This is a genomic window from Streptococcus porci DSM 23759, from assembly GCF_000423765.1.
GTDB classification, from domain to species: domain Bacteria; phylum Bacillota; class Bacilli; order Lactobacillales; family Streptococcaceae; genus Streptococcus; species Streptococcus porci.
The window spans coordinates 57672-115342 of record NZ_KE384090.1 but is presented as its reverse complement, the minus strand read 5'-3'; the positions used below and the strand labels follow the sequence as shown (position 1 = coordinate 115342).

The window sequence follows — 57671 nt, the reverse complement described above, 5'->3', positions numbered from 1 at the left end:
TAAGAATTTAGTTGTCGAAAATCAAAATATCCGTCAAGGTATTTTTGTAAAAGCGGATGGAAAATATCTTTTGACTCCTGAAATTTATAGTAACAACGTTAACTTTGTCATGACGGATGGGACAAGTCATGAGCTGTTGACGGGCGCAGAGTATATTCTTGGACGCTTTGATAAATCAGGTCAGATCTCTATTTTGAACTACAACTCTGAAAAAGAGTTAGGTTGGGAGAAATCTGGACTTGAAAAAGGGCGTTTGATAGAGGCTGAATCCAATTTCACTATTTCTGGCAATCAAATCATTTATTTGGATGGTTACAAGTCTGCTCTGCCATTTAACAAAAAAATCTGGGCATATGATGAAAGTAATCAAACAAAAAGTAACGAGGCCTTATTCAAGTTGCGAGGTCTATCTAGTGAGTACACCTATTTTTTGAAGCAGGTAAAAGTACCTGAGGGATATGCCAAGGCCACTGATGTTCAAATATTTAAAGCAACTAAGGATAGTGAATCAAAAGCACAGTTTGGAGATTATCAGGTTAATGGATTTATCCTTGATTTAGATTATGGGAAAACGGAGTATAATGCATTACAGAGTCTCAAGAAGGGTCAAAATGCAACTAGGTTGCCAAACCCATACTGGATGGCGGGAATTTTTATAGTGGTAACTATTTTGGTAATAGCTGGTATTGCCTACCTTGTGATTAGGAAAGGATAAAAAATGACTCGTGTAACCATTGCCATGTCAACCTACAATGGTCAAGAATTTTTAAAAGAGCAGCTAGATAGTATTGTCCAACAAACTATTCTAGACAATCCGGAAGTATCTGTTACTTTTCTCATCCGAGATGATGGATCAAGTGATAATACTCTGGCAATTTTGAACGAATATGCCGATAAGCATCCGAGACTATCATGGAATATTATTTCTGGTAAGAATATAGGCTGGAAAAAATCTTTTCTAGCTCTAATGGAGGCTGCTTCAAGTGACTTTGTATTTCTATGTGATCAGGATGACATTTGGGACTTAAACAAGTGTCAAGTCATGCTAGATACCATGCAAAGTAATCCTCAAATCGAGGTGCTCATGCATCGCATCGAATATTATTACACGTCAGATGTTGGTGTTAAAAAGATTTTGAACGATTCTTATGAGAAATTAGGGATTTCTAAGAATGATGGTAAGCTTGAAAAGGTTCCTCAGGCAGCTCATTTTTCGCATTATCCTTTTCTGGGGTGTTGCTTCTTGTTTACTGATTTGATTCGTCAAGAATTTTTAAAAGTGCAGTCTCATCGAGATAATTCGATTGCGCATGATACGGGATTATTTATCTTAGGAACCGCTCGTAATAGTATTTACTATCTTAATAAGCAATTCATTAAATATCGTCAACATTCAAGCAATGCTACAAGTGTTCAAAAAACTCCAAGTATTATTCAGCAAGCAAAAAATCAGAAAAAAACGACAAAGATTTTTTATGAAAATCTAATGACAGTTCTAACCAGTATTCAAGAACTCACATCTAATTCTAGTGTCAAAGAAGATGCAAGACAGATGTGCTTGAGGATTGAAAAAGAATACAAAGCTCTTATCCATCGCAGAGGTCTGCAATTTACAAAACTAAAAAGAGGAGAATTCGGATTTAATAAGTTGATGTTGATTGACATTCTTGTCGCTCTAATCTAGTCTGTCCGAAAATAAAGTCATGCGTCAAATAAGTCAAGCAGAAATGCGTCAGATTCAACTCGATATGCTAGCATACATTGATCAGATTGCTAGGGACAATCATATAGAATATTCTCTTGGTGGGGGGAGTCTTCTTGGTGCTATGCGGCACAAAGGTTTTATTCCTTGGGATGATGATATTGATTTAATGCTGGAACGTAGTCACTATGAACGGCTAATGAAGATTCTTGCTGAAGATAATAATCCTGATTTTAAATTGCTACACCATTCGACAGAGCGTAATCTCTGGCCTTTTGCAAAGCTTTATCATAGTAAGTCTTGTTATATTAGCAAGACTGACCGCATTCACCCATGGACAGGATTATTTATTGATATCTTCCCGATTGATAAATTGCCAGACACTCAAGAAGAACGCAACCGCTTTTTCAAAAAAGTGAGGTCAGCAGCAGAGAATCTCAAGTGTACGACTTTCCCCAATTTTGCCAGTGGTTCAAATCATCTTTTCGCTTTTGCTCGCCTGATTTTAGGCATGCCTCGTTTTGCTCTTTATCACGGTCAAGCTAAGCAAAAAGCAGAGCAGGTGGATAAAGTGATGTCAACCTATAATGCAACAAGCGCAAAATACAGAGGGTACACAGATTCACGCTATCGATTGAAAGAATGTTTCCCAGCTGAAATCTTTGATACATATGAAGACATAGCTTTTGAACATCTGACCGTTCGTAAAATTAAAGAGGATAACGTTTATCTCAATCAGCTCTATGGAGCTTCCTACATGGAATTGCCGCCAGAGAATAAACGTGAAAGTCACGATTATTATACATGGTATTGGAAGGAGTAATCATGAATATTGGTGTTATTTTTGCCGGGGGTGTTGGCTCACGCATGAAATCAAAAGGATTGCCTAAGCAATTTTTAGAAGTTCATGGCAAGCCAATTATTGTTCACACTATTGAACTTTTTGAAAATCACCCTGAAATTGATGCCATCGTAGTGGTTTGTGTGGCTGATTGGTTAGATTACATGAATCGCTTGGTGACCAAGTTTTCTTTGACAAAGGTCAAAGCAGTCGTTTCAGGTGGAGAAACAGGCCAGATGTCTATTTTCAATGGTCTGGAGGCTGCTGAGAATGTGGCCGGTGATGAAGAAGCTATTGTCCTTATCCATGACGGTGTTCGTCCCCTTATCAATGCTCAGACTATTTCTGATAATATTGCTACAGTGAAGGAATGTGGCACTGCGATTACTTCTGTACCTGCCAAGGAAACGGTTGTTTTAATTGATAGTGACAACAATATTGATGAAGTGGTTGATCGCATGCGTTCTTTTATTGCAAAGGCACCTCAGAGTTTCTATTTAAAGGATATTCTTGAAGTACAACGTGATGCTATCGCTAAAGGAATTACCAATGCGATTGACTCAAGCACTCTGATGGGAATGTATAATCGCAAGTTGAAAATTGTTGAGGGTCCTTCTGAAAATATAAAAATCACGACGCCAGACGATTTTTACACCTTCAAAGCACTTCATGATGCTAAAGAAAACGCACAAATTTTTGGGTTGTAAATGATGATTTCATATAAAAATACGATTGTTCAAGATGATATGAATCGACTTCTGAACGATAAGGCCATTGCTTGGGATAGGTTAAAAAGAAAAACAGTTCTTATTACAGGTGCTAACAGCATGTTGGCAACTTACATGGTCTATGCTTTAGTAGCACTCAATGAGCAAAAAAATAGCCAAACCAAGATTGTTGCTACAGCTCGAAATATAGAAAAGGCAAAATTGAGATTTGCTGATGTGTTAGGCCACGATTATTTTGAATTGCTAGAACATGATGTGACAAAGCCATTTGCCTATGAGGAAGAAGTTGATTATATTGTACATGCTGCTAGCAATGCCAGTCCGCACTTTATTCTCAATGATCCAGTTGGTATCATTGAGGCCAATACGATTGGAACGCTTCATCTATTGAATTTTGCGCGTGAGAAAAAGGTAACGAATTTCTTATTCTTATCAACACGTGAAATTTACGGAAAACCGATTGCTGAAAAAATCAATGAGGAAGCCTATGGTGCTTTTGATATTTTAGAAAGTAGAGCTTGTTACCCAGAAAGTAAGCGAATGGCTGAGACTCTTCTTCGTTCATATTACGATCAGTATGGGGTGCCATTCACTGTGGCACGAATTGCGCATTCCTACGGTCCTGGCATGGAAACGGCTAATGATGGTCGCATTATGAGCGATCTTATCAATAATGTTCTCAAAAATGAAGATATTATTCTAAAAAGTGCTGGTACTGCTGAGCGTGCATTTTGTTACTTGTCTGATGCTGTGGCGGGACTCTTTCTAATTATGCTAAATGGAGAGATCGCACAGGCCTACAATGTGGCAAATGAAGATAGAACTATTATGATACGTGAGCTAGCGCAGCTTTTAGTTCAACTTCTTCCAGAAAAAGCGATGAAAGTTGTCTTTAATATTCCACAAGAAATGAGTGCTGGTTATAGCAAGATGGGGGATAGTCGTTTGGATACAGGTAAAATTGAAAAATTAGGTTGGACGAAGCAAGTTCCTCTTGAAGTGGGACTTATTAAGACCGTTCGAAGTTTTGAGGAATAAAAATGGTAAAAACAGCAGTTTTGATGGCTACCTATAATGGCAGTCAATTTATTGAGAAACAATTAGATTCCATTCGTAAGCAAACTCTAGCTCCGGACTATGTTCTCATGCGGGATGATTGTTCGACAGATGACACGGTAGAAGTGGTAAAAAATTATATCCAGAAATATAATTTATCTGGCTGGTCAATACAGAGAAATGCCAGCAATTTAGGATGGCGCCTAAACTTTCGTCAGTTGATGTTAGATGTTGTTTCCTATGATGTGGACTATGTCTTCTTCTCAGATCAAGATGATATATGGTATTTAGATAAAAATGAACGACAAGTTACAATCATGGAAGAACGACAAGATATTGAATTGTTGAGTGCTGATATTGATATAGAGGTTCGTTCCGAGAAGGCAACGGTTCCAGACCAGTACCAATTTGATGAACGGCAACAAGTATCTCCCTATCCAAATATTCTCACTTATAGAACTTATCGTCCAGGTTGGACATTTTGTTTACGGAAAATATTTTCTGATATTGTGGTAAGCTACTGGAAGGAGGGAGAACAGATTTCGCATGATAATCTGACTTCAATTGTAGCAGCAATGACTGACAGGGCGGCCAATATGAACGTCAAAGTTGGTAGTCATATTCGTTATGAAAACAATGCTAGTGGAAATAAGAAATACGTCTTTACAATTAAATCTTCAAAACAGCAACACATAGATGGGCTTTATGTTTTTTATCGTTTTTATGATGTTATTGCACAGGTAGCAAGTTATTACCAGCATGACAATAGTAAGATCTTGAATGAGATTAGTGAGTTTTACAAAGAGCGATATGAAGTGGCGCGCTCTAATAAAACAATGGCAAATCTCTCCTTTGTTTTTTCTCACTTATCTCATTATGAAAATATGGATGCAGTAGCGAGAGACTTGATTTTCTCATTTAAAAAGTAAGGAATTATGGTAAAAACAGCAGTTTTGATGGCTACCTATAATGGCAGTCAATTTATTGAGAAACAATTAGATTCCATTCGTAAGCAAACTCTAGCTCCGGACTATGTTCTCATGCGGGATGATTGTTCGACTGACGATACGGTAGAAGTGGTAAAAAATTATATCCAGAGATATAATTTATCAGGTTGGTCCATTCAGAAAAATGAACCCAATTTAGGATGGCGCCTAAACTTTCGCCAGTTGATGTTAGATATTGTTTCTTATGATGTGGACTATGTTTTTTTCTCAGATCAAGATGATATATGGTATTTTGACAAAAACGAACGACAAGTTACAGTCATGGAAGAACGTACAGACATTGATTTATTAAGCGCTGATATTGATATTGAAGTTACTGGGCAGGAGGCGACTGTTCCTAACAACTTTGAGTTTACCGATAGGGAAAATCAACTTTCGCAATATCCAAAAGATTTTTCTTATCATAATTACCGTCAGGGGTGGACTTTTTGTCTCCGAAAAACTTTTCTTGATATTGTTGTCAAACACTATACTGAAGGGCTTATAACCTCGCATGATAATTTGATGGCTGGCATCTCAGGACTTTTGGGAACCGGTTATAATCTTAATCAACCAGTTGGACTTCATGTTCGTCACGGTGGAAATGCTAGTGGAAATATTCTTGGTCTGCATAGTAATCATGCCAGACACATCGCTGAGCTCCATATCGTAAAAAGCTATTATCAAGTACTTGTCCCAGTCCTACAGGCAAAAAAAAGCTCAGCTTTGTTCAAGGCGCAAGCCTATTTGGATTTTAACCGTAAACGTTTGGCAAATGCAGAGCAGAAGAAATGTTTTGCAACTTTAACACAGATGGTGACGGATGGAAGCTATTATGACAGCCTGACAAATCGCTTACGCGACGCCATTTTCTTATTTAAAAAATAATATGGAGTTAGAATGAAAAAATTGATGCAGGTCTTTGAACCAAAACATATTCATAAAACATATCTGGTTTTGGCTTTGACCATAGGTGCCATTTTCAGCCTTTTCATGCCCTTTTTTAATGAACCTGATGGACAATACCACTTAGCGGTTTCAGGGAAAGTTGCTAATAATATTATTGATACCTCAAGATATGGAGAGTTTAAGATTGATTCTGGTATGGCAAGACAGGCGAGCTCTTATAAAAATGGGACACGTTTTGAAAAGTATTACCTAAATAAAGCAGTCTTTGTAGAAGATGATGATATGCCACGTGATATTAGATACAGTTATCTTGATTTTACTTTCTGGGGGCATGTGGTGCCGGCTGTTGGACTTCTTATCGGTAAATACATCTATCCTTCTATGGGAGTTATGATTACTGTAGCTAGGCTTTTATCCGTGATAGTGAATAGTCTCTTAATAGGCCTCATTATAAAAAAAGCTAAATTTGGGAAGTTAATTTATTTCGCCATTTTCTTAAGTCCCGTAGCATTAAACTCTTTTGCAAGTCTTTCCTATGATTCCACAGGATATGTTGCGGTTGCATTTCTCCTGATGGTGGTTTTCAATACTATAGCTGAACAGAGAATTACTCGCCAGAATCGCTACAAATTCTTATTGGGCAGTTTATTTATTATTACAGCCTCCAAATGGAACTATTGGCTTCTGATTGCTTTGTGGCCGATTTTAGAATTGAGTTTTACGGAATCGTTTGAGAAAATCCGTCAGAAAATCATACAACTAGGACAAAAAATAGTTTTACGTAAAAGAAATATTGCTTTTTCAATTTTGGCAGTATTAGGACTAGGCTTTATTGCAGCTGTTTTTCTAACACGGAATCATGGCGGTTTGTTTTACGTTATTCAACGCTATTTGATGACTTTTGGTTACAATTATGCGGGTCTCGATCTACTTTCCAATGATATCACCTCTTGGTTAGCAGCTCCTTATCCTAGCCAGAACTATATACCGATTTGGGTATCGGCTGTCTGGTATTTGATGATTTTTCTTGTTATTTTTTCAGAACAAAAATTTGTTAAAATTAAATACCTAGGATATGTTGCCTTTCTTTTCTTTGCGATAGGTGTTTTGGGTGTCTATTACACAATGCTTGGCTATAACGGGGCTAGAACGAGTTATATTGAAGGGGTTCAAGGCCGTTATTTCACACCAACCTTGTTACTCTTGCAGTTGTTGGTATCAGCTGTGACGCCACAATTAAATCGTTCGGCACGTCAGATTGTGCCAGTCTTTGTGTCCTTGCTGGTTATTGTTTCAAATGTCTTATTGATTTTTGATACCACCATTGGACTTATGATGAGGTAAATATGAAATTAGTTAAAAATATGATTTATAATGCCTCATATCAAATTTTGGCATTATTATTGCCACTGATTACAACTCCTTATGTTGCAAGGGTTCTATCTCCAGAAGGAATCGGAATCAATGCTTATACGGGATCCATAGTTACTTATTTTACCTTGGCTGCAGCACTTGGAGTTGGCCTTTACGGGAATCGTGAAATTGCATACGTTCAAAGAGATAAAGAGAAGCGTAGCAGAGTTTTTTGGGAATTAGTTTTTCTAAAATTTGTCTCAACTGCAGCCTCTAGTCTGGTGTTTCTAGTATTGGTCATAGCTAGTAACAAATGGCAATTTTATTTTCTTATTCAAGGACTTAATCTTTTATCTGTTGCAACGGATATTTCCTGGTATTACACTGGTCGGGAAGATTTCAAGAGAATTGTTGTTAGAAATACAATCGTTAGACTAACGACAGTGGTTCTCACTTTCTTACTTGTTAAGACAGCAGAAGATCTCTGGATTTACATGGCTTTAATTGCTGGTTCTACCGTTCTAGGAAATTTAACAGTGTGGCCTTATCTAAAGACAGAGGTTATATGGCTTCCGCTGAGAGAACTCAATATCTGGAGACACTTCCTACCAACCTTGGGTCTTTTCTTGCCTCAAATTACCATGCAAATTTATTTATCTCTCAATAAAAGTATGTTAGGTTTGATGGATACTGTCGTTAGTGCAGGATATTTTGACCAGTCAGATAAGATTGTAAGAATTCTGTTCACTTTGGTAGCTTCTATTGGTGGAGTTTTTCTTCCTCGATTATCAGCACTCTTTTCTGAAAATAAAAGAGAGGAAGCTAGGAGTCTTTTGCTGAAGTTGATTGACCTTAGTAATGCGATTTCAATGCTCTTGATTGCAGGATTAGTAGCTGTTTCAGGGACTTTTGCTACGTATTTTTTTGGCAATGACTACGGCCCTGTTGCCCCTTTGATGCAAGTTCAATCATTAATGATTATTCTCATTTCTTACGGAAATGCACTAGGAACACAATACCTCCTAGCCTCCAAGAGAACTAAAGATTATACCATGTCGGCAGTTGCAGGCTTGGTGACAAATCTTATTTTAAATATAATTTTGATTCCAAGAATGAGTGCCATGGGTGCAGTGATTTCAACAGTTCTGACTGAGTTAGTTGTGTCTGGTTATCAAGCCTATTCCCTCAGAGATGTTTTTAGTTTCAGAGAATTGACAAATGGTCTGTGGAAGTACAGTCTATCAGCATTTGTAACAATGGTTGTTGTTCATTATTTGAATAATCATATGTCTGTCAATCTACTGAACTATACCTTACAAGCTGCTCTAGGGGCTGCAATTTATATAGCCATGGTGCTTCTATTAAAAGCACCAGTTATTACGTTAGTAAAGGATTTTAAACGATGAAATTTTTGGCAGGAATTGTGACCTTTAATCCTGAAATAGAGCGTCTGAGAAAAAATATCGAAGCAGTTATTTCTCAAGTGGATAAATTAGTTATTGTCGATAATGGCTCAGATAATCTATCAATTCTCCAGACTACTTTTTCGGAAGTGGAATTTATTCCTCTACACGCAAATAAGGGGATTGCCGCTGCTTTAAATATTATCGGTCAATATGCTATTGATAATCATTACGACTGGTTTCTGACTTTGGATCAAGATACGATTATCAATGATGATTTAATGCAGATTTATATGCCGTATTTAGATTTACCTCAGGTAGGCACCTTATCATGCTTATTTCGTGATTTGAATCAAGAAGATTCAAAAATCTATAGTGGCGAATTTGAGGAGGTTTCGTGGGCGATTACCTCAGCGGCCCTGATGAAAACGTCAGTTTTTGAAATCTCCAAGCGTTTTGATGAGTGGATGTTTATTGATATGGTGGATTATGATATTAACTTAGAGTTTCAACGTCTTGGTTATAAAGTTTATCGAGTTAATCAAATTGGATTTATCCATGAAATAGGTGAAGCTAAGAAAATTAATTTCTTGGGTAGAACAGCCTATACCTCTAATCACTCTGCCCTCCGTAAATACTATCGTGTTAGAAATAGCATTTATTTATTAAAAAAATATGGGAAAAATGAGACAACAAAATCTTTTTTGATTCTATGCCGTGATGAGTTTATTAAAATTTTTCTTTATGAAAATCAGAAATGGCAAAAATTGTCAGCCATGGCTCGTGGCTTGATTGATGGTTTGAAAGCAAAGGTAGAAAAAAATGTCTAACCAAAAAACAATTGCCTTTTTTTCAGGATACTATCTGCCTTTTTTAGGAGGTATTGAGCGTTATACGGACAAGTTGACGGAAGAACTGACAAGGCTGGGATACCGCATCATCATGGTGACTAGCAAGCATGATGAGAGTTTAGCTGATAAGGAGGAGATTCCTGATGGACGTGTGATTTACCGTCTCCCTGTTAAGAACCTTTTCAAGCAACGTTATCCTATCTTAGACATCAATGATGCTTATCGCCAGTTGATGGCTGCTTTGTCAGAGGAAGAGATTGACTATGTTATCTGCAATACCCGCTTTCACCTCACAACTCTTACGGGGCTCCGCTTTGCTAAGAAGAGAGGTATTCCTAGCCTAGTCATCGATCATGGGTCGAGTCACTTTACGGTTAATAATCGTTTTCTTGATTTCTTTGGTGCTATCTATGAGCATGTGCTAACTGCCTATGTGAAGCGACTGACTAAACATTTTTATGCGGTTTCGGAGCGCTCTGCCCAATGGCTGACGCATTTTGGGATAAAAGCTGAAGGTGTGATTTATAATTCGGTTCCAGCTAATCTGGCTCTTGATTTTTCAACAAGTCATTTGTTAGATAAGTCTGAGGATGAGATTTTCGTCACCTATGCTGGGCGCTTGCTCAAAGAAAAAGGAATAGAGGTGCTTTTAGAAGCTTTCGAAAGTAATCAGTTTCCAGATACAGTTAAGTTGAATATTGCTGGAGACGGTCCTCTGTTTGATGAGCTGAGAGTTAAGCATGAGTCAGGTTGTGTTCGTTTTCTTGGGAAATGTGATTTTAAGGATACTATGTCTTTGATGGCGCAGACAGATATTTTTGTTTATCCATCAATGTATCCAGAAGGTTTACCGACTTCAATTCTGGAAGCTGGACTGTTAAGCTCTGCCATTATTGCTACTGATAGAGGTGGCACGGTTGAAGTTATTAATCGTGACGATTTAGGAATTATCGTTGAGGAGAATGCGCAGTCCTTAGCGCATGCTTTGAAGGAATTAGTAACTGATGAGACTAAAAGGCAGGCTTTACAAGCTAATATTCATAAACGGATTTTAGAGAATTTTACCTGGACACAAACAGCCAAACATTTGGAAGAAATTTTAAAATCATTGTGATTTGTGATATACAAAACTGATTAGCAATGTACTGACTCCAAAAGTTAGATTTTTTCAGTCTAACTTTTGGGGTGCGGTTCAATGCTAGTCAGTTTTTTTAGTGTTCATTAGCAACTTTCTCTCCCTCTTCCGAATAGTTAGTTACAGGCCTGAAAGATTATTTTTAACAAGGAGTTAGTGAATGCAAAAAGGAATGCAAACTGTCCAACGTTTTTCAATCCGTAAGTGTGCGGTGGGGGCTTCGTCTGTCCTACTAGGGATGTTTTTGATAGCTGGTCAGGTCTCAGCTGATGAGACAACAACTGTGTCTGAGGTGACGAGCAGTCTGGCAACACAAGTAACTACGGCAGAGACAACGGCTACTACTATTAGTAGTGAAGCGAAGACTACGAAACCCGAAACAGTTGTCACAGTTAAGCCTGTGGAAACTAAGGAAAGGACACCAGCTATTGTTTCACAAGGAGGCAACACTTCTAAGAGCATACCAGCAGAATCAATTATCACTAAAAGTGCTCCAAAGCCAGCTACTACTGCTAAAACTTCAAAAACAACAGTTACATCCAGTGCAGTTACGACACAGAACGTGCAGCAAACAGTAGCCCCAAAGCTGAATTATTCAGCTATTATTGGTGATGATTATCCTGCGTACTTGAAAAATGCCACACCTGATTCACTCATTGACCCTTGGCGTCTCTATAATCGAGAATGCGTTTCTTTTGTAGCTTATCGTCTGTCCTCGGTCAATGGTTTTACCATTCCAGGGGCGTATGGAAATGCTGATGCTTGGGGGCCACGCGCAAAGCGCGAAGGCTATGCGGTCAATAAAACTCCTGCGGTTGGTTCAGTCGCTTGGTGGAGCGGATGCCATGTCGCATGGGTGGCAGCCGTGTCAGGGGACTCTGTGACCATTGAGGAATACAATTACGGATACAATCATTGCTATAATAAACGAACGATTAACATTAGCGAGGTAGAGGGCTTTATCCACTTCAAGGATGTGACTGGATCTGTCACTCCTCAACCAACTGCGACCTCCATAAAGCAATCTAGTTTAGCAACGAGCGGAACCTATGTTTTCTCAAAAAAATCGATTATTCGGGCGGAGGCTAAGCAATCCAGTCCTGAATTAGCTCACTATGAAGCGGGACAGTCTGTTCACTATGATAAGGTAGTAGAAGCAGATGGTTACAGATGGATTTCTTATCTTTCTTATGCTGGGAATCGTAGGTACATTGCCGTAGAGGCCTTAACGGTTCCGACAACAGGTAATCTGAAAATTGCCAACCAGAATAATAGCACAGGAACTTTTGATGTCATCATTTCTAATGTTGGCCATACGAATCTAAAGGAAGTCTTGCTTCCCGTTTGGTCAGAAAATGCAGGGCAGGATGATATTATCTGGTATAAGGCGACAAAACAGGGATCTGGAACTTATAAAGTGACGGTTGATGTTGCCAAACATAAGAATGATCGTGGTGTCTATCATGCTCACCTTTATTACCAAGCAAACGATGGTAAGAAGACTTATGTGACAAAAGCAACTGCAAATTTACCAACTACAGCAACCAATCAGACCCCATCACCAACGACTGGAACGATTACCATTACCAATAAAAATGATAGTAAGGGCAGTTTCGATATTATCGTCTCCAATGTCAGTCATACCAACCTAAAGGAAGTTCAGGTTCCAGTATGGTCAGAAACTGGAGGACAGGATGATCTTGTTTGGTATAAGCCAGCAAAACAAGCAGATGGGACCTATAAGGTAACAATTAACGCCTCCAGACATAAAAATAGTCGTGGACTCTACCACGCTCATCTCTATTACCAACCTGTGGAGGGACAACGTTTTTATGTTAGCAATTCTGCCAAAACAGTAACCTTAGCTCCTCGAATAACTCTTCCAGCATCAGGTGTCTATACCTTTACCAAATCTTCTCCTGTCAAGGGCGAGGCTAAGTCTACAAGTACAACTCTAGCCACCTACAGTAAAGGACAAACTGTGAATTATGACAAGGTTCTCATTGCAGAAGGAAAACAATGGATTTCTTATATTTCTTACTCGGGAGCTCGCCGATACGTTCAGGTAGACTAATACTCTTCGAAAATCAAAATTATCCGTTGTCAACTTGTCTTGATGAACTCAAGTTCTATCGTCGGCTTCGTTTCCTAGGCTACTTTTGATTTTCATTGAGTATAAGTTTTGATTCTCCTACTCTTTTTCAAGTGATTTAAAAATCCTAGACCAGCATTCCTTTTGGGCTGTAGGTCTAGGATTTTTTTATCGTTTCTTACGAACAGGTAATTTGACTGTTTTGAGTGAATCTAGTGGTTTGGTCACTTTTTTTTGGAGGCTAGCCATTTGCTGATGAGAAGCGGCTTTAAGTTTTTGACTTTCTGAAATGATGTCTTCAGTGACAAAGTAGAGTTTTACCAAGGTTTTAGGCTGATATTTACCTGCGCGAGGGTGCATGGCAACAACCTCCATGGGGCGTTCCTTAGCATATTTGGGGTGTGGTTTGGCTGATATAGGTAAGACAGTGAAGCCACGTTTTTCCAAGAGTGCTTGTGCATAATCAATAGGAACATCGCGAACATTATCTAGTTGAATGAGAGATTTTTGATGCGCATGCCTGCGATCTAATTCCTTTTCAATGACGGGACTAGCCTTGTCTGTCACATGTTTAATAGTGTCAATGGCGTCTGGAATAGCCAAGAGGTTGCCCACAGTCCCCAGTAATTTTCCAAGTTTTTTAACCATAGTAAATTCCATTTTCTTTTTTGTTTCATTATATCAAAGTCTTACAATTTTGTAAGCTTTAAGCTCGGTATTGTAAGTTTAGCTCTGCCATTTTTCTGTAAAATAAAAATATCAAAAGAAAGGAAGCTAAAAAGATGTCACTAGAAGCGATTAAAGGAACTTTTGAGTTTTACGGTGGAAGTTTTTTAGGTTTAGGAGTCTTGGTAGGTCTTATTCTACTGGTGGTGTTTATCTATAAAGCTAGAAAGTGAGGAAACTGATGAGTAAGATTGGTTACGGAGTGATGATTTTGGGTCTGATTTTTGTTTCAGTTCTTGCGGCTGGTTTTGTTGGTAAAAAAAGCAGAGCAACTTAAGTTGATTTGCTACCTCACAGAATGGATGAAGTAAGTTATAATTGAAAGAGCACAGAAAAGTTTAGAAAGTGACAGACAGTCATTTACGAAGAAAGGAAAATATCATGTTTTTACAAATCAATCATTTAGAAAAAGTTTATCGTACCCGTTTTTCAAAAGAGGAGACTCGTGCTTTACAAGACGTGGATTTTAAGGTTGAAAAGGGTGAATTTATCGCCATTATGGGAGAATCTGGTTCAGGGAAAACGACCCTGCTTAATATTCTTGCCACGTTGGATAAGCCGACTAAGGGCCAAGTTATCTTGAATGGCGAGGACATCACTAAAATCAAGGAAGGCAAGCTTGCCAGCTATCGTCTTAAAAATTTGGGCTTTGTTTTTCAGGACTTCAACCTTTTAGATACCCTATCTATCAAGGACAATATTTTTCTACCTCTGGTGTTGGATAGAAAACCTTATAAGGAGATGGAAACTCGCTTGCAGGCTCTAGCAAGCCGTCTAAGAATTGATACCTTGCTTAATAAACGTCCATTTGAGCTTTCTGGTGGGCAAAAGCAGCGCGTTGCCATTGCACGCGCCTTGATTACACAGCCTCAGCTCTTATTAGCTGACGAGCCAACAGCAGCGCTGGACTATAAAAATTCGGAAGATTTGTTGAAACTTTTTGAAAGCATCAATGACACAGGTCAAACGATTCTCATGGTAACACACTCAGCCAATGCAGCCAGCCACGCCAAACGAGTTCTCTTTATCAAGGATGGTCGTATTTTCCACCAACTTTATCGTGGGGAGCGTACAGCAAGTGATTTTAACCGAGAGATTTCTCTGGCCATGTCTGCCCTGTTAGGAGGTGAGTAGCATGTTTTATTTAAAACTTGCTTGGAATAATATCAAAGCTTCCAAGAGAGCCTATGCTCCCTTTATGTTGGCATCTTTTGTGCTTTACAGCTTTACGTGTGCGATTTTTCTCATCTTGACAAGTCCAATGGCAGATAGCATGGGGACAGCAATGATTATCTTACCGCTAGGTATTTTCGTACTAGCTATTTTGTCTACGATTATGGAGATTTATAGTTATAATGTTCTCCTTAAGCAGCGTAGCAAAGAATTTGGTCTCTATAATATCCTAGGGATGAATAAAAAACAAGTTGGTTTTGTATCCATTTTGGAATTAGGAATAATCTTTCTCTTTCTTATCGTTCTAGGTTCTGTTTTTTCTGGTATTTTTGCCAATCTGCTTTATCTGATTTTTGTGAATATCATTAATTACGATAAATTGATTTTGACGTTGTCCCCACTTGGCTTTATTTTAAACATTATTCTATTTGCAGGGATTTTCTTTGTTTTAGCCTTGTCTGGTTTACGCCAAATTAGACAAACTTCTCCTCTGGCTTTATTCAAAAGTAGTGAAAAAGGTGAGAAAGAACCTCAAGGCAATATGGTTCTAGCCTTGCTTAGCCTGCTCTTCTTAGGTGGTGGTTACGGTATTTCGCTTTACTCAAAAAAACTTTCTGCCTTTACCGTGATTATGTATTTCTTTGTGGCAGTCATTCTTGTTATTTTAGGGACCTATCTCTTTTATATCAGTTTTATGGCTTGGTATTTAAAGAAAAAGCGGAGCAACAAAGCTTATTTCTACCAACCTAGAAACTTTATCACAACTAGCCAGATGATTTTCCGTATGAAAGCTAACGCAACTGGGCTAGCATCCATTACCCTTCTAGCGGTCATGGCCTTTGTCTCTATTGGTACAACGGCAGCGCTCTATGCCAATACCAAAAATCTAGCAGACACTTCATTCCCTAAGGAAGTTAAGGTTTCTGGTCAAGCTGAAAACTATGAAACAGGTGGAAAAGCAGCAGAAAGTCGTATTCGGGAGGTTTTGGGGCAAGATGCAAATGTTATTTCTTACACAAGTAGCCTTATCCCAGTTCCACTAACAAATTCAGATGTGATAACCGTCACAAAAGAAGAGGCACTTAAACCAACGGCACAACTGGCTTTTCTTATAGTGATGACACAGGATGATTTCAGAAAATTAGGAAATAATATTCCTCAATTAACAGAAAATCAGGCTCTCTTTTACACACAAAATGGAAAAAGTCATTACAAGAAAATGACCTTGATAGGTCAGAAATTTGATATTGTCGACAATCTCAAGACAGCTAAGCAGCCTGATGTTACTACTCTTTTTAACGGAGCTATCTTAGTTGTTTCTGATGTGCAAACTGCTGAGGGGTTAAAGAATGCTTTTTCAGAAGTTACAGAAAAAATGACAACGATACAACAAACCTATTCTGTCATCTTTGATGCTACAGAAGATCAGAGAAAAGCGTTGGGATTGGTAGATGGTCAAGCATTTTTAGATGGCAACGGGGAGGAACTCGGATATGTTCAAACGCGTCAAGCCTATCTTGATGAAGGTTATGCCATGTTCGGTGGTATGCTCTTTACAGGTGTTCTTTTGGGGATTTCTTTCATGCTAGGCGCAGCTTTGATTATCTACTACAAGCAGTACTCTGAAGGGCAGGAGGATAAAAAGTCCTACAAAATTCTCCAAGAAGTTGGTATGTCAAAAGAAGGTGTTAAAAAGACTATTTCTTCACAAGTTCTTCTCGTCTTCTTCATGCCTTTGGGGTTTGCAGCACTCCACTACTTGATAGCTATACCAATGCTAAGACAAATGCTTCTCTTCTTTGGGGTAACGAGTAGTAATCTCGTTTACCTGGTTGCCGGAATGACGATGCTAGTCATTGCTATCGCATATTTCGGTATTTACAAGGCGACTAGTCGCACCTACTACAAGTTAGTGGAAAGATAAGTGAGAGGAGGTTGAGACGAATGTCTCAGCCTTTTAATATGGTCGAATGAATTAGATTTCAGACAAGGAAGTGAGGGCAGGGAGTGCAAGCGTATGTCAAGCCGAAAGGGACCATGTATCAAAGTCAATTCAAATGTCTATATTATTGCAGATAAGCACTTTGGTGCAATGGTTGATTGGAAGTTCTCCTCCCTTGTTAGACAATGGATAGTGACCGTTCTAATCACCTGTGTAGAGGTGGAACGACAAAATCGCAATCGGCAGGAAAGCCGATTTACCGATTTTTATCTCACTCTCCCTTGATTTCTTGAGAAGAAAACACTAAAATGACTATAACTGAGCCACTATAAAAGATTAAATTATTTGGAAGGTCGTATGAACAAGGATAAAGTTTTCATAGTTGAAGATGATGAGACCATTGTGTCTCTTTTGAAAGGCCATTTGGGGCAGACCTATCAGGTTTTTAGTGCTTCAAATTTTCGTGCGGTCAAGCAGGAGGTGGAAGATGTCAAACCTGATTTGATTTTGATGGACATCACTCTGCCTTATTTTAATGGCTATTATTGGACAACAGAGATTCGCAAAACATCGACTGTACCCATTATTTTTATCTCCTCTAGCGATGACGAGATGAACATGGTTATGGCACTTGATATGGGTGGGGATGATTATATCGCCAAACCATTTTCGGTTAGTCTTTTAGATGCCAAAATTGCTGCTTTTTTGCGCCGTGCCCATCAGTTTACGAGCGAGGAGCTAATTTTTAAGAATTTTCAGCTAAGCCGTGACGGTATACTTGCTTCTGCGACTGACCAAATCCAGCTGTCGCCGACTGAAAATAAAATTCTAGCTCTGCTTTTTTCCCATAAAGACCAAGTGGTCAGTAAGGATATTATTTTGGAGAAGCTATGGGAGAGCGATGAATTTATTGATCAGAATACTCTAAACGTTAATATGACACGCCTGCGTAAGAAGGTGGCAGTTCTGGGCTTTGATTATATTCATACGGTGAGAGGAGTCGGCTATTTACTCAAATGATTAGAAAATATCTTAGACAATACGGAATGTGGTATTTGATTATCACCCTTCTCTCAGCAGGATTTTTGCTTTCTTTCCGCTTATATCACCTGCCGATGAACTACTTTGGTATGGCCTTTCTCTTTAACGTGCTTCTCCTTGCCCCTTTTTTCCTTTGGCATTTTTTAAGTTTTCGGAAGCAAATGCAACTCTTGAGCGATTTTAGATTTTTGGAAGAAATAGCAGAGCTGACCAGTCCGCTTGATGTCGCCTATCAAAATGTGCTATCGGCCCGTGATGATGTAGCAAGACAGGAGGTCTTTTTAGCTCAAAATCAGGCAGCTCGCCAACAAGATTTGATAAAAATGTGGGCTCATCAGATTAAGGTACCCCTGTCAGCTATTTCTCTCATGGCACAGACCAAGCAGCTCAATCCTGACCATGTTAATCAGCAGGTTTTACGCTTAGAACGTTATTTGGAAACCCTTTTGACTTATCTGAAATTCAGAGATCAGCAGGATGATTTCCGCTTTGAAGAGGTTTCTGTCAGTGCTCTGATGAAAGATTTGATTAAAAAATATCGGATTCTCTTTTTTCATAAAAATCTGTCCATTGAAGTTGTTGGGGAGTGGCAACTTAAATCAGATAAAAAATGGTTGAGTTTTGCCCTTTCTCAAATTCTCGATAATGCTATCAAATACAGCACAGAAGGTGGGAAAATTACTGTCACTCTAAAGAAAGGTAGCCTCACCATAGCCGATCAGGGGATTGGTATTTTGCCGGAAGACCTACCTCGTCTTTTTGATGAAGGCTTTACAGGTTACAATGGTCATGAGCATCAAAAAGCCTCTGGTTTTGGACTTTATATGACCAAACAAGTCCTTGATCAGTTGGAGCTTGCCATCAGTGTGACAAGTCAGGTCGAAGTAGGAACTCAAGTGACGATTTCGAAAGCTTAAGGGGAGAAAAGGCATCTTTTTGTCAAATGTGATATAATAAATTAAGTGTTTTAAAAGGAGTATATCATGTTTCAAGCTTATAAAAACTATTGGATTAATTTTACGAATTTTGAAGGGAAATCTAGTCGCTCTGATTTTTGGTGGGTTGTGCTTTGTAATGTTTTGATTAGCCTTCCCTTTATCTATTGTTGGTTTTTTTCGCTTCTATTTCGAGATTTTAAGCTATTTTCTATCCAATCCGACGGCTCTGGACTATATGACTGACGAAGAGAGCTTGACTTTTGCCTTGTCTATGATAAGCTCAATAGCGCCGATTGCTCTTATTAGTCTGATTTGGTTTTTGGTGACTTTAATTCCTAACTTGGCTTTGGAAGTTCGTCGTTACCGTGACGCAGGTCTCAGTTGGGCTTTTATCTTTCTTAATCTAGGAATGCTTGTGAGCATTATTCCTTTCTTTGGCTGGCTTATTTTTTTGGGTTGCAATATTGCTCGATTAGTTCTTTTGGTGCAACCAAGTAAAGTAGAACCAGAAAAACAGCTTGATTTTTGATAGAGAAGTTACCCTTATGGTTTCAAAAGACTGTTTAACCACCTCGCTCTCAATATCATGAGAGTGAGATTTTTGTTTTATCAAAGGAAATTATGGTAAAATATTGGTATGAAGAATCGAATGAAAAAAATGGTTGATGATCTTAATCGCTATGCCAAAGAATACTATACTAATGACGCCCCTAGTATCTCAGACAGTGATTACGATAAACTCTACCGTGAATTGGTTGATCTAGAAGCAGAATATCCAGACTTGATTTTGCCAGATAGTCCGACCCACCGTGTTGGAGGACGGATTCTAGACGGATTTGAAAAGTTTGAGCATGAATACCCGCTTTTCTCGCTTCAAGATGCCTTTTCACGTGAGGAATTGGATGATTTTGATCGTCGTATCAAGGCAGAATTTCCTCATGCGACCTACCTTGCTGAGTTAAAGATTGATGGCTTGTCCCTGTCATTGACCTATGTCAACGGTGTCTTGCAGGTGGCTGCGACCCGTGGGGACGGTAGTGTTGGTGAAAATATCACGGAGAATGTTAAGCGTATTAAAGATGTGCCTTTGACCCTTGCAGGCGGTGAAAGTATCACGGTTCGTGGAGAAGCCTATTTGCCACGCGTAGCTTTTGCCAAAATCAACCAAGAGCGTCAAGAAAATGGTGAGACAGAGTTTGCTAATCCTAGAAATGCGGCGGCAGGAACTTTGCGTCAGTTGGATACGGCCATAGTTGCCAAGCGTGGTTTAGCTACTTTCCTTTATCAAGAAGCTGGAGAAGTCAGTTTTGAGACCCAAGAGGAGGTGCTCAAAGGCTTTGAAAAAATGGGCTTTGTTGTTAATCCTCGTCGTCTAGTGACTGCTTCCATGGATGACATTTGGAACTTTATTCAAGAAGTCCAAAACGATCGCGATTTGTTGCCCTATGACATCGATGGTATTGTCATCAAGGTCAACAGTTTAGCTATGCAAGAAGAACTAGGTTTTACAGTCAAGGCGCCTCGATGGGCGGTAGCCTATAAGTTTCCTGCCGAGGAAAAAGAAGCAGAGCTACTCTCTGTGGATTGGCAGGTAGGACGGACAGGTGTTGTCACTCCGACAGCCAACCTTTCCCCGGTCCAATTAGCTGGGACTACCGTTTCACGCGCGACCTTACATAATGTGGACTACATCGCTGACAAGGACATTCGTATTGGTGACACAGTTATCGTCTATAAAGCTGGAGACATCATTCCCGCCGTTTTGAGAGTGGTAGAGGGGAAACGTCAGAATCAAGTACCTATGGCGGTTCCTAGCAACTGTCCGTCTTGTCAGTCTGAACTTATCCACTACGAGGATGAAGTAGCCTTGCGCTGTATCAACCCACTCTGTCCAAGTCAAGTACAGCGTCGCCTAGAACATTTTGCTAGCCGTGATGCTATGAATATTGCTGGTCTAGGAACGTCCATCGTTGAGAAACTTTTTAAGGCTGATCAGATTCGCGATGTGGCAGATATCTATAAATTGACTGTTGACGACTTGCTTAAACTTGAGGGCTTTAAAGAAAAATCAGCTGAGAAACTCTACACAGCTATTCAAGCCTCAAAGTCAAACTCAGCTGAGAAACTGCTCTTTGGTTTGGGCATTCGCCATGTGGGTGCCAAGGCTTCTAAGCTCCTTTTGGAGACCTTTGGAAATGTGCCTGCGCTAGCTCATGCAGAAGAAGAGGCGATTGCTTCTATCGAAGGGCTTGGTGGTGTTATCGCTAAAAGCTTGCGCAGCTATTTTGCCAAAAAAGAAGCTCAAAAACTGTTAGAGGAATTAGAGAGCTACGGCGTCAATCTATCCTATCTGGGCAAGAAAGTGGCTAAGGACGCTGCCTTATCAGGCATGACTGTAGTTTTGACAGGAAAACTGGAACAGATGGGGCGCAAAGAAGCCAAGGAAAAACTGGAAAATTTGGGTGCCAAGGTAACGGGCTCTGTCTCTAAGAAAACAGATTTAGTTGTGGCTGGGGCAGACGCAGGAAGTAAACTGACCAAGGCTCAGGAGCTAGGTATCCGAATTGAGGACGAAGCTTGGCTATTAAACTTGTAAAAAAGAAAATGTGACGAGATGATTCAAAAACGTAAACGTGCCCGGTTGATTTATAATCCGACATCAGGGCAAGAAATTATGAAGAAAAACGTGGCAGAAGTTCTTGATATTTTGGAAGGCTTTGGTTATGAGACCTCAGCTTTCCAGACGACTGCTGAGGAAAATTCAGCTATGGATGAAGCCACCCGTGCAGGTCTAGCTGGTTTCGATCTGGTTATTGCGGCAGGTGGAGATGGTACGATTAATGAAGTTGTGAACGGTATTGCTCCCCTTGAAAAACGCCCTGCTATGGCTATTATTCCGACTGGAACAACCAATGATTTTGCCAGAGCTCTAAAAATTCCCCGTGGAAATCCTGTAGCTGCGGCTAAAATAATTGGAAAAAATCAAACCATTGCTATGGATGTTGGTTGTGCTTACGGAGACCGTTATTTTATCAACATCGCTGCTGCAGGGAGTCTGAGTGAATTGACGTATAGTGTCCCTAGTCAACTGAAAACCATGTTTGGCTATCTTGCCTATTTGGCTAAGGGTGTGGAACTGTTACCTCAGATTTCTAATGTCCCTGTTAAAATCACCCATGATCAGGGTGTTTTTGAAGGCGAGGTTTCTATGATTTTTGCAGCCATTACCAATTCCGTGGGCGGTTTTGAACAGATAGCCCCTGACGCAAAATTGGATGATGGGAATTTCACATTAATTTTGGTTAAAACAGCTAATTTGCTGGAGATTATCCATTTGATTCGTCTTGTTTTGGACGGCGGTAAGCATATTACCGATAAGCGCATTGAATACATAAAAACGGGTTATATTAAGATTGAACCTCAGAGCCAGAATCGAATGATGATTAATTTGGATGGCGAATATGGCGGAGATGCACCGATTGTTTTAGAGAACCTCAAGAACCATATTACCTTTTTTGCCAATACAGATGATATCTCAGATGATGCGTTGGTATCGGAGGAAGAACGAGCGCTTGAGGAATTTGCCCAACGATTTACTCACGAAGTTGAAGATTTTGAAAAGGAGAACACATAAAAAAACATGATAGCCAATACAACCGTTGTCCATTTCCATAGTAAATGGGAAAACTACTTTGACCTCAGCCTTTGGCAATGGCAGGTCGGTGGTCTTGGACATGAGACTTATTTCAGCCTCTTTGATAGTTTCGGTGTCAAGGCGACTCTAACCTATCCTGCTCCGCATTTTTTAGGAGAAGTGGGAGTCCTTGTTATGAAAAAGGACTGGTCTTCAAAGACTAGAGATTACCATATTAGACGTCATATTGGTCTGGAAAAAACGGAGGTCTGGTTAGTTGACGGGGATGACACAGTCTATTATTCGAGGCAGGCAGCAGTAGCCAGTCCTTATTATACAAGGCACCAGCCTCATGCTTTTGACATGGGTGTTAATAGCAAGGCTTTTGACAGGGAGTGGGGATTTGATGGCTGGCTAGGTTTTCAATATCATCAGGAAGCTACTGATTTTCGTTTGTGGGCACCAACGGCAGAATCTGTAGAACTGATCCTCTACTCTTCAACAGACCAAAAAGCAAGTGTTGCAGAGGTTCACCCTATGTTTAGAGGGGATAAACGCAACCCTGGTAACCATAAGGAAAATACGCATGGTGTGTGGTACATCAGCTTGTCAGGTGATTACAATTTCACAGCTTACAGCTACCGTATTCATTACCGAAAACGAACCTTTAAGGATAGTAGAGACCCGTACACTATTGCCACGACAGCAGATGGCAGACGCTCTATTGTTGTGTCTGATTGGGATCTTTCTCCAAAAGGTTTTACCGTAAGGCACGGAGAAAATGCTCCTTGGAGGTTGTCAAATCCAAACCAAGCGGTTATTTGCGAGATGCATATTCGCGACTTCAGCATCTCTGAGACTTCGGGTGTTGATAAGGATAAACGCGGTAAGTTCCTAGGAGCTTGCCAGACTGGGACGACAAATGCCTTTGGTGATGCGACAGCCTTTGACTACATCAAAAAGATGGGGTATGATTATGTGCAGCTCCAACCAGTTTTTGACCACCATCAGACTATTTTAGAAGATGGTAGCTACGCCTATAATTGGGGTTATGATCCTGAAAATTACAATGTACCAGAAGCTAGTTTCAGCTCAAATCCAGCAGAGCCAGCTACACGCATTCTGGAATTAAAAACGCTCATTCAAGCCTATCATGAGGCTGGAATTGGGGTTATTTTAGATGTGGTTTATAACCATACTTATTCGAGCAGAGACTCTGCTTTTCAGCTGACAGTGCCAGATTATTATTACCGAATGAACGCTGATGGTTCTTTCCAAGATGGTTCAGGCTGTGGCAACGAGACGGCCTCGGAAAAGGAAATGTTCCGTAAGTATATGATTGATTCTTTGACCTATTGGGTTAGGGAATACGGTGTCGATGGCTTTCGTTTTGACTTGATGGGCCTTCATGATGTCGAGACCATGCGTCAAATTCGCTCTGCCATGGATCAAATCGACCCTAAAATCCTTCTTTATGGTGAAGGATGGGATATGGGGACTGGTCTTGCTCCTGAGGATAAGGCTAAGAAAGGAAATGCTGCACAGTTGGCTGGGATTGGTTTCTTCAATGATGATGCTCGGGATGCCATCAAGGGTGCTGAGATTTATGGTCACTTTGAACGTGGCTTTGTCTCTGGAGAAGCGACAGAGGACGTGCTTGCAAAAGCCTTTCTGGGTTCAGATGAGTTAAACCCTTATCTGACCCCAAGTCAAGTCGTTAATTACGTCGAAGCTCATGATAATTATAATCTCAATGATCTCATGTGGCACCTTCATCCAGACGATGATTTGGAGACTCATCAAAAGCGCATCTCCCTAGCTACTGCGATGAATTTGACTATGCAAGGCATCTGCTTTATGCAGTTAGGTCAAGAGTTCATGCGAACCAAACTTTACCCAACGGGTGAAGATGGTGAATTGACAGAGGAAGACAAGGAAAGAGCAATGAACTCTTACAATGCACCAGACCAAGTCAATCAAGTGAACTGGAACTTAGTGACCGAACATTCCGATTTAGTTGAGCAAGCTCGTCAATTAATTAGGGAAAAACAGGGAAATCCTATCTTTTCGATTGAAGAATTTCCGAAAATTCGTGAATTGGTATTTGTAGAGCGTGCGGTGCCAGCTAGTGGTGAACTCTTGATTCAGTACGGTAATGCGGCTAAGAACTCCTTAAAACTTAACAATATTGAAAAAACATTGATATTTTCCTGACAAATGAAAGAAAATATGATAAACTTATTTTAAAGCGTTTTCCTAAATATGAAAACGGGTGCATTGAAATGGGGATAATCTTAGAATTCTAAGGTTATCCCTGTTTTTTTTTATATATTTAACAATTTGAAGTTGAATATATTAAATTGTAAGGTTAGGGGGTATTTATGAACGATAAAGATAGGTTATATCAGTTTGGTATTGGAGAGAATTTTCATGCTCAAAAATATCTAGGTGCCCATCCTGCGGAAGATGGTTACCAGTTTCGAGTTTGGGCTCCAAATGCTGAAGATGTAGCTGTTATTGGAGATTTTACAAACTGGACCGCTCAGCCATTTTCGCTGGAAAAAAACGAAGCTGGAGTATGGGAAGGTCATATTCCAGAAGCTAAGACAGGTCAGCTCTACAAGTATTTGGTGACTAGAAGCGGGGGGCAAAAGGTTGAAAAACTGGATCCATTTGCTTACTACCTAGAGGCAAGACCAGGAACCGCTGCGGTGTTGCGTCCCTTTGCGGAACGGAAATGGAAAGACGGCTTGTGGATGGGGAGACGGAAACGCTTTGGATTTAAAAAGCGTCCAGTCAATATCTACGAGGTTCATGCCAATTCTTGGAAAAAAGATGCCGATGGCAAACCCTATAGTTTCAAAGAATTAACAGCAGAACTTATTCCTTATTTGGTTAAGATGAACTATACCCATGTTGAGTTTATGCCCCTGATGGCGCATCCGCTGGGCATGTCTTGGGGTTATCAGCTGATGGGATATTTTGCCTTTGAGCATACTTATGGTAGGCCTGAGGATTTCCAAGAGTTTGTTGACACCTGTCACCAGAACAACATTGGCGTCATCGTGGACTGGGTTCCAGGGCATTTTACTCAGAATGATGATGCTCTAGCTTACTTTGATGGAACGCCGACCTTTGAATTTCAGGATCCAAATCGGGCTAAAAATGTTCGTTGGGGAGCACTTAATTTCGACCTTGGGAAAAAGCAGGTCCAGTCATTTTTGATTTCGTCAGCGCTTTTTTGGATTGAACACTACCATATTGATGGTATTCGTGTTGACGCTGTGTCCAATATGCTTTACCGAGATTATGATGAAGGGCCTTGGACGCCAAATCAATTTGGTGGTAACCGCAATATTGAAGGCTATGACTTCTTGCGACGTCTTAATGGGATTATCAAGGACAGACATCCAGATGTCATGATGGTTGCAGAAGAATCAACAGCTGACACTCCAATCACTAAGTCCCTAGCTGAGGATGGTTTAGGTTTTGACTACAAGTGGAACATGGGATGGATGAATGACATTCTGCGCTTTTACGAAAGTGACCCCATATACCGCCAGTATGATTTTAATCTAGTAACCTTTAGTTTCATGTACGTCTTCAACGAGAATTTTATCCTGCCCTTCTCACATGATGAAGTGGTTCACGGGAAAAAATCTCTCATGCATAAGATGTGGGGGGATCGTTACAATCAATTCGCAGGCTTGCGCAACCTACTCACTTACCAGATTTGTCATCCTGGGAAAAAACTACTCTTCATGGGCTCTGAGTTCGGCCAATTTTTGGAATGGAAATACGACGAACAACTAGAATGGGGTAACCTAAGTGAAGAAGACCAGCTTAACCAAAAAATGCAGGATTTCACCAGTCAGCTCAATGCCTTCTATAAGAATCATAAGGCACTCTGGCAAAATGATGAGAACTACGATGGTTTAGAGATTATTGATGCTGATAATAAATCAGAGACGGTACTCAGTTTTATCCGTAAGGACGATAAGGGAGATCTTCTGATTTGTGTCTTTAATATGACACCTGTTGAGCGTCCAAACTTTACTATTGGCGTACCATTTGCAGGAATCTATGAAGAAGTTTTCAATACCGAGATGGAAAACTTCGGTGGTGTTTGGAAAGCTCATAATCCTTCTACCCGTACTCAACCGAATCAGTGGAAAGATTACAAAAATACGCTTAGCTTCACCTTGCCAGCTCTTGGAGCTATCGTTTGGAAAATGAAGCGCAAATTGAAAAAGTAAACTTAAGCTAAAAACAAAAGAGATTTTCATTAAGAAAGGAAATCATATGAAAAATGAAATGTTAGCCCTAATCCTTGCCGGCGGACAAGGAACTCGACTTGGTAAACTGACTCAAAGTATCGCCAAACCAGCTGTTCAGTTTGGTGGACGTTATCGGATTATTGATTTTGCTTTATCAAATTGTGCCAACTCTGGTATTCATAATGTTGGTGTCATCACCCAGTATCAACCATTGGCTCTCAATAGCCATATTGGAAATGGTTCTTCTTGGGGACTTGATGGAATCGATAGCGGAGCAACTATCTTGCAACCTTACTCTGCAACAGAAGGGAATCGTTGGTTCTTGGGTACTAGCCATGCGATTTACCAAAATATTGACTATATCGATAGCATTAATCCTGAATATGTTCTCATCTTGTCAGGGGACCATATTTACAAGATGGACTACGATGACATGCTCCAAACACATAAAGATAATCAGGCTAGCTTGACAGTTGCAGTTATCGATGTACCGCTTAAGGAAGCAAGTCGTTTTGGAATCATGAATACCGATTCTAACGATCGTATCGTTGAATTTGAAGAAAAACCAGCAAATCCTAAATCTACCAAGGCTTCTATGGGGATTTATATTTTCACTTGGGACAAGTTGCGCAAAATGTTGGTTGATGCAGAGAAAAACGACATTGATATGTCAGATTTTGGTCAAAATGTTATCCCGGCTTATCTGGATCAAGGTGAAGCTGTTTACACCTACAACTTTGCAGGCTACTGGAAAGATGTAGGTACCATCGAGTCACTTTGGGAAGCTAATATGGAGTATATCGGCGAAGACAATGAGTTGAATAGTCGCGACCGTTCATGGAAAATATACTCTAAGAACCACATTGCTCCACCAAACTTTATCACAGATACCGCAAGGGTTAAAGATAGCCTAGTTGTCGATGGTTGTTTTGTAGCTGGTGACGTGGATCATTCAATTCTTTCTACAAACGTAAAAGTTGAAGAGGGAGCAGTTGTCAAAGATTCATTCATTATGAGTGGTGTGACCATCAAAGCTGGCGCTAAGGTAACTCGCGCTATCATTGGTGAGGGTGCAGTAATCAGTGAAAATGTTGAGATTGATGGAACAGAAGAAGTTCAAGTAGTTGGCTACAATGAAGTAGTGGGGGTACCAAATGAAGATTGATAAATACACAGCTATTTTAGGAAATACCATCGGTTATCCAGACATGGAAAGCTTAACCGCTAATCGTCCCTTGGCAAACCTGCCATTTGATGGTAAATATCGCCTGATTGACTTCCAGTTATCAAGCATTGCTAATGCTGGTATCAGAAGCGTCTATGGTATTTTCCGTGGGCAAAACATCCGCTCTATTTTTGACCACATCCGTTCAGGTCGTGAGTGGGGGCTTAATACCTTGCTCAGTCATTACTTCTTAGGTTTTTATAATACCAACGAAGAAAGTCAAATTGCTGACGCTGACTACTATAATCAGATTCTCAATTATTTGAAACGTTCAGGCAGTGACCAAACGGTTTACATGTCTTGTGACATTTTAGCTAATATTAACCTGAAACAGGTGCTTCATCTTCATAATGCCAATCAACGTGAATTAACAGTTGTTTACAAGAAAGTTATGAAGTCAAGCTTATCATCTGATAATGAGCTACTGGTTATTGATGAGACTGACACAGTAATTGGTAAAGCAGAGGTTGATAAAACTGATGAACCTGTTCCAATGTCTGCAGATATTTACGTGGTCAATACACCTTATCTGATTAAAAAGTTGGAAGAGGAAGCTAAGAAAGAAAACCCTCGTAAAATCCGCTTTGTTCTTCGTGATTTGATTCTTGAAGCAGGTGCTCTTGCCTTCGAACACACTGGCTATCTTGCCAATATTACGTCTGTAAAATCTTACTACGATGCTAATATGGACATGCTTGACCCACAGAAATTCTACACTCTTTTCTATGGCAATCAAAAAGTTTACACCAAAGTTAAAAATGAAGAGTCAACTTATTTTGATGAAAAATCAACCGTAACAAATTCACAATTTGCTTCTGGCTCTATCATCAAAGGTCATGTTGACCACTCTATTATTTCTCGCTCTTGTCGCGTAGAAGAAGGGGCAAAAGTAGCTCACTCTGTTATTTTCCCTAAGGTTAAGATTGGAGCTGATGCAGTGATTGAGTACGCCATCATTGATAAAAATGTAACCGTACCTGCAGGTGTTACCCTTAAAGGAACTGCTGAAAAACCACTGGTAATTGCCAAGGGTCGTGAAATCACAGGAGATATCATTCAATGAAAATCATGTTTGTAGCAGCAGAAGGGGCACCTTTTGCAAAAACTGGAGGTTTGGGAGATGTTATCGGAGCTCTCCCAAAGTCTCTGGTCAAAAAAGGGCATGAAGTCGCAGTTGTTTTACCTTATTATGATGTGGTAGCCAATAAATTTGGAGATCAGGCAGAAAATGTTCTCTATTTTTATACTAATGTTGGATGGCGTCACCAGTATGTAGGTGTTAAACGCATTGTTCGTGATGGTGTAACCTTCTACTTTATTGATAATGAGCAATATTTTCACCGTGGACAAGTTTACGGGGAGTGGGACGACGGCGAACGCTTTGCCTTTTTCCAAATAGCTGCGCTTGAACTCATGGAAAAAGTGAACTTTATTCCTGATATTCTTCATGTCCATGACTACCATACAGCTATGATTCCTTATTTGTTAAAGGAAAAATATCACTGGATAAATGCCTACAAAGGTATTAAAACGGTCTTTACCATCCATAACATTGAATTCCAAGGTCAGTTTGACAGTAGCATGCTACATGAGCTTTTTGGCGTAGGTTATGAACGTTATGCGGACGGAACACTACGTTGGAATGATTGCCTCAACTGGATGAAAGCGGCGGTTTTATACGCTGACCGTGTTACTACGGTATCTCCTAGTTATGCAGAAGAAATCAAGACCCCTGCCTTTGGTAAAGGGCTTGACCAAATCATGCGTATGGAGGCGGGCAAGTTAGTTGGTATCGTCAATGGTATTGATACCGAACTCTTCGATCCAGAAACAGACAAGTTAATCCCATACCACTTCTCAGCCAATGATTTGACAGGTAAAAAACGGAATAAGTTGGCTTTGCAAGAGCGCCTTGGCCTACCAGTTCGTGAAGATGTCCCTATTATTGGTATGGTTTCACGCTTGACTGACCAAAAAGGCTTCGACTTGGTAGTTAATGAATTGCACAATATTTTACAAAATGATGTGCAGATTGTACTGCTTGGAACGGGTTATGCAGCTTATGAAAATGCCTTTTCTTGGTTTGGACAAGCTTACCCAGACAAGGTATCTACTAACATCACCTTTGACCTCGGTTTAGCACAGCAAATATATGCAAGCTCGGACATGTTCCTCATGCCGTCAGCTTTTGAGCCTTGCGGATTATCTCAAATGATGTCTATGCGCTATGGAACCTTGCCAATCGTGTCAGAGGTTGGTGGCCTGCGCGATACCGTGCAACCATACAATGCTTTCGATAAGACAGGAACAGGTTTTAGTTTTGGTGAATTTTCAGGTTATTGGATGAGTAAAACCATTGAGATGGCCTTGGAGGTTTACTATGACTATCCAGAAGATTGGAAACAATTGCAATACAATGCTATGACTCGTGATTTCTCATGGGATACGGCAAGCGAGGCCTATGTTGACCTTTACTATAAAACGCTTTAATACCGAACATTGACATAAGAGCACTTCTTTCTAAAAGACAAGGAGTGCTTTTTTAGGATATAAATTAGAAGGGAAATAGTAATTATTTTCTAACTGAGCTTTTTGATGACTGCTCCTACCACTTAGTAGATACAAGGAGTTGTGTGAAAGTGAAAAAATAGATTAAGGCTATTTTCGCCATAAAGAAATCGACAGAAAGGTTTTTATGAAACTTAAACATTTAACTAAAGAGCAATTTATTCGTGATTTTAAAGATACTCTTCATGAAGAACAGTTGATTAAAGTCCCACGTGCAACACCTTCTGAGCTTTTTACGACGCTTGCTAAGCTGATTCGCAAGTATTACACCGATACTTGGATTGAGCGGAACCACAAGCTATCTGAAAAGCAAGAAAAAATAGCTTATTATTTCTCCATTGAATTTCTTCCGGGGCGCATGCTTGAGACCAATCTTCTTAACCTTGGAATTCTTGATCTTGTTAAGGAAGGTTTTGCAGAACTTGATGTTGACTTTGAGGCGGTTGTTCAAGCAGAGCATGACATGGCGCTTGGTAATGGAGGACTAGGTCGTTTAGCAGCTGCCTTCATGGATTCTTTGGCGACAACGGGCTATCCAGGTTTTGGTAATGGCTTGCGCTACCAATATGGACTTTTCAAACAACGCATCGTTAATGGTTACCAAATTGAATTGCCAGATTCATGGTTTGGATCGATTGGTAACGTCTGGGAAGTTCGCAAAGATCACGATGTTGTTGATGTAAAACTCTTCGGAGATGTTTACCTCCAAGCCAACGAGGAAGGGCGTATCGTTCCTGTTCATAACAATGCACAAGTTCTGCGTGCAGTCCCTTATGATGTTCCACAAATTGGTTTTGAAAATGACGTCATCAATAATCTCCGACTTTGGGATGTGGAAATCCCTGAGGAATATGAACTCAATTATCCTACCCTAGAATCTAGACGTCGAGTGGAGGATATCACGGCCGTTCTCTATCCTGATGATAGTAACTATGAAGGCAAACAGCTCCGCCTCATCCAAGAATACTTCATGACAAGCGCAGGGCTCCAAACTATCATCAAATCTTACCTCAAAATGGGCTTGCCACTGGAAAATATCCATGAGAAAGTATCAGTTCACATTAATGATACTCACCCAGCAGTAGCGCCAGCAGAATTTATGCGTCTTTTGGTCGATGACTATGGCTTGACTTGGGAAGCGGCTTGGAATGCGACTGTTCAAACGATGAGTTATACCAACCACACCATTTTATCTGAAGCTTTAGAAAAATGGGATGCAGAACTCTTTAAAAATGTTTTGCCACGCGTTTACCAAATTATCCTCGAAATCGACAACCGCTTTGTAGCACATTTGGCACAAAACAGTGTGGATGCTGGGCTAATCGAACGCACTCGCATTGTCAAAAATGGACAAATCCACATGGCAAATCTTGCTATTATCGGTGGTCATTCAGTCAATGGTGTTGCTAAATTACACACGGAACTTCTCAAGGAAGATACTCTACATGACTTCTACCTGCTATATCCAGAGAAGTTCAATAACAAGACTAATGGTATCGTGCAGCGTCGCTGGACACAAATTGCTGCTCCAGAGTTGTCACAAGCTATTGATGATACAATCGGCAGAGCATGGCGCAAGGACATCCATGAACTTGAAAAGTTGGCTGCCTATGCTGCTGATGATGCTGTTCTTGATACCTTCTACCAAGTGAAGAAAGATGCCAAGGCACGCCTTGCAGCCTACATCAAGGAAACAACAGGGGTAGAAGTCTCAACAGACGCTATCTTCGATGTTCAGGTGAAACGTCTTCATGCCTACAAGCGTCAGCTTCTAAACGTTCTCCACATCCTCAAACTGTACCACGATTTGAAGGACAACCCAGACAAAGATATGGTTCCTCGCGTCTTTATCTTTGGAGCAAAAGCTGCGCCAGGTTACCATTTTGCAAAATCTGTTATCAAATTGATTAACGAAATTGCAAATCTAGTCAACAATGACGCATCACTTCAAGGCAAGCTCAAAGTAGTCTTCCTAGAAAACTACAATGTGTCTCTGGCGGAATTAATTGTGCCGGCAGCAGATGTGTCAGAGCAAATTTCCCTTGCTTCAAAAGAAGCATCAGGAACTTCAAACATGAAATTCATGATGACAGGTGCAGTGACTCTAGCCACACTTGATGGAGCAAATATCGAAATCAAAGATGAAGTTGGAGATGATAATATTGTCATTTTTGGTATGGACAAGGACACTGTTTACCACCATTATGCAGCCCACGATTATTATTCACGTGGTCACTACGAAAGTAGCTCGGTCATTCGCCGTGTCGTAGACAGCTTCGTTGATGGCACTGTTCCAAACGCTCAAAGTGAAGGAACAGAAATCTACGAGGCACTGATCACTCATAATGATGAATACTTCCTGCTTGAAGATTTTACATCCTATGTTGAGGCTCAGGAGCGTATTGATGCTCTTTATCGTGATCAAAAAGCTTGGGCGCGTGTTAGCTTGATGAATATCGCCAAATCGCATAAATTCACATCCGACGATACCATTACTGAGTATGCTGAAGAAATTTGGAATTTGACAAAATAATAACAGCTAAGAGGTCGGAACAGAATCCGATCTCTTTCTATATTGATTCAGCGGTTTATGCAAGTTGTAAAGGAAAATTGAGGATGAAACATTAGTCAAAAATGGTCAAAGAAGCTTTGACAAAAATGCACGAAAGCGCCATCATTTACTATATTTCGTTGACATTTGAAAGAAATAGGACTAAAATGGCTAGGTAAAAAATTTTTTTAAGGAGAAACTCTAATGAATCTTGGTATTTTGGCGCTCGGTTTAGCTGCTCTTGGAGGATCTGTTGGTATCGGTCTCTTGGTAAGTAGCGTTCTGCAATCATCTGCACGCCAACCTGAGATGTTCGGAAAGTTCCAAACAACAATGTTCCTCGGAATTGCCTTTATTGAAGGGATGTTCTTTATCACACTTGCCATGGCTTTTGCGATGGGTTAGAGCGGAGCTGGTTACAATAGATAAGGAGAACTGACAATGGATCATTCAACTCCAAGTGTCCAATTAGGACCAGTTGTCATTGACCTCACCATTTTGAGCATGTCTCTATTAACAGTACTCTTAGCCTTTGGTTTCATTTACTGGGCTAGTCGGAAGATGAGCCTGAAGCCAGCTGGTAAGCAAAATGTTTTGGAATATGCCTATGAGTTTGTTTATGGTGTGGCTAAGGGAAATCTAGGCGAAACTTACGCTCGTAAGTACCTGCTTTTTTTATTTAGCCTTTTTATGTTCCTTTTAATAGGAAATAATATTGGCTTGGTGACCAAGTTGGAATCGGGTTCGGGTGAAAATCTTTGGATGTCACCAACGGCAAATATGATGTTCGACTTTGGTTTGTCTTTGATTGTAACAGTGGTTTGTCATGCAGAGGGGATTCGCCAACGTGGCTTTAAAGCTTATCTCAAAGGTTTTGTGACCCCAGCTTATATGACACCGATGAATATCATTGAAGAGTTTGCAAATTTTCTCTCGCTTGCTCTCCGTCTTTACGGAAATATCTTTGCGGGAGAAGTGCTCATTGGACTTTTGGTTCAATTAAGTCATGCTCATATCCTTTGGCATCCTATTTCATTCCTTTTAACAGTGCTTTGGATTGCCTTTTCGATATTTGTCTCTTGTTTGCAGGCTTATGTGTTTACCATGCTGACGTCGCTTTATTTAAGCAACAAGGTTAAGGGACACGGACACTAAAAAAGCGTAAGGAGTTTTTCATGTTAGTAATGCACAGTGTTTCTATGGGGACACTTTTAGGTAATTTTATCATTGTTACAGGGGCTTTTTTGACCTTAATGATTTTGATTCGTATCTTTGCTTGGTCAAAGATTACAGGTATTTTTGAGGAGCGTGCTAATCAGATTTCAGGTGATCTTGATAAAGCAGAGGCAGCGCGTGTTAAGGCTGAAGAATATGTTTCTGAACAAGAACAGGAACTTAAAAATAGCCGTCTTGAAGCTAGCCAGATTGTCGGTCAGGCAAATGCTCGCGCAGCACACGATAAAGAGGCTATTTTAGCTCAGGCTAAAGAAGAAGCGCAAGCCATCAAAGAAAAGGCTCGTCAAGATGCTGAAGCTATCAAAGCTGAAGCCGTTGAATCAGCTAAGGAAGAAATTGCTAAACTGGCCATTGATTTAGCAGAGCGTGTCTTGGTTGACAAATTGAATGAGTCTGAAAAAACGGCTTTGGTTGACCGTTACTTGGACCGTCTAGGAGAAAACTAATGGACTTAAAGAAACAAGCGTTAGTGCACAAATACGCTCAAGCTTTGGTGGAAAAAGCTAAGAGTCTGGGGCAATTGACGATTATCTACGAAGAAGTCTCTCAAATGATTGACGTTTTCGATGAGACCAAACTAGATGCGGTTTTGACGTCTGATAAATTTGATAAGCTAGAAAAAGCAGGGCTTATTCGCAGGCTTCATCATTCAAACAGTTCTGATCTGAACCAAATGTTGGAAAACCTCATTTCAGAGGATGACTTTGGAATGATTTTGCCAGTTTTACAAGAAGTTCTTGTTAAGATTGGTGAAGAAACTCAGATTTTTGACATGGAAGTAGTGGCTGCACAGCCATTGACCCAAAATCAAAAAGAGCGTATCCGCCAAATTGTTGAGTCAAAATTTGCCATTAAAACCCACCATTTGATTGAAACCATTGACCAGTCTTTGATTGGTGGTTTTATTATTAAGGTGAATAATCAAATTATTGACGCTAGCGTTCGGACACAAATTCAAGATATTAAACAGAAATTGTAAAGATAGAAAGTGGTGTAAGCTTGGCTATAAATGCACAAGAAATCAGTGCTCTTATTAAGGCACAAATTGATAACTTTCAACCCAATTTTGAAATCACAGAAACTGGTATTGTGACCTATGTTGGTGACGGGATTGCTCGTGCTAGCGGGCTAAATGCTGCCATGAGTGGGGAGCTTTTGGAGTTTGCAAATGGTTCTTACGGTATGGCACAAAACTTGGAAGCGACAGATGTAGGGATTATTATTCTGGGGGACTTCTCTAATATTCGTGAGGGCGATATTGTCAAACGAACAGGTAAAATAATGGAAGTTCCAGTTGGTGAAGCCCTGATTGGTCGTGTTGTCAATCCTCTGGGACAGCCAGTTGATGGACTCGGTGAAATTGCAACGACGGGATTTCGCCCAGTTGAAACACCAGCACCTGGTGTTATGCAACGTCAATCCGTTTCTGAGCCTATGCAGACTGGTCTCAAAGCCATTGATGCATTGGTACCAATCGGTCGTGGTCAGCGTGAGCTTATCATTGGGGACCGACAAACTGGGAAAACATCGATTGCTATTGATGCTATTATCAATCAAAAGGGTAACGATGTCATCTGTATTTACGTGGCTATTGGTCAAAAGGAATCAACCGTTCGTACTCAGGTTGAAACCTTACGGAAATATGGTGCTTTGGACTATACAATCGTTGTAACGGCTTCTGCCTCACAACCTTCTCCATTACTTTATATCGCTCCTTATGCTGGTGTGGCAATGGCTGAAGAATTTATGTATCAAGGCAAACATGTTTTGATTGTTTATGATGATTTGTCAAAACAAGCGGTAGCTTATCGTGAATTGTCACTCTTGCTTCGTCGTCCGCCAGGTCGTGAAGCCTACCCAGGGGATGTTTTCTACCTACACTCACGTTTGTTGGAACGTTCTGCCAAGGTTTCTGACGATTTGGGTGGTGGCTCCATCACTGCTCTACCATTTATTGAAACCCAAGCGGGAGATATCTCGGCCTATATTGCGACAAACGTGATTTCTATCACAGATGGACAGATTTTCTTGCAGGAAAATCTCTTCAACTCAGGGATACGACCAGCCATTGACGCAGGATCTTCAGTGTCACGTGTTGGTGGTTCGGCACAAATAAAGGCCATGAAAAAGGTTGCAGGGACGCTTCGCTTGGATCTTGCTTCTTATCGTGAGCTTGAAGCCTTTACCCAGTTTGGTTCGGATTTGGATGCGGCAACGCAGGCAAAACTCAACCGCGGTCGTCGAACAGTAGAAGTGCTTAAACAACCTCTTCACAAACCACTTCCAGTTGAAAAACAAGTCGTGATTTTGTATGCTTTGACCCATGGCTTCTTAGATGATATTCCAGTTAATGACATTCTGAAATTTGAAGAAGAGTTGTATGCCTACTTTGATATGCATTATAGCTACATTTTTGATACGATTCGCATGACTAAGGATTTACCAGAGGATGGGGTGCTTGATGCTGCTATCCAAGATTTCAAAGACCACTCGTTCTTTAACGTTTAAGGAGGGCTGACTTATGGCAGGATCTCTTAGCGAAATCAAGGCAAAAATTCTTTCAACAGAAAAAACTAGTAAGATTACTAGCGCTATGCGGATGGTTTCTTCGGCGAAATTGGTCAAAGCAGAGCAGGCATCTAAGGATTATCAGAATTACGCGTCAAAAATTCGCCAAATTACAACGGATTTTTTAAAAACCGAATTGACTACGGGTTCGGACAATCCTATGTTAGCCTCACGTCCCATCAAGAAGACGGGGTACATCGTGATTACCTCAGATAAAGGATTGGTCGGTGGTTACAACGCCAAGCTCTTAAAGGCCGTTTTGGAACTTATCGCTGATTATCACGATGAAGGAGCAGATGATTATTCCATCATTTCCATAGGTTCTATTGGTTCAGACTTCTTTAAAACACGCGGATTGCCAGTGTCATTTGAATTGCGTGGACTCGAGGACCAACCGTCGTTTGATCAGGTGAGTCGCATCATTTCCCAGTCGGTTGAGATGTATAAGGAGGAGTTCTTTGATGAGCTCTATGTGTGTTACAATCACCATGTCAATTCTTTAACCAGTCAGGTACGCGTGCAGAAAATGCTACCTTTATCAGACTTGGTAGCGGAAGAAGCCACGGATGAAGGTGTGACCGGTTTTGAATTGGAACCAGGTCGTGAAGCTATCTTGGAGCAACTTTTGCCACAGTACACGGAAAGTTTGATTTACGGTGCGATTGTCGACGCTAAAACGGCAGAGCATGCAGCGGGTATGACAGCCATGCAGACGGCGACAGATAATGCTGAGAAGGTTATTGGCGATTTAACCATCCAATATAACCGAGCCCGTCAAACAGCCATCACACAAGAAATCACCGAAATCGTTGCTGGAGCCAATGCGCTTGAATAAGGCTTTTGGCCAGTTGCATAGCGAGATGGGTGCTTGCTAAAAAATGACGACATTAACTGATTTTTTGCAAAATTAACAGAAAGGATAGTTCATTTAGTCAGACATCGATAAGATGATGTGTCTAAACTGAACAGACCCTAAAAGCGCAGGCAGAGGGATTATGTGAGCTAAAAATCTTAAGTATTTGCTAACTTTCCCCTTACTGTTACTTTATAATGGGTTTTGTATCTTATTTATGAGTTCAGGTAAAATTGCTCAGGTTGTTGGTCCGGTTGTAGATGTTAAGTTTGCTACTGGTGATAAACTTCCTGAAATTAACAATGCCCTCGTTGTTTACAAAAACGGGGACAAAAAACAAAAAATTGTTCTTGAAGTTGCCCTTGAATTGGGTGACGGCATGGTACGTACCATTGCTATGGAATCAACAGATGGTTTGACACGCGGTCTGGAGGTCTTGGACACAGGTCGTCCGATTTCTGTGCCAGTTGGTAAAGAAACTTTAGGGCGTGTCTTCAACGTTCTTGGTGACACTATTGACCTTGAAGCGCCTTTTGATGATAATGCAGAGCGGGAACCTATTCATAAAAAAGCACCAGCTTTTGACGATTTATCAACTTCATCTGAGATACTTGAGACGGGCATCAAGGTTATCGACTTGCTTGCCCCCTATCTTAAAGGTGGTAAGGTCGGACTTTTCGGTGGTGCCGGAGTTGGTAAAACCGTTCTGATTCAAGAATTGATCCATAATATCGCTCAAGAGCATGGTGGGATTTCAGTATTTACAGGCGTTGGAGAACGTACGCGTGAGGGAAATGACCTCTACTGGGAAATGAAAGAATCTGGCGTTATTGAAAAAACAGCCATGGTCTTTGGTCAGATGAATGAACCACCTGGGGCACGTATGCGGGTTGCTTTGACTGGTTTGACCATTGCTGAGTACTTCCGCGATGTGGAAGGTCAGGACGTTCTTCTTTTCATTGATAATATCTTCCGTTTCACCCAAGCAGGGTCTGAGGTATCGGCTCTTCTTGGCCGTATGCCATCAGCCGTTGGTTACCAGCCAACTTTGGCAACTGAGATGGGGCAATTACAAGAGCGTATCACGTCAACCAAGAAAGGTTCGGTTACATCTATTCAGGCTATCTATGTGCCAGCCGATGACTATACTGACCCAGCGCCAGCGACAGCCTTTGCTCACTTGGATTCAACAACCAACCTTGAGCGTAAATTGACACAGATGGGGATTTACCCAGCGGTTGACCCATTAGCGTCAAGTTCGCGAGCCCTGTCTCCAGAAATTGTTGGTGAAGAGCATTATAAGGTTGCGACTGAGGTTCAGCACGTCCTTCAACGTTACCGTGAATTGCAGGATATCATTGCTATTCTTGGTATGGATGAATTGTCTGATGATGAGAAAGTCCTTGTTGGTCGCGCACGTCGTATTCAGTTCTTCTTATCGCAAAACTTCAACGTTGCGGAGCAATTTACAGGACAACCAGGTTCTTATGTGCCAGTTGTCGAGACAGTTCGTGGCTTTAAGGAAATTCTTGAAGGAAAGCATGACATGCTTCCAGAGGATGCGTTCCGTAATGTGGGGCCAATCAGTGATGTCATCGAAAAAGCTAAGAAAATGGGTTATTAAGGAGGTCTGCCATGGCGCATATGACAGTTCAGGTGGTAACACCAGATGGCATCAAATATGATCACCATGCTAATTATATTTCTGTGCGAACCACAGATGGTGAGATGGGAATTTTGCCTGGCCACCTTAATATCATTGCCTCTCTAGATGTACACGAGATGAAAATTCGTCGTATTGACGATGATAATCACGTAGACTGGGTTGCCATAAATGGTGGAATCTTAGAAGTGAAAAACGACCTTGTGACCATCGTTGCCAATTCAGCAGAGCGTGAGCGAGATATTGACGTTTCACGTGCTGAGCGGGCTCGAATCCGGGCTGAGCGTGAGCTTGAATCTGCTCAAGCAACCAAGGATATAGACCAAGTACGTCGTGCCAAGGTTGCTTTGGCTCGTGCTCTCAATCGTATAAATGTGGGAACGCATCAGTAGGAATAATAAAGATTTAGACCATCAGTTTAGCTGGTGGTTTTTACGTATTAAAATGCCCCTTGGAGTAATCCAAGGGGTTGATTGCTAGTAGAGGCTACTTTCTTTGACTGAGAAAGTGTCCCCGTGTTTAATATCACCGTAGTTGTAACCGCGGTCAAACCAGCGTTTACGTTGTTCAGAAGTTCCGTGGGTAAAGCTGTCTGGCATGACACGGCCGTATGCTTGCCCTTGTAGGTGATCATCACCGACTGCGTGAGCGGCAGTCATGGCTTCATCTATATCTCCAACATCAAGCAACCCCTGACCGTCAACATAGTTGGCCCAGGCTCCGGCATAATAGTCAGCTTGAAGTTCTAGCCGGACGTTGAGTTTATTAGCTTCGGTTTCAGAGAGTCCTTGACGGGCTTGGGCGTACTGATTCATAGTACCAAGTTGGTTTTGAACATGATGGCCAACTTCGTGGGCAATAACGTAGGCCATAGCAAAGTCACCAGGAGCCCCATATTTTGTCTTTAATTCATCATAGAAAGTCAGATCTAGGTAAACTTTATTATCTGCTGAGCAGTAGAAGGGACCAGATTGGGCTGAACCAGCACCACATCCAGTTTGGATATAGTCGGTATATAGTACCAACTTAGGAGATTCGTAGGTGAGATCATTTCGCTCAAATTCCTTAGTCCAGTAGTCCTCCGTTGAAGCTAGAACCTTGGAGATAAAATCGCCATCCTTATCTGATACCTCGGCAGAGCTTGTTTGGGTAATTTGTCCTGATTGATAGCCACTTGAGGTTCCTCCAAAGATACTACCAAGACCAGAGCTTCCTCCTAAAAAGACTAGGAGAAGTAGGAGTACCATTTTTGTTTTCCAGCCTGTTCTTGAAAAGAGTAGTTGGAGCAGCAGACCGCTACCTGAACCTCCCATGTTAAATCCGCCACCAGATGATCTCTGGCCACGCTGGTCTTGGATATTTTTACTTTTTCTTAAATCATCAATTTTCATGATAAACTCCTCATATCTAGTGTCTATATTATACTTGATTTTCAGGAAATTTCCTACTCATGCGTAGCCTTTTTCAAAAAGAAAAGCAGGCAACTTTTTGTTATAATAGTAAGACAGAATGGGGGAGCAGATGAAACTTTTATATACGGCTATTAAGCAGGATTTAACGGTGGTTTTGGCTAAAGAGGCAGAGCAATATGCCAAAGATAGCAAGCGGGTCTTTTATATTTCGCCCAATTCTCTCTCTTTTGAGAAGGAGAAAAAGGTTCTTAAAAACTTGGGACAAGGGGCTTCTTTTCGGATTACGGTGACACGTTTCGGACAGATGGCTCGTTATTTTCTGCTTAATAGCAGAGCACCAAAGGATAGTCTAGATGAGACTGGTTTGTCCATGATATTTTATCGGGCTCTGTCTGGTCTTTCTGAGGCTGATTTGCAGGTTTACGGCAAGTTGAGAAAGGATAATCATTTTATCAAGCAGCTGGTTGACCTTTATCAAGAAATGAAATCAGCTAATATGAGTTTGTCTGATTTGGAGCATTTGGACAGTCCGGCTAAGCGTACAGATTTAGTGGCTATTTTCTCAGCGGTTGAAGAACTTTTGCGTCGCCATAGCTTCGACAGTCAGTCTAAGCTCAGCTATTTTACCACAGAAATAAAAAGCGGTGCTTTGGATAAGGAACTGGCAGAGACAGTTGTCATCATTGATGGCTTTTCACGTTTTTCAGCTGAGGAATTCCTCTTGATTCAGCTTTTGCATGAAAAAGGTGTGGAGATTGTGATCGGAGCCTATATGAGTCAGAAAGCATATAGTAGCAACTTTTCAGCAGGAAATATCTATCAAGCTTCCATTGACTTTATCCGATCTTTAGCTAAAACTTACGCAGTTAAACCAATCTATGTGTCTGCTGAGCATTTGCCTGAAACGGCTTTTTCAAGACTGTCTCGTCTTGTGGAGCATCAGCACGATTTTACAGAGACAGAAGAAAAGCTGTCAGACGAGGACAAAATGGCCATCTCCATCTGGGAAGTCGTCAATCAGCGTGAGGAAATCACTCAGGTGGCCAAGCGTATTCGATATCTTTTGGCAAATGGCGTGCGATACAAGGATATTTGGGTCTTGCTAGGGGATGTGGAGACTTATCACTTGCAGGTGTCTAGAATTTTTCAAAAGTTTGATATTCCCTTTTACATAGCAAAGTCAGAGAGCATGTCAACTCACCTCTTGGTCAATGTCATTGATGCTCTAACTCGTCTCAAGCGCTATAATTATCGAGCTGAGGACTTGCTCAATCTTCTCAAATCAGGTCTCTTTGGCAATTTTTCACAGAAAGCGATTGATCGCTTTGAGCAATATGTTCTCTACGCGGACATAAAAGGCTTTGCTAAGTTTAATCGTGACTTTACGGCAAATGTCCTAGTGAGGACGGTGACAGGGGAAGATGGGGAAAAAACAGAGAATTATCGCTATGATTTGGATAGTTTAAACGCTATGCGTAACCAAATCATGCTAGCTCTAAGTGGTCTTCTTTCTGCTAAAAAACAAAAAGGGAAAAATCTGCTAGTTAAGCTCAGCCATTTTCTAAAGAGCATTCAGCTTATGGAAAATCTTTCTCAGATGACAGAAGAAGTTGGTCAGAAGGAGCTGGATCAATATGAGCAGGTTTGGACAGTTTTTACAAAAATATTGAGTCAGATGCAGACCATTTTTGGAGAGGAAGTTCTGTCTGTGGAGGAATTTTTATCCTTAATTAATTCAGGCATGATGGCAGCCCAGTACCGAACAGTGCCAGCCACTGTTGATGTGGTTACGGTCAAGTCTTACGACCTGATTGAGCCACACATGGCACCTTATATTTTTGCGATTGGACTAAGTCAAAATCATTTTCCCAAAATTGCTGTTAATAAATCGCTCTTGTCAGATCAGGAGCGTAGCCATTTGAATGAAAAAACAGCAGATGCGTCAACTTTTGACATTGTTTCTCGTGACAATCTTAAGAAAAACCATTTTACAGCTCTGTCCCTTTACAATTCGGCAACCAAGGAGTTGGTTTTGTCCAGTCCTCTCTTAGCAGGAGAGAACAGTCAGGACCTGTCTTCTTATTTGAAGGAATTGAAAGCCCTGGGAGTGCCATCTTACGAAAGAGGGCTACATTTTGAGGCTAAGGGAGAGGCTATCGGTCACTACAAGGACGTGCTTGCGACAGCTCTTGCTATCAATCGAGGGGAGATGGACAGAGAATTGACTCAGGAAGAACAGACTTTCTGGAAGGTTGCAGTTCGTTTCCTAAGAAAGAAATTAGATGAGAAAGCGGTGTTAGTGCCTCACATTTTGGATGAAGTTAAGACCAAGAGGGTTTCTCCAGAGGTTATGGAGGTTCGTTTTCCGCTAGAAGAACCTATTCGCCTTTCTATTTCTGGTCTTTCGACTTACTACAACAACCAGTACCTCTACTTTGTTCGCTATATTTTGAAATTAGAAGAGAAGTCTTCTATTCACCCTGATGCTAGCATTCATGGTCAGTACCTGCATAGGGTCTTTGAGCGCCTACTTAGTCAGTCGCCTGATTCAGCACATTTTGATGAGTTTTTGGAGAAAGCTATCGCGGATACCAATCGTGAAAATAGCTTTGCTTTCATGTATAACTCAGAAGATCAAGAGAGCCAGCTAGCTAGGAGCATCCTAGAGGATGTAGCCAGAGCGACAGCCAGCCTTTTCAAGAATGAACAAGAGCGAGGTATCTTGAGTCAGGAAGAAAGATTTCATTTTAATCTCGGAAAAGAAGTTCAGGTCAATGGTATTATCGACCGTGTGGACAGGCTTGCTGATGGTAGTCTAGGTGTGGTGGATTACAAATCTAGTGAAACGAAGTTTGATTTGGAGCGTTTTTATAATGGCCTCAACAGCCAGTTGGTCACTTATTTACAGGCTTTGAAAGAAGGATATGGAATTGACACCGACCAGCTTTTTGGAGCTATGTATCTGCACATGAAGTCACCATCTGTCAAGATGGCTGACCTCAAGTCACCGGATGACATTCTCAAGCAAAATCTGACCAGCTTGACTTATCAGGGGCTTTTTGCAGAAGGGGAAAAGGAACATCTCGCAGATGGTTTCTATAAAACCACCAATAACCTTTATGACAAAGCAGAGCTGGATACGTTACTGGCATACAATCAAGAGCTGTTTCAGTCTGCGGTCAGGGGCATTCGTTCGGGAAGCTTTGCCATTAACCCCTATACAGCAGACCTCAAGTCGGTGCAGGGAGAACAACTAAAGAATATCACCCATTTTGAAGCGGATAGGCATATGCTGACGCATGCAAGACGGTTGGAAAAACTGCCTCGCAAGGGGAGAACTATCGACAGGATGCAAGCTTTTGCCCTACTGGCAGGAGAGGAGAAAGAAGATGAACATTAAAAATTGGACTTGGCTCAGAGAGCCAAAGGCTTATGAGATTTCAGAAGAAGGGCTCAAAGTGACAACGGAAAGTCATACCGATTTGTGGCAACGGACTTACTACCATTTTCGAAATGATAATGCTCCTGTGCTTCAGATGGAGACAGAGGAAAATTTCTTTTCTTTTGTGGTTAAGACAGACTTTTCTGAGGCCCATCAACGCTTTGACCAATGTGGGATTGTTATGTATCTGGATAGTGATAATTGGCTTAAAGCTTCGGTAGAATATGAAAATGAGAGTTTTCAGCACTTAGGCAGCGTGGTCACCAATTTTGGCTATTCGGATTGGGCTACGACGGAGATTCAGACGTCGCAAAAGGTGATGTGGTATCGATTTAGTCGCCGTGAGGATGATTTTTGTATCGAAAATTCTCTGGATGGGGTGACCTTTCATCAGATGAGGATTTGTCACATGGCAAAAGCTCAGGGGAAAATCCGTTTTGGTGTCTACGCTTGCTCGCCTGAGGACTCCTCTTTTACTGCACATTTTTCAAACTTTGCCCTTCTGGACTGTCAATGGGCAGCACACGACGGTCAGCAACCTGACATAGGAGGAGATGATGAGGACTGAAGCATTTTTAACTCCTGAAGAGATTGCTGCGCGTGTGGCAGAAGAAGTGGCTTCTGACAAAACTCGAAAACTAACGCCAGAGCAGATTGAAGCCATTTATAGCAATGGAAATAATATCCTTGTCTCGGCGTCAGCTGGTTCTGGTAAGACCTTTGTCATGGTGCGCCGCATTTTGGACATGATTAGCCGTGGCGTGTCTGTTGATAGGCTCTTTATCTCTACTTTCACGGTCAAGGCGGCCGGCGAATTGAAAGAACGCTTGCAGACTGGATTGATGGAGCTTTTGCAGGAGACGACTGATGAGGAGACCAAGGTATATCTATCTGAACAATTAGCCCTTTTGCCAACTGCTGATATTGGTACCATGGATGCTTTCACGCAGAAATTGGTCAGTCAGCATGGTTATCTTTTGGGCTTGTCTCCTATTTTTCGTATCATGGCTGATGCTTCAGAACAAGCATTGCTTCGTAATGAGGTGTACGCTGATCTCTTTACGGACTATATGACGGGAAAAGATAGTGAGGCCTTTAAGCGTTTGGTGAAAAATTTTTCTGGCACCAGCAAATCCAGTCAGAAATTTCGTGACCTGGTTTATCACATTTATTTCTTTAGTCAGGCGACCAGCTCCCCTAAAAAGTGGCTTTCTGAAAACTTTTTATCTGCTAATCAGGTCCCCATAGCAGAACAGGCAGATCTTTATTTGGCAGACTTTACTGCACCAGCGGTCTTGGGTAAAGCTATCTCTGAGGCGCAAGCTTTTTTCAAACATCACTATGAAACGGTAACTAAGGAATTTCAAAAATCCTACAAATATCTGTCGGCAGTGGAGGAACTTTTAGGGCATCTCGGCACTTTTGATGTCATGGCTTCGCAGGAGCAACTGATAGACTTTTTAGAGAAAATTTCGGGGTTGTCGGGTCAGTTGACGATGCGCATCGGCTCGTCTAAAGATGAGGAACTTAAACTTTTTTCCAAGGAATATAATCAAGAGCGTCCCAATGTTTTAGCCCCTTTTCTATCTGCTAAGAGGGCTTTGATGGAAGTCAATCTTTTGGTGAGATATCAACCTGAAAGTCTACCGCTTCTAGAATTACTTCGAGATTTTGTGACTGATTTTTCCAACCAGTATTTGCAGGCAAAAATTCAGGAAAATGCCTTTGAGTTCCATGATATTGCCCACTTTGCTATCCAAATTTTGGAGGAATTTCCAGAGGTGGCAAGTGCTTACCAAGAGCATTTTCACGAAGTTATGGTCGATGAGTATCAGGATAACAGCCATATCCAAGAGCGTATGCTTGAGCTCTTGTCAAACGGTCGCAATCGCTTTATGGTGGGAGATATCAAGCAATCCATCTATCGTTTCCGTCAGGCAGATCCCCAGATTTTCAACCAGAAGTTTAAACTTTTTCAGGAAAATGCTGACGCAGGTAAATTGATTTTGCTCAAAGAAAATTTCCGTTCCAGCTCAGAGGTATTGTCTTCAACCAACGACCTCTTTAGTCATCTCATGGATGAGGAAGTGGGAGATATTCGCTATGATGAGCTCCACCTATTAGTAGCTGGTTCAGATAAACAAAAAGAAGTCCACCCTGATAATAAAACGCAACTACTCATCTATAACACTGATAATAGAGAGGTCGATGATGAGACTGACGAAAGCAGTGTTTCACAGGGAGAAATTGCTATCGTTATCAAGGAAATTATTCGCCTCCACAATGAAGAAAAAGTTCCCTTTAAAGACATAACCCTATTGGTGAAATCCCGCACCCGCAATGACCTTCTGCTTTCTGCCTTTGAAGAGCAGGGGATTCCCTTGGTGAATGATGGTGGTCAAAGCAATTACCTCCAGTCCCTTGAGGTTATGATTATGCTGGATACCCTGCGCGCCATCAACAATCCGCTGGATGATTACGCTCTGGTCGCCCTCCTGAGGTCGCCTATGTTCCAATTTCATGAAGATGACCTGGCTCGGATTGCTATTCAGGCAAAGCATGGTGATTTTTATGACAAGTTGGAGTTAGCGCATAGCAGAAGTGGTGCCCATACAGATTTAGTGACAGAATCTCTCAAGCAGAAATTGGATATCTTTATGGATACTTTTCTTTCTTGGAGGTCTTTAGCTAAAAAGCTTGCGCTTTATGAGTTGATTTGGACTATTTACAATGATCGGTTTTATTATGATTATGTAGGAGCTTTGCCTCGTGCAGAGCAACGTCAAGCCAATCTCTATGCCCTAGCTCTGCGAGCTCACGCCTATGAAAAATCAGGGTTCAAAGGGTTACCGCGGTTTATCACCATGATTGATCGCATTTTAGCGAATGACAATGACCTAGCTGATGTAGAAGTCGCTCCGCCTAAAGATGCCGTTCAACTGATGACCATTCACAAATCAAAGGGTTTGGAGTTTAAGTATGTCTTTATTTTGGGAGCGGATAAATCTTTTTTCAATGCTCAGACAAGCGACCAGTATCAGGACATGATTCTCAACCGAGATAAGGGGATAGGCATTAAGTATTTGGCAGATATGAAAGAGGATTACCCAGAGACGACCTTACCAAAAGTTCAGGTCAAGCTGGATACGTTACCTTTTCAATCCAATAAAAAAGTGGAAAAAATCGCTGCTCTGTCTGAACTCATGCGCCTGCTCTATGTCGGTATGACTCGTGCTGAAAATCGCCTTTACCTGGTCGGTAAAGGTAGTCAGGAAAAATTGAGCAACAAATACGATGGGGATTCAAAAAATGGCTTTCTACCTGCTAAATTACGCGAAGAAATCTCAACGTTTCAAGATTGGTTCCTGGCGGTAGAGGCGGCTTTTGGCAAGCGAGACTTGGCTTTTGAGGTGGTTTATATTGATCAAACGGAGCTAACCGTTGATAAGATAGGCTCAATAGTGATGGATGAAATCATTAAGCCAGATGACCTGACAGATAACCGCCAGTCTGCAGAAATCGAAAAAGCTCTAGAAGTTCTAGAGTCTGTGGATGAGTTAAATCGCCGATATCGCTCCGCCATTGACCTACCGACCTTGAGAACACCTAGCCAAATCAAGCATTTCTATGAACCAGTCATGGATACTGAGGGTTTAGAGGTTATGGAAAAAGCTAGCGCTGAGACGAAACGGAACAAGATAACCTTTGACTTGCCAGACTTTGGAGATTCGCCCATTCAGACAGCCGCTGCGGTGGGATCCGCCACCCACGAGCTCATGCAGCGTCTAGACTTAAGTCAACCTGTTACTGAAAAAACAGTCCTATCAGCTCTGCAAGCTGTCCAAGCAGATAAGGATGTCAAGTCTAAGATTACTATTGATAACATTCTGAGCTTTTTTGAGACAGAGTTGGGACAGGAAATTCTTAAAAACACAGATAAAGTCTATCGTGAGGCGCCATTTGCCATGCTGACCCAGGATAAAGTCAGTGGTGAGGACTTTGTTGTCCGCGGAATTATCGACGGATATCTCCTTTATGAGGATCATATCGTTCTCTTTGATTATAAGACGGACAAGTTCACAGACAGCCAAACCATTGTCCAACGCTACCAGAATCAAATGTCACTCTATGCCCAAGCTCTCAGCCAATCTTATGGTATTGCTAAAGTTGAAAAATACCTTGTCTTGCTTGGTGGTGAGGAGTTTGAGGTGGTTAACATTCCCTGAAATCTTTTGATTGACAGCAAAAAAAAATCGTCCTTTGGGACGATTTTTTAATGCAGTACGAAATGTTCTATAGAAATGTCTTGGTCTGGATACTTGTCTAGCAATGTCTGTGAAACCTTTTCATAAAGTTCCTTGATTTTGGCTATTTTTTCTGGATATTCTGACCCTATGTAATGGAACTGGCATTCGATGGTCAAAAAGAGTTGGTGGAAGAGGTTGTTCATTTCCTCTAATGTTGCCAGAAGTTCTTGGTCATCTTTGATAAAATCAGGGATGGCCTTGCGGTCATCAGCATAGGCATCTTGCGGTGTTAGAGGGTAGGTGCCATATTCTAGGCAGAGTTCGTAAGTCATGTGGTATCTCCTTGGGATTTCTCTGCCTTTACTATACCACAAGCGAGGAAGAAATCGAAAATATCTGCTCTGCTTTTTCTCACAGTCAAAAAAGCAGACACGAGGTCTGCTTCCAATTAGATATCGGTGTAATCAAGGTTTAGTGAATTTGCAACGGCTTTATTGGTTACTGTGCCACGGTAGATATTAAGTCCTGTGCGCAAAGCGGTGCTTTCAGAAATAGCCTTGTCAGTGCCTTTGTTGGCCAGTTCAAGGGCGTAAGGGAGAGTGGCGTTGGTAAGTGCTTGAGTGGAAGTACGTGCCACAGCTCCTGGCATATTGGCAACGGCATAGTGAACCACGCCATCGACCAGATAAGTTGGATCGTCGTGAGTCGTCACGCGGTCAGCGGTCTCAATGATCCCTCCCTGATCAACAGCAACGTCGATGATGACTGAACCAGGTTTCATTGTAGCCACCATGTCTTTAGTCACTAATTTTGGAGCGCGTGCGCCCGGAATGAGTACAGCTCCGATAAGGAGGTCAGCTTCCTTCACACTTTCTGCAATGTTGAAAGGATTTGACATGAGGGTTTGAACCTTGCCATCAAAATGACTGTCTAGCTCGGCAAGGCGTTTGGGATTGATGTCCAAAATGGTCACATTTGCGCCCAGTCCAACCGCCATCTGCGCAGCATTGACACCGACGTTTCCGCCACCAATGATGACAACATGACCTTTTTTAACTCCAGGCACACCACCAAGTAGGATACCAGAGCCACCTTCGATTTTTGTGAGGAATTGGGCACCGAGCTGTGTTGCCATGCGACCAGCTACTTCACTCATAGGGTTTAGAAGCGGAAGCGTTCCATGATCGACTACGGTCTCGTAGCCAATGGCAATCACATCCCCATCAAGAAGAGCCTGAGTCAACTCTGGTGCTGGCGCTAGGTGCAAGTAGGTGAAGAGGAGGAGTCCTGAGCGGAAATATTGGTATTCAGAAGATAACGGTTCCTTAACTTTCAGGACCATATCAGCAGCCCAAGTCTCAGCAGCTGTTTCTTTCAAGATAGCGCCTTGAGCTTCATATTCAGCATCGGTAAATCCAGAGCCAAGTCCAGCTCCCTTTTCAATCCAGACAGTATGCCCAGCTTGGACAAAGCTGAGCACACCAGCAGGTGTGATGCCGACACGGTTTTCGTTATTTTTAATTTCCTTTGGGACACCAATAATCATATAAAATCCTCTCTTTTGTAAAAGCTTATGGTTTCTACAGTTTACCATAAAAACGTTTTCTTGAAAAGAAAGAGCATAGCTTTTTTGTGAAAAAAGCCACAAGCAAAAACCTTGGAGAGAAAGACAAAGCAAGGTAAAATGGAAATCTAATGAAATTGTACGAGGAGAAAAATATGACAAACGAGATTCGCGTCTTGCTTTACTATAAATATGTTCCCATTGAAAATGCTAAGGAATATGCTGCAGAGCATCTAGCCTATTGTAAGTCTATCGGTCTAAAAGGTCGTATCTTGATTGCAGACGAGGGGATAAATGGGACAGTTTCTGGGGACTATGAAACGACTCAGAAGTATATGGACTGGGTTCATTCGGATGAACGTTTTGCGGACCTTTGGTTCAAATGTGATGAAGAGCCACGCGATGCTTTCAAGAAAATGTTTGTTCGCTACAAGAAAGAAATTGTTCACCTTGGCCTTGAAGACAATAACTTCGATAGTGACATCAATCCACTCGAAACGACAGGTGAATATTTAACCCCAAAACAATTCAAAGAAGCTCTGCTTGACGAAAATACGATCGTTCTTGATACACGCAATGACTATGAGTATGACCTTGGTCATTTCCGCGGAGCCATTCGCCCAGACATCCGTAACTTCCGCGAATTGCCACAATGGGTCCGTGACAACAAGGAAAAATTCATGGAGAAACGTGTGGTTGTTTACTGTACTGGTGGTGTTCGTTGTGAAAAATTCTCAGGCTGGATGGTGCGTGAAGGCTACAAGGATGTCGGCCAGCTTCATGGCGGTATCGCGACTTATGGAAAAGACCCAGAGGTCCGTGGCGAACTGTGGGATGGCAAGATGTATGTTTTCGACGAGCGAATTGCAGTCGATGTCAACCATGTTGACCCTGTTGTCGTAGGGAAGGACTGGTTTGACGGCACACCTTGTGAGCGCTATGTCAACTGTGGCAACCCCTTCTGTAACCGCCGCATCCTGACCTCAGAAGAAAATGAAGCCAAATATGTCCGCGGCTGTTCAACAGAATGCCGTGCCCACGAACGCAACCGTTACATCACTGAAAATAGCTTAACCCACCAAGAATGGGCAGAACGCTTGGAAGCAATTGGGGAAACCTTGCCGGTTTTGGTGTAAAATAGAAGAGATTATCAAGTTCCTACTATGATATAATGACATAGTAGGAACTTTTTTAGTAGCAAAAACAGATGAAAGGAAGAAATGAATGAACAAAGAAGTTGTACTGAGTAAGATAAAAGAAGTATTTCCAGAAGCCAAGCAGCATGAAACGAAAGGCTATACCGCTTTCCGTGTTAGAAATATGAAAGGGGTAGACCAAAACTTTGTTCAGGTACAGAAGAGTCGAGGCGGTATAACTATATCGGTTCTATCTAGGTTCTTATCGGAGGAAGACAAGCAATATTTTAAAATCGCCCCCAAAACGAATGGCTGGCCAATAGATGCCGACTACATCATAGAAACTGAAGAAAAACTCCCAGTTGCCTTATCCATGATAGGTAAATCCTATGAAGGGGTTAGAAGAGGGGTGATAACCCTAGCAGAGCTTAATGAGCTAGAGTTTAGAAGCTGGGTCGAAAAAACGAAGAAGGAGAAAGGGAAAACAGGTTGGATAGCTGTTGACTCTAAAATTTCTTGGCTAAAGGGCGAATTTTTCCAAGACGAGACCCTTCGGATTACTCCGATAAAGGATTTGTTGCTTGAGATTGAGTCTTTAACGGAATGGGAAAAGGAACTTATCCAAAGCTTTCCTGAAAATCTATTCTCTCTCTATGATTCAGATTTTCTAGTCATCCATAAACAGATTATGGAAACCTGTCAGAAATATAAAAAAGAGCTCAGTAAAGTAGTAGCTAGAAGAAATTTACAGAATACAAAGAGAGCAAATTTTGCAAACTTTAAATACACAAATTTTGCCTCGGAGTATGTGCAGTTTCTCAAGGAAAAAGGACAACATCAGATGAAATCAAGTTTGAGCAGCAAATTACTTTTTTCCCACAACATCATTCTCCGCGGTGCGCCAGGGACTGGGAAAACCTATTTAGCTAAACAGATTGCAAGAGAATTGACAGATGGAAATGAAGAACAAATCGGTTTTGTTCAATTTCATCCGTCCTATGATTACACGGATTTTGTGGAAGGGTTGCGGCCTGTAAAAGATGATTCTGGAGATATTAAATTTGAAATCAAACCTGGAATATTTAAGACCTTTTGTGAAAAAGCTAAGATAGCCTCTCAAACTGGCGGTCAAGATAACTTTGAGGAAGCTTGGAAAGCTTTCTTTGAAGCTGTTAGCGAAGTAGGTGAAGACGATTCATATGTAATTTCTTCTTTACGTGGGAAAAGTATGCACCTTCGAGCTTATGAAAGAGGGGAGATGACAGGGGTCACAGAAAAAGACACCTCCAGTAACTTTTATAACAAAGCCCAATGCTACAATCTGTATAAAGGAAAACCGGGCGTTCCACAAGGTGGATTTGATAATTATAGAAGAGCGATCCTGAATCATTTGAAAGAGAAATTTGGTCTAAAAGAGTTTGTACCACCAACTGAAACCACCTCTGACAAAAAATTCGTCTTCATCATCGACGAAATCAACCGTGGGGAAATTTCTAAAATATTTGGCGAGCTCTTTTATTCGATTGACCCAGGCTATCGTGGAGAAGATGGGGCGGTTTCGACCCAGTACGCCAATATGCACCAAGAGGAGGAGAAGTTTTATATTCCTGAGAATGTCTATATTATCGGAACCATGAACGATATTGACCGCTCCGTTGATAGTTTTGATTTTGCCATGCGCAGACGCTTTCGGTTTGTTGAGATAAAGGCGGCCGATAGTATGGTAATGTGGGAAAAGAACGAAAACTTCGACAATGACCAAATTCCTGAAGCAAGAACAAGACTGACAAACTTAAATCAGGCCATTGAAAATACCCCAGAACTAAATAGCAACTACCATATCGGACCGTCCTATTTTTTAAAATTGCCTGAACTTGGCTATGATTATGAGATTCTCTGGCAAGACTACTTGCAGCCCCTTTTGGAAGAATACCTACGGGGAACTTTTGAGGAGGCAGAGCGCCTGAGTGAATTAAAAGCAGCCTATGATAGACTAGAGGAAGAAACTCATGTGGATGAGGGATAATCAGCAGGACATTTCAAAGGCAGATTTTCAGGCTGCATTGCCAGAATTAGCGGAACACTTGCTGGACAAAAGTTTGGATTACCTAACCAAGAAGCACCAGCTCTTCCTTTTTCCCAATGATTTGAAGGATATTCCTGATTTGGATTGGTCAGGAAAAATCTTTGAGACGGTGAATGATAAGGTCAGAACGCGGAATATTGTTGGTTTTATGGGTTTCAAGGGGGAAAGCTTGCGGATTCATTCTCGTTTTGCCCAGAATGATGTGGAAGATTATTTTTTGCATTATATGTTGCAGAAGGTTCTCCATCTCAACCTAACCAACTTAGATACTTCACTTTCGACAGACCAGCAGTTTTATCAACTCCTACTATATCTTTTTCCCAAATACCTGCAGGCCGCCTTGCGAAAAGGACTTTACAAGGAGTATCAGCGTTTTCACTACCACGATTCCAATGTCAAGGGAGCTCTGGATGTGGCGCGGTATATCAAATATAGTACACCCTTTGTCGGGAAAATCGCCTACACAACTAGGGAATTTTCCTATGAAAATGACCTTATGCAGCTGATTCGGCACACTATTGAATGGATAAAAGTCAGTCAAAAAAATAGCCAGCAAATCTTAAACCCCAATCAGGAAACAAGGAAAAATATTGACATTATCGTTCAGGTGACACCTTCCTATGACTTGTCTGATAGAAGAAAAATCATCTTTAAAAATCGCCAGTCCCCTGTTCGCCATGCTTATTTTCATGAGTATGCTGCCTTACAAAGGCTCTGCCTTTTGATTTTGAAGGGCCAAGAACAGAATTTCGGATCTGGCAGTGAGCGAATTCACGGGATGCTTTTTGATGTAGCCTGGCTCTGGGAGGAGTATTTGGCAACGGTCTTGGGAAGTCAGTTTCTCCATCCGCGCAATAAAGAAAGGAGCGGTGGTTATTCGTTCTTTAACAATGGGAATGGGCTCATTTATCCAGACTTTCTTTCCTTCTCACCAATGCCCATTGTAGCGGACGCCAAGTACAAACCATTTGGAAATATCAAGGGAACAGACTATCTGCAGCTGGTTGCCTATATGTATCGATTTGATGCCAAGCTAGGATTTTACCTTTTCCCAAATGTAACAACTGAACAGCATAGCCAGCAATTTGAACTCTTGCAAGGGAAAGGACAAAAGCGAGAAGACAAGATTATTGTTGAAAAGCTAGGTTTGACCATTCCGCAACAAATGACCAGTTTTGAAGCCTTTGTCCATGCAATGCAAGAAAATGAAGCACAATTCCTTGAAAGAATCCAGCTTGAAATGTGAAATAAAGGAAAACACTATATTTTTATGGATTGATGAAAGAGGTATTTATGATTCGGATTAATAAAATAGAGAGTGCTATCAAAGAGTTAGAAGGAGGAAGATTTCAGAATTTAGGAGATGCCTATCTTAGAAAAAAATATCATTTTGAAAAATTAGTTTCGTTAGGCTCTCAAGAAGGGACAGATAAAACAACTAGAGGCATTCCTGATACCTACGCAGAAGAAAATGGGAAATATATTTATATCATGTATGGCACCCAAAATTCTGTGATACCTAAGTTAAAAGAAGATATTCAATCAGTTAAGAAAAAAATTTTAGATGAGAAGATTGACGAAGATAAGATTGGACGAATTATTTGTTGTCATACTTCCTCAAATATAAAAATCAAACAAAAGGAAGAGCTAGAAAAATTAACGGAACCTCATCAGCTTGAGCTAATTGGAATTAATGAGATTGCTAATGACTTGACAAAGGTAGAATTTCAATATTTAGCAAAAGAATATCTATCAATCAGCGAATCTACAGAGCAAGTTTGGAACATTGATGATTTTATAAAGATTCATGATAGCAGTAAAACGAATGCGCCTATTTCAAATGATTACATTGGTAATATAGGTGACATTATTGGTTTAATAACTTCAGATGAAAACCGAATTTTATTAATATCAGCGAAACCTGGGACAGGAAAAACACGATTAGCGATTGAAATTTGTTCTTCGCTTGATAGAAGTCAATATAATATTCTCTGCATCAAGAGCAATAATCAATCAATTTATCAAGATATCAAGAGTCATTTAGACCCACAGAAAGAAAATATCATTTTCATTGATGACGTTAACCTAACTCAAAATTATATTCCGATACTGGCCTTGTTAAATACAGACACAAATATTAAATTTATTCTTACTGTACGGGATTATGCTAAAAAAGAAGTTATTAAAAACATTAAAGCATTTGGTTATGAAAGTGTAGAACCAGATGTTTTGAAAGATGACAATTTCACACAGTTACTTAATCAATTTTCTAGTCAAGAATTTACCCAAAAAGAAATCGATCATATTAATGCTATCTCTAAAGGTAATCCACGGATTGCGGTCATTGCAGCTAAATTGTCTAGCTCACAGGATTTGACTAATTTCAATGACGAAGTTGATATCTTAAAAGATTACTATGAGGAAATTTTATCTAGAAATAATATTGATATCAAGATTCAAAAAGTTCTTTTCATTTTGTCATATCTTAAAAAGATTAGATTAGATAGTTTAGCAATTAATAAAGAACTTATTAGTCTGCTACAAATAACTAATTTAACAGAAAAGGAATTTACAGACGGGATTGAAAAACTTCATGAGCAGGAGTTATGTAATATCTATAAAGACAAAATTGTAAAAGTTGCAGATCAATCGCTAGATGATTATATAGTGATTAAGTTTTTAATGAACAAAAAAGTATGTATTTTAGAGATCTTACGCGAACTCTATCCATTAAATGATCAAAAAGTTGTTGAGATATTGAATCAATTCACTAATTTTGTCAGAAAAAAAAGTGATGCAGAGGTCATTTTTAGTGCGGTGAAAAAATATTACAGAGAAAGTAATTTCAAAAATGACAATGCTAAAGAAAAGTTTCTAACACAATTCGGTGTTTTACTTCCTTTAGAGTCAATTTCCTATATTAGGAATAAAATTGACAATCTTGAAACTGAGGATTATACAAGAGATAGTTTTATTAAAGAAAAGAATAAAAAAACAACCATAGAAGATCCAATATTATCGATAATCAATACAATTAGCAAAACGGATTATAATAAGCATGCGCTTCAACTATTGCTAAAATACTTCAACCAAAAACCGAATAATATTTCTGAAGTCTATACTATTCTCGAAGAAAATTATGGACTAATAACTGGAAAGGAATATATCCATTATAAAACAGCAAAGGAAACGATAGAAGAAGTAAACGAGCTTGATTTAACCCGAATCTATAACCAAGAGTTAGTTGTTACAATTTTGAAGCAATATTTCAAGATTGAAGTTGAAAGAACTGAGGGTGATGATAAGAAGTTTACATTTGGGCGCTTTACTATATCAGATAGTGAGCATTTAAAACAATATCATGAAAATATTCTTGAACTTCTAGAGAAACTTTATAATGTTGGCACTTTAGATATCAGATACTATATTGAAAAAATATTGTATTCTTATCAATTCATTATTTTAAACTGCTCAGAAAGTCATCCTATTACAGTTGAAGGAGATTTAAAATCTATTAAGAAAATGTTCTTTAAAGAGTTTCCAAAGATGACAATGGTAGAAGAAAAAATAGCCTATGCGCTACACAAAGCTGAAATTAAAAAGAAGTTTTTGGTCCTTTCAGATTATAGTGTCTCTGAGAGACAGGAAATCTACAATAATTTGACAAACGATAATTATAGGTGGTTTTATAAAGAACATAACGAGACAGAATTGACTCAAATAGTGAGAAACTATTCGGATAATTGGGGAAAAGTTCTTACCTTTGCGAATCAATTTAAAAATGAATTATTTATGAATGATGAAAATATTGAATATGTATTATTTAATATGTTCCAGAAACTAGATAGTGCTGAAAAAGTTACTTTTCTCGAATCTATGTTCAAAGTAAGTTATCAATTTGAAGTGATTACACCGAATGTGTTTTTAAAAGGGTTGACTAGAAGACAATTACAAACTATTATTAATTTTTCTTCAGAATCAGAAAAATACAAATGGCAATTTGCTTATCTAACTGAGCTTGAAGAAATTGAAAAAGAAGACATACAATTATTGGAAAGTCTTTTAATTAGTAAACCATTGCCGAAATATTTTACTATTTTAGGTTTTGAAAAGTACATTTTAGTGAAACCAGAATTTAAAGAAATACTGATTCAGAAAGCTGAAGGTAGTAGTTTTGTTATTCCTTACTTTATAAGAGAAGAGGAAGTGCTAAGGTTAATTAATCTAATTGGTGAAGATGACTTAAAGGCATTATATTTAAAAGAACTAGGAAACAATATTGATCATGGATGTTACCTTTTTCGAAAACTTGGCGAAGATGATACGGATTTTA

At 40.5% G+C, this 57671-nt stretch carries 45 protein-coding genes (2 of these 45 cut by a window edge); 41 read left to right on the top strand and 4 right to left on the bottom strand.

The window, feature by feature from the left end; translation table 11 throughout:
• From G576_RS0111570 to G576_RS0111515, 12 genes are all read left to right on the top strand, one after another.
• Positions 1–715: the 3' portion of a hypothetical protein gene (locus tag G576_RS0111570; protein ID WP_156875152.1), read on the top strand. 1037 nt of this gene lie to the left of the window's left edge; 715 of the gene's 1752 nt are visible here — the last part of the coding sequence; its start codon lies off the left edge, out of view; its stop codon occupies positions 713–715.
• A 3-nt stretch (positions 716–718) separates the two neighbouring features.
• Positions 719–1684: a glycosyltransferase gene (locus tag G576_RS0111565; protein WP_027974735.1), complete on the top strand. Its 966-nt coding sequence runs from the start codon at positions 719–721 to the stop codon at positions 1682–1684.
• Positions 1685–1703: 19 nt separating this feature from the next.
• On the top strand, positions 1704–2525 hold the full coding sequence (locus tag G576_RS0111560) for a LicD family protein (RefSeq protein ID WP_027974734.1): 822 nt from the start codon (positions 1704–1706) through the stop codon (positions 2523–2525).
• Complete coding sequence (locus G576_RS0111555) at positions 2525–3250, top strand: IspD/TarI family cytidylyltransferase (protein WP_027974733.1); 726 nt, start codon at positions 2525–2527, stop codon at positions 3248–3250. The genes G576_RS0111560 and G576_RS0111555 overlap by 1 nt, the downstream gene beginning before the upstream one ends.
• Positions 3251–4309 carry an NAD-dependent epimerase/dehydratase family protein gene (locus tag G576_RS0111550; protein ID WP_027974732.1) on the top strand — a complete coding sequence of 353 codons (1059 nt, stop codon included), beginning with the start codon at positions 3251–3253 and terminating at the stop codon, positions 4307–4309.
• 2 nt (positions 4310–4311) lie between these two features.
• Positions 4312–5256, top strand: a complete 945-nt coding sequence (locus G576_RS0111545) for a glycosyltransferase (RefSeq protein WP_027974731.1) — start codon at positions 4312–4314, stop codon at positions 5254–5256.
• A gap of 6 nt (positions 5257–5262) precedes the next feature.
• Positions 5263–6201: a glycosyltransferase gene (locus G576_RS0111540; protein ID WP_027974730.1), complete on the top strand. Its 939-nt coding sequence runs from the start codon at positions 5263–5265 to the stop codon at positions 6199–6201.
• A gap of 12 nt (positions 6202–6213) precedes the next feature.
• A complete protein-coding gene (locus G576_RS0111535) occupies positions 6214–7566 on the top strand; it encodes a DUF2142 domain-containing protein (RefSeq protein ID WP_051178128.1) in 1353 nt (450 codons plus the stop codon).
• 2 nt (positions 7567–7568) lie between these two features.
• Positions 7569–8981 carry a flippase gene (locus tag G576_RS0111530; protein ID WP_027974728.1) on the top strand — a complete coding sequence of 471 codons (1413 nt, stop codon included), beginning with the start codon at positions 7569–7571 and terminating at the stop codon, positions 8979–8981.
• On the top strand, positions 8978–9808 hold the full coding sequence (locus tag G576_RS0111525; RefSeq protein WP_027974727.1) for a glycosyltransferase family 2 protein: 831 nt from the start codon (positions 8978–8980) through the stop codon (positions 9806–9808). The genes G576_RS0111530 and G576_RS0111525 overlap by 4 nt, the downstream gene beginning before the upstream one ends.
• The gene (locus G576_RS0111520; protein ID WP_027974726.1) at positions 9801–10943 is read left to right on the top strand and encodes a glycosyltransferase family 4 protein; all 1143 of its coding nucleotides are present in this window, start codon (positions 9801–9803) and stop codon (positions 10941–10943) included. Before G576_RS0111525 ends, G576_RS0111520 begins: the two co-directional genes overlap by 8 nt.
• A gap of 181 nt (positions 10944–11124) precedes the next feature.
• Positions 11125–13038 carry a GBS Bsp-like repeat-containing protein gene (locus G576_RS0111515; RefSeq protein ID WP_027974725.1) on the top strand — a complete coding sequence of 638 codons (1914 nt, stop codon included), beginning with the start codon at positions 11125–11127 and terminating at the stop codon, positions 13036–13038.
• 186 nt (positions 13039–13224) lie between these two features.
• Here G576_RS0111515 and G576_RS0111510 read toward each other — a convergent pair whose 3' ends face one another.
• Positions 13225–13704: a hypothetical protein gene (locus G576_RS0111510; RefSeq protein WP_083960039.1), complete on the bottom strand. Its 480-nt coding sequence runs from the start codon at positions 13702–13704 to the stop codon at positions 13225–13227.
• Between the two features lie 459 nt (positions 13705–14163).
• On the opposite strand from G576_RS0111510, the gene G576_RS0111495 reads away from it, so the two are divergent.
• The 22 genes from G576_RS0111495 to G576_RS0111385 all read left to right on the top strand — a co-directional run bounded on the left by G576_RS0111495 (position 14164) and on the right by G576_RS0111385 (position 39843).
• Positions 14164–14916, top strand: a complete 753-nt coding sequence (locus G576_RS0111495; protein WP_027974723.1) for an ABC transporter ATP-binding protein — start codon at positions 14164–14166, stop codon at positions 14914–14916.
• A gap of 1 nt (position 14917) precedes the next feature.
• Positions 14918–16879 (top strand): ABC transporter permease, encoded by a 1962-nt coding sequence (locus G576_RS0111490; protein ID WP_027974722.1) that lies wholly within the window; start codon positions 14918–14920, stop codon positions 16877–16879.
• 93 nt (positions 16880–16972) lie between these two features.
• Complete coding sequence (locus G576_RS13680) at positions 16973–17182, top strand: hypothetical protein (RefSeq protein ID WP_156875151.1); 210 nt, start codon at positions 16973–16975, stop codon at positions 17180–17182.
• Positions 17183–17254: 72 nt separating this feature from the next.
• A complete protein-coding gene (locus tag G576_RS0111485; protein WP_027974721.1) occupies positions 17255–17917 on the top strand; it encodes a response regulator transcription factor in 663 nt (220 codons plus the stop codon).
• Complete coding sequence (locus tag G576_RS0111480) at positions 17914–18855, top strand: sensor histidine kinase (RefSeq protein WP_027974720.1); 942 nt, start codon at positions 17914–17916, stop codon at positions 18853–18855. Before G576_RS0111485 ends, G576_RS0111480 begins: the two co-directional genes overlap by 4 nt.
• Positions 18856–19111: 256 nt before the next feature.
• Positions 19112–19405, top strand: coding sequence for a DUF805 domain-containing protein (locus G576_RS13075; protein WP_027974718.1), 294 nt, complete (start codon positions 19112–19114; stop codon positions 19403–19405).
• A 108-nt stretch (positions 19406–19513) separates the two neighbouring features.
• Positions 19514–21472 carry an NAD-dependent DNA ligase LigA gene (gene ligA, locus G576_RS0111465; RefSeq protein WP_037619037.1) on the top strand — a complete coding sequence of 653 codons (1959 nt, stop codon included), beginning with the start codon at positions 19514–19516 and terminating at the stop codon, positions 21470–21472.
• A 21-nt stretch (positions 21473–21493) separates the two neighbouring features.
• Complete coding sequence (locus G576_RS0111460) at positions 21494–22510, top strand: diacylglycerol kinase family lipid kinase (RefSeq protein ID WP_027974716.1); 1017 nt, start codon at positions 21494–21496, stop codon at positions 22508–22510.
• A 9-nt stretch (positions 22511–22519) separates the two neighbouring features.
• Positions 22520–24724 carry a type I pullulanase gene (gene pulA / locus G576_RS12880; RefSeq protein ID WP_083960054.1) on the top strand — a complete coding sequence of 735 codons (2205 nt, stop codon included), beginning with the start codon at positions 22520–22522 and terminating at the stop codon, positions 24722–24724.
• Positions 24725–24891: 167 nt separating this feature from the next.
• Positions 24892–26766, top strand: coding sequence for a 1,4-alpha-glucan branching protein GlgB (gene glgB, locus G576_RS0111450; RefSeq protein WP_027974715.1), 1875 nt, complete (start codon positions 24892–24894; stop codon positions 26764–26766).
• A gap of 46 nt (positions 26767–26812) precedes the next feature.
• Complete coding sequence (locus G576_RS0111445) at positions 26813–27952, top strand: glucose-1-phosphate adenylyltransferase (protein ID WP_027974714.1); 1140 nt, start codon at positions 26813–26815, stop codon at positions 27950–27952.
• Positions 27942–29075: a glucose-1-phosphate adenylyltransferase subunit GlgD gene (glgD, locus tag G576_RS0111440; RefSeq protein ID WP_027974713.1), complete on the top strand. Its 1134-nt coding sequence runs from the start codon at positions 27942–27944 to the stop codon at positions 29073–29075. The genes G576_RS0111445 and glgD overlap by 11 nt, the downstream gene beginning before the upstream one ends.
• Positions 29072–30502, top strand: a complete 1431-nt coding sequence (glgA, locus tag G576_RS0111435) for a glycogen synthase GlgA (protein WP_027974712.1) — start codon at positions 29072–29074, stop codon at positions 30500–30502. Before glgD ends, glgA begins: the two co-directional genes overlap by 4 nt.
• Before the next feature lie 205 nt (positions 30503–30707).
• Positions 30708–33113, top strand: coding sequence for a glycogen/starch/alpha-glucan phosphorylase (locus tag G576_RS0111430; protein ID WP_027974711.1), 2406 nt, complete (start codon positions 30708–30710; stop codon positions 33111–33113).
• 222 nt (positions 33114–33335) lie between these two features.
• Positions 33336–33536, top strand: coding sequence for an ATP synthase F0 subunit C (atpE, locus tag G576_RS0111420; protein WP_027974710.1), 201 nt, complete (start codon positions 33336–33338; stop codon positions 33534–33536).
• A gap of 36 nt (positions 33537–33572) precedes the next feature.
• Entirely contained in the window at positions 33573–34286 is a 714-nt protein-coding gene (atpB, locus tag G576_RS0111415) for a F0F1 ATP synthase subunit A (RefSeq protein ID WP_027974709.1), read from the top strand.
• A 20-nt stretch (positions 34287–34306) separates the two neighbouring features.
• On the top strand, positions 34307–34813 hold the full coding sequence (gene atpF / locus G576_RS0111410) for a F0F1 ATP synthase subunit B (RefSeq protein ID WP_027974708.1): 507 nt from the start codon (positions 34307–34309) through the stop codon (positions 34811–34813).
• On the top strand, positions 34813–35346 hold the full coding sequence (locus G576_RS0111405) for a F0F1 ATP synthase subunit delta (protein WP_027974707.1): 534 nt from the start codon (positions 34813–34815) through the stop codon (positions 35344–35346). Before atpF ends, G576_RS0111405 begins: the two co-directional genes overlap by 1 nt.
• A 20-nt stretch (positions 35347–35366) precedes the next feature.
• Positions 35367–36875 carry a F0F1 ATP synthase subunit alpha gene (gene atpA / locus G576_RS0111400; RefSeq protein WP_027974706.1) on the top strand — a complete coding sequence of 503 codons (1509 nt, stop codon included), beginning with the start codon at positions 35367–35369 and terminating at the stop codon, positions 36873–36875.
• A gap of 13 nt (positions 36876–36888) precedes the next feature.
• Positions 36889–37770: a F0F1 ATP synthase subunit gamma gene (locus G576_RS0111395; RefSeq protein WP_027974705.1), complete on the top strand. Its 882-nt coding sequence runs from the start codon at positions 36889–36891 to the stop codon at positions 37768–37770.
• 235 nt (positions 37771–38005) lie between these two features.
• Positions 38006–39412: a F0F1 ATP synthase subunit beta gene (gene atpD / locus G576_RS0111390; protein WP_027974704.1), complete on the top strand. Its 1407-nt coding sequence runs from the start codon at positions 38006–38008 to the stop codon at positions 39410–39412.
• Between the two features lie 11 nt (positions 39413–39423).
• Positions 39424–39843, top strand: a complete 420-nt coding sequence (locus G576_RS0111385; RefSeq protein WP_027974703.1) for a F0F1 ATP synthase subunit epsilon — start codon at positions 39424–39426, stop codon at positions 39841–39843.
• Between the two features lie 84 nt (positions 39844–39927).
• Here the strand turns inward: G576_RS0111385 and ypfJ are convergent, their stop codons facing one another.
• Positions 39928–40842 (bottom strand): KPN_02809 family neutral zinc metallopeptidase, encoded by a 915-nt coding sequence (gene ypfJ, locus G576_RS0111380; RefSeq protein ID WP_027974702.1) that lies wholly within the window; start codon positions 40840–40842, stop codon positions 39928–39930.
• A gap of 130 nt (positions 40843–40972) precedes the next feature.
• On the opposite strand from ypfJ, the gene rexB reads away from it, so the two are divergent.
• Genes rexB through addA form a run of 3 tightly spaced genes read left to right on the top strand, consistent with a single transcriptional unit; the run spans position 40973 to position 48531 of the window.
• Positions 40973–44263: an ATP-dependent nuclease subunit B gene (gene rexB / locus G576_RS0111375; protein WP_027974701.1), complete on the top strand. Its 3291-nt coding sequence runs from the start codon at positions 40973–40975 to the stop codon at positions 44261–44263.
• On the top strand, positions 44253–44873 hold the full coding sequence (locus tag G576_RS0111370; protein WP_027974700.1) for a DUF1349 domain-containing protein: 621 nt from the start codon (positions 44253–44255) through the stop codon (positions 44871–44873). Before rexB ends, G576_RS0111370 begins: the two co-directional genes overlap by 11 nt.
• Complete coding sequence (gene addA / locus G576_RS0111365; RefSeq protein ID WP_027974699.1) at positions 44863–48531, top strand: helicase-exonuclease AddAB subunit AddA; 3669 nt, start codon at positions 44863–44865, stop codon at positions 48529–48531. The genes G576_RS0111370 and addA overlap by 11 nt, the downstream gene beginning before the upstream one ends.
• Before the next feature lie 47 nt (positions 48532–48578).
• Here addA and G576_RS0111360 read toward each other — a convergent pair whose 3' ends face one another.
• Positions 48579–48884, bottom strand: a complete 306-nt coding sequence (locus G576_RS0111360; RefSeq protein ID WP_027974698.1) for a hypothetical protein — start codon at positions 48882–48884, stop codon at positions 48579–48581.
• A gap of 116 nt (positions 48885–49000) precedes the next feature.
• Entirely contained in the window at positions 49001–50098 is a 1098-nt protein-coding gene (gene ald, locus G576_RS0111355) for an alanine dehydrogenase (RefSeq protein ID WP_027974697.1), read from the bottom strand.
• 173 nt (positions 50099–50271) lie between these two features.
• Here ald and trhO point away from each other — a divergent pair, with 173 nt between their 5' ends.
• The 4 genes from trhO to G576_RS0111335 form a co-directional block, all read left to right on the top strand.
• Entirely contained in the window at positions 50272–51252 is a 981-nt protein-coding gene (gene trhO / locus G576_RS0111350; RefSeq protein ID WP_027974696.1) for an oxygen-dependent tRNA uridine(34) hydroxylase TrhO, read from the top strand.
• 88 nt (positions 51253–51340) lie between these two features.
• Positions 51341–53278, top strand: coding sequence for an McrB family protein (locus G576_RS12875; protein WP_245563042.1), 1938 nt, complete (start codon positions 51341–51343; stop codon positions 53276–53278).
• Positions 53262–54584, top strand: a complete 1323-nt coding sequence (locus G576_RS0111340; RefSeq protein WP_027974694.1) for a 5-methylcytosine restriction system specificity protein McrC — start codon at positions 53262–53264, stop codon at positions 54582–54584. The genes G576_RS12875 and G576_RS0111340 overlap by 17 nt, the downstream gene beginning before the upstream one ends.
• A gap of 47 nt (positions 54585–54631) precedes the next feature.
• A protein-coding gene (locus G576_RS0111335; protein ID WP_027974693.1) for an nSTAND3 domain-containing NTPase crosses the window boundary here: on the top strand, positions 54632–57671 show its 5' portion. The gene runs 539 nt beyond the window's last position; only the first 3040 of its 3579 coding nucleotides appear in the window; it begins with the start codon at positions 54632–54634; its stop codon lies beyond the right edge, outside the window.

What these genes read in the sequence shown, in the direction of transcription:
- G576_RS0111565 (WP_027974735.1), top strand. Translation starts at nt 719, where the DNA reads ATGACTCGTGTAACCATTGCCATGTCAACCTACAATGGTCAAGAATTT.
- G576_RS0111560 (WP_027974734.1), top strand. Translation starts at nt 1,704, where the DNA reads ATGCGTCAAATAAGTCAAGCAGAAATGCGTCAGATTCAACTCGATATG.
- G576_RS0111550 (WP_027974732.1), top strand. Translation starts at nt 3,251, where the DNA reads ATGATGATTTCATATAAAAATACGATTGTTCAAGATGATATGAATCGA.
- G576_RS0111545 (WP_027974731.1), top strand. Translation starts at nt 4,312, where the DNA reads ATGGTAAAAACAGCAGTTTTGATGGCTACCTATAATGGCAGTCAATTT.
- G576_RS0111540 (WP_027974730.1), top strand. Translation starts at nt 5,263, where the DNA reads ATGGTAAAAACAGCAGTTTTGATGGCTACCTATAATGGCAGTCAATTT.
- G576_RS0111535 (WP_051178128.1), top strand. Translation starts at nt 6,214, where the DNA reads ATGAAAAAATTGATGCAGGTCTTTGAACCAAAACATATTCATAAAACA.
- G576_RS0111530 (WP_027974728.1), top strand. Translation starts at nt 7,569, where the DNA reads ATGAAATTAGTTAAAAATATGATTTATAATGCCTCATATCAAATTTTG.
- G576_RS0111525 (WP_027974727.1), top strand. Translation starts at nt 8,978, where the DNA reads ATGAAATTTTTGGCAGGAATTGTGACCTTTAATCCTGAAATAGAGCGT.
- G576_RS0111520 (WP_027974726.1), top strand. Translation starts at nt 9,801, where the DNA reads ATGTCTAACCAAAAAACAATTGCCTTTTTTTCAGGATACTATCTGCCT.
- G576_RS0111515 (WP_027974725.1), top strand. Translation starts at nt 11,125, where the DNA reads ATGCAAAAAGGAATGCAAACTGTCCAACGTTTTTCAATCCGTAAGTGT.
- G576_RS0111510 (WP_083960039.1), bottom strand. Translation starts at nt 13,704, where the DNA reads ATGGTTAAAAAACTTGGAAAATTACTGGGGACTGTGGGCAACCTCTTG.
- G576_RS0111495 (WP_027974723.1), top strand. Translation starts at nt 14,164, where the DNA reads ATGTTTTTACAAATCAATCATTTAGAAAAAGTTTATCGTACCCGTTTT.
- G576_RS0111490 (WP_027974722.1), top strand. Translation starts at nt 14,918, where the DNA reads ATGTTTTATTTAAAACTTGCTTGGAATAATATCAAAGCTTCCAAGAGA.
- G576_RS13680 (WP_156875151.1), top strand. Translation starts at nt 16,973, where the DNA reads ATGTCAAGCCGAAAGGGACCATGTATCAAAGTCAATTCAAATGTCTAT.
- G576_RS0111485 (WP_027974721.1), top strand. Translation starts at nt 17,255, where the DNA reads ATGAACAAGGATAAAGTTTTCATAGTTGAAGATGATGAGACCATTGTG.
- G576_RS0111480 (WP_027974720.1), top strand. Translation starts at nt 17,914, where the DNA reads ATGATTAGAAAATATCTTAGACAATACGGAATGTGGTATTTGATTATC.
- G576_RS13075 (WP_027974718.1), top strand. Translation starts at nt 19,112, where the DNA reads ATGACTGACGAAGAGAGCTTGACTTTTGCCTTGTCTATGATAAGCTCA.
- ligA (WP_037619037.1), top strand. Translation starts at nt 19,514, where the DNA reads ATGAAGAATCGAATGAAAAAAATGGTTGATGATCTTAATCGCTATGCC.
- glgB (WP_027974715.1), top strand. Translation starts at nt 24,892, where the DNA reads ATGAACGATAAAGATAGGTTATATCAGTTTGGTATTGGAGAGAATTTT.
- G576_RS0111445 (WP_027974714.1), top strand. Translation starts at nt 26,813, where the DNA reads ATGAAAAATGAAATGTTAGCCCTAATCCTTGCCGGCGGACAAGGAACT.
- glgD (WP_027974713.1), top strand. Translation starts at nt 27,942, where the DNA reads ATGAAGATTGATAAATACACAGCTATTTTAGGAAATACCATCGGTTAT.
- glgA (WP_027974712.1), top strand. Translation starts at nt 29,072, where the DNA reads ATGAAAATCATGTTTGTAGCAGCAGAAGGGGCACCTTTTGCAAAAACT.
- G576_RS0111430 (WP_027974711.1), top strand. Translation starts at nt 30,708, where the DNA reads ATGAAACTTAAACATTTAACTAAAGAGCAATTTATTCGTGATTTTAAA.
- atpE (WP_027974710.1), top strand. Translation starts at nt 33,336, where the DNA reads ATGAATCTTGGTATTTTGGCGCTCGGTTTAGCTGCTCTTGGAGGATCT.
- atpB (WP_027974709.1), top strand. Translation starts at nt 33,573, where the DNA reads ATGGATCATTCAACTCCAAGTGTCCAATTAGGACCAGTTGTCATTGAC.
- atpF (WP_027974708.1), top strand. Translation starts at nt 34,307, where the DNA reads ATGTTAGTAATGCACAGTGTTTCTATGGGGACACTTTTAGGTAATTTT.
- G576_RS0111405 (WP_027974707.1), top strand. Translation starts at nt 34,813, where the DNA reads ATGGACTTAAAGAAACAAGCGTTAGTGCACAAATACGCTCAAGCTTTG.
- G576_RS0111395 (WP_027974705.1), top strand. Translation starts at nt 36,889, where the DNA reads ATGGCAGGATCTCTTAGCGAAATCAAGGCAAAAATTCTTTCAACAGAA.
- atpD (WP_027974704.1), top strand. Translation starts at nt 38,006, where the DNA reads ATGAGTTCAGGTAAAATTGCTCAGGTTGTTGGTCCGGTTGTAGATGTT.
- G576_RS0111385 (WP_027974703.1), top strand. Translation starts at nt 39,424, where the DNA reads ATGGCGCATATGACAGTTCAGGTGGTAACACCAGATGGCATCAAATAT.
- ypfJ (WP_027974702.1), bottom strand. Translation starts at nt 40,842, where the DNA reads ATGAAAATTGATGATTTAAGAAAAAGTAAAAATATCCAAGACCAGCGT.
- rexB (WP_027974701.1), top strand. Translation starts at nt 40,973, where the DNA reads ATGAAACTTTTATATACGGCTATTAAGCAGGATTTAACGGTGGTTTTG.
- G576_RS0111370 (WP_027974700.1), top strand. Translation starts at nt 44,253, where the DNA reads ATGAACATTAAAAATTGGACTTGGCTCAGAGAGCCAAAGGCTTATGAG.
- addA (WP_027974699.1), top strand. Translation starts at nt 44,863, where the DNA reads ATGAGGACTGAAGCATTTTTAACTCCTGAAGAGATTGCTGCGCGTGTG.
- G576_RS0111360 (WP_027974698.1), bottom strand. Translation starts at nt 48,884, where the DNA reads ATGACTTACGAACTCTGCCTAGAATATGGCACCTACCCTCTAACACCG.
- ald (WP_027974697.1), bottom strand. Translation starts at nt 50,098, where the DNA reads ATGATTATTGGTGTCCCAAAGGAAATTAAAAATAACGAAAACCGTGTC.
- trhO (WP_027974696.1), top strand. Translation starts at nt 50,272, where the DNA reads ATGACAAACGAGATTCGCGTCTTGCTTTACTATAAATATGTTCCCATT.
- G576_RS12875 (WP_245563042.1), top strand. Translation starts at nt 51,341, where the DNA reads ATGAACAAAGAAGTTGTACTGAGTAAGATAAAAGAAGTATTTCCAGAA.
- G576_RS0111340 (WP_027974694.1), top strand. Translation starts at nt 53,262, where the DNA reads ATGTGGATGAGGGATAATCAGCAGGACATTTCAAAGGCAGATTTTCAG.